This window comes from Streptomyces sp. NBC_01635, from assembly GCF_045209715.1.
Classification (GTDB): domain Bacteria; phylum Actinomycetota; class Actinomycetes; order Streptomycetales; family Streptomycetaceae; genus Streptomyces; species Streptomyces hirsutus.
In genome coordinates, this window is the sequence record NZ_CP109277.1 from 3,759,185 (window position 1) to 3,816,855 (window position 57,671).

The 57,671-nt window shown below is 71.6% G+C and carries 48 protein-coding genes, 1 tRNA gene and 1 riboswitch (2 of these 50 running past the window's edge); of the genes, 16 read left to right on the forward strand and 33 right to left on the reverse strand.

Annotated features, from left to right (window positions below; all coding sequences use genetic code 11):
- Positions 1-227, reverse strand: the 5' portion of a protein-coding gene (locus OHB56_RS17460) for an STAS domain-containing protein (RefSeq protein WP_326753094.1). It extends 151 nt beyond the left edge of the window; the window shows 227 of its 378 coding nt (coding positions 1-227); the start codon lies at positions 225-227; its stop codon lies beyond the left edge, outside the window.
- Between the two features lie 239 nt (positions 228-466).
- Here OHB56_RS17460 and OHB56_RS17465 point away from each other — a divergent pair, with 239 nt between their 5' ends.
- Together OHB56_RS17465 and OHB56_RS17470 are read left to right on the forward strand one after the other, a co-directional pair.
- Positions 467-1,396 (forward strand): RNA polymerase sigma factor SigF, encoded by a 930-nt coding sequence (locus OHB56_RS17465; RefSeq protein WP_326753095.1) that lies wholly within the window; start codon positions 467-469, stop codon positions 1,394-1,396.
- A gap of 257 nt (positions 1,397-1,653) precedes the next feature.
- The gene (locus tag OHB56_RS17470) at positions 1,654-3,231 is read left to right on the forward strand and encodes a ricin-type beta-trefoil lectin domain protein (RefSeq protein ID WP_406354315.1); all 1,578 of its coding nucleotides are present in this window, start codon (positions 1,654-1,656) and stop codon (positions 3,229-3,231) included.
- 9 nt (positions 3,232-3,240) lie between these two features.
- On the opposite strand, the gene hutI is transcribed toward OHB56_RS17470, so the two are convergent.
- The 4 genes from hutI to hutU all read right to left on the reverse strand — a co-directional run bounded on the left by hutI (position 3,241) and on the right by hutU (position 9,231).
- Positions 3,241-4,449, reverse strand: a complete 1,209-nt coding sequence (gene hutI, locus OHB56_RS17475) for an imidazolonepropionase (RefSeq protein WP_406354317.1) — start codon at positions 4,447-4,449, stop codon at positions 3,241-3,243.
- A gap of 230 nt (positions 4,450-4,679) precedes the next feature.
- Positions 4,680-6,071 carry a formimidoylglutamate deiminase gene (locus tag OHB56_RS17480; RefSeq protein WP_406359117.1) on the reverse strand — a complete coding sequence of 464 codons (1,392 nt, stop codon included), beginning with the start codon at positions 6,069-6,071 and terminating at the stop codon, positions 4,680-4,682.
- A gap of 95 nt (positions 6,072-6,166) precedes the next feature.
- Positions 6,167-7,384: an allantoate amidohydrolase gene (locus OHB56_RS17485; protein ID WP_326757027.1), complete on the reverse strand. Its 1,218-nt coding sequence runs from the start codon at positions 7,382-7,384 to the stop codon at positions 6,167-6,169.
- A 32-nt stretch (positions 7,385-7,416) separates the two neighbouring features.
- Positions 7,417-9,231 (reverse strand): urocanate hydratase, encoded by a 1,815-nt coding sequence (gene hutU / locus OHB56_RS17490; protein ID WP_406354319.1) that lies wholly within the window; start codon positions 9,229-9,231, stop codon positions 7,417-7,419.
- A gap of 156 nt (positions 9,232-9,387) precedes the next feature.
- On the opposite strand from hutU, the gene OHB56_RS17495 reads away from it, so the two are divergent.
- The gene (locus tag OHB56_RS17495) at positions 9,388-10,905 is read left to right on the forward strand and encodes a diaminopimelate decarboxylase (protein ID WP_406354321.1); all 1,518 of its coding nucleotides are present in this window, start codon (positions 9,388-9,390) and stop codon (positions 10,903-10,905) included.
- Between the two features lie 90 nt (positions 10,906-10,995).
- On the opposite strand, the gene OHB56_RS17500 is transcribed toward OHB56_RS17495, so the two are convergent.
- Positions 10,996-11,586 carry a hypothetical protein gene (locus OHB56_RS17500; RefSeq protein ID WP_326753100.1) on the reverse strand — a complete coding sequence of 197 codons (591 nt, stop codon included), beginning with the start codon at positions 11,584-11,586 and terminating at the stop codon, positions 10,996-10,998.
- A gap of 133 nt (positions 11,587-11,719) precedes the next feature.
- A complete protein-coding gene (locus OHB56_RS17505) occupies positions 11,720-12,565 on the reverse strand; it encodes a MurR/RpiR family transcriptional regulator (RefSeq protein WP_326753101.1) in 846 nt (281 codons plus the stop codon).
- Positions 12,566-12,757: 192 nt separating this feature from the next.
- Between OHB56_RS17505 and OHB56_RS17510 the strand changes: the two genes are divergently transcribed.
- Entirely contained in the window at positions 12,758-13,183 is a 426-nt protein-coding gene (locus tag OHB56_RS17510; RefSeq protein ID WP_406359119.1) for a hypothetical protein, read from the forward strand.
- A 544-nt stretch (positions 13,184-13,727) separates the two neighbouring features.
- Here the strand turns inward: OHB56_RS17510 and OHB56_RS17515 are convergent.
- The gene (locus OHB56_RS17515; protein ID WP_055596977.1) at positions 13,728-15,116 is read right to left on the reverse strand and encodes a cystathionine beta-synthase; all 1,389 of its coding nucleotides are present in this window, start codon (positions 15,114-15,116) and stop codon (positions 13,728-13,730) included.
- A gap of 258 nt (positions 15,117-15,374) precedes the next feature.
- Between OHB56_RS17515 and OHB56_RS17520 the strand changes: the two genes are divergently transcribed.
- The 3 genes from OHB56_RS17520 to OHB56_RS17530 all read left to right on the forward strand — a co-directional run bounded on the left by OHB56_RS17520 (position 15,375) and on the right by OHB56_RS17530 (position 18,909).
- Positions 15,375-16,421 (forward strand): SGNH/GDSL hydrolase family protein, encoded by a 1,047-nt coding sequence (locus tag OHB56_RS17520; RefSeq protein WP_326753102.1) that lies wholly within the window; start codon positions 15,375-15,377, stop codon positions 16,419-16,421.
- A 160-nt stretch (positions 16,422-16,581) separates the two neighbouring features.
- Positions 16,582-17,802, forward strand: a complete 1,221-nt coding sequence (locus tag OHB56_RS17525) for an acetyl-CoA C-acetyltransferase (RefSeq protein ID WP_406354325.1) — start codon at positions 16,582-16,584, stop codon at positions 17,800-17,802.
- A 297-nt stretch (positions 17,803-18,099) separates the two neighbouring features.
- A complete protein-coding gene (locus tag OHB56_RS17530; protein WP_326753104.1) occupies positions 18,100-18,909 on the forward strand; it encodes a hypothetical protein in 810 nt (269 codons plus the stop codon).
- Between the two features lie 64 nt (positions 18,910-18,973).
- Here OHB56_RS17530 and OHB56_RS17535 read toward each other — a convergent pair whose 3' ends face one another.
- On the reverse strand, positions 18,974-19,285 hold the full coding sequence (locus OHB56_RS17535; protein ID WP_326753105.1) for a hypothetical protein: 312 nt from the start codon (positions 19,283-19,285) through the stop codon (positions 18,974-18,976).
- Positions 19,286-19,385: 100 nt separating this feature from the next.
- Here OHB56_RS17535 and OHB56_RS17540 point away from each other — a divergent pair, with 100 nt between their 5' ends.
- Entirely contained in the window at positions 19,386-19,619 is a 234-nt protein-coding gene (locus OHB56_RS17540; protein ID WP_326753106.1) for a DUF4287 domain-containing protein, read from the forward strand.
- 144 nt (positions 19,620-19,763) lie between these two features.
- On the opposite strand, the gene OHB56_RS17545 is transcribed toward OHB56_RS17540, so the two are convergent.
- The 6 genes from OHB56_RS17545 to OHB56_RS17570 all read right to left on the reverse strand — a co-directional run bounded on the left by OHB56_RS17545 (position 19,764) and on the right by OHB56_RS17570 (position 25,251).
- Positions 19,764-20,672 (reverse strand): Bax inhibitor-1/YccA family protein, encoded by a 909-nt coding sequence (locus OHB56_RS17545; protein ID WP_326753107.1) that lies wholly within the window; start codon positions 20,670-20,672, stop codon positions 19,764-19,766.
- A gap of 1,492 nt (positions 20,673-22,164) precedes the next feature.
- Positions 22,165-23,040 carry a GNAT family N-acetyltransferase gene (locus OHB56_RS17550; protein ID WP_406354328.1) on the reverse strand — a complete coding sequence of 292 codons (876 nt, stop codon included), beginning with the start codon at positions 23,038-23,040 and terminating at the stop codon, positions 22,165-22,167.
- A gap of 89 nt (positions 23,041-23,129) precedes the next feature.
- Complete coding sequence (locus OHB56_RS17555) at positions 23,130-23,330, reverse strand: hypothetical protein (RefSeq protein WP_406354330.1); 201 nt, start codon at positions 23,328-23,330, stop codon at positions 23,130-23,132.
- Positions 23,331-23,336: 6 nt separating this feature from the next.
- Entirely contained in the window at positions 23,337-24,455 is a 1,119-nt protein-coding gene (locus OHB56_RS17560; RefSeq protein ID WP_406354332.1) for a radical SAM protein, read from the reverse strand.
- Positions 24,456-24,590: 135 nt separating this feature from the next.
- Positions 24,591-25,016: a DUF6415 family natural product biosynthesis protein gene (locus OHB56_RS17565; RefSeq protein WP_406354334.1), complete on the reverse strand. Its 426-nt coding sequence runs from the start codon at positions 25,014-25,016 to the stop codon at positions 24,591-24,593.
- On the reverse strand, positions 25,009-25,251 hold the full coding sequence (locus tag OHB56_RS17570; RefSeq protein WP_406354336.1) for a hypothetical protein: 243 nt from the start codon (positions 25,249-25,251) through the stop codon (positions 25,009-25,011). The genes OHB56_RS17565 and OHB56_RS17570 overlap by 8 nt, the downstream gene beginning before the upstream one ends.
- Before the next feature lie 513 nt (positions 25,252-25,764).
- On the opposite strand from OHB56_RS17570, the gene OHB56_RS17575 reads away from it, so the two are divergent.
- Positions 25,765-27,066, forward strand: a complete 1,302-nt coding sequence (locus OHB56_RS17575; protein WP_406354338.1) for an XRE family transcriptional regulator — start codon at positions 25,765-25,767, stop codon at positions 27,064-27,066.
- Here OHB56_RS17575 and cutA read toward each other — a convergent pair.
- Together cutA and OHB56_RS17585 are read right to left on the reverse strand one after the other, a co-directional pair.
- Positions 27,063-27,389, reverse strand: coding sequence for a divalent-cation tolerance protein CutA (gene cutA, locus OHB56_RS17580; protein WP_406354340.1), 327 nt, complete (start codon positions 27,387-27,389; stop codon positions 27,063-27,065). The genes OHB56_RS17575 and cutA overlap by 4 nt on opposite strands.
- A gap of 598 nt (positions 27,390-27,987) precedes the next feature.
- Positions 27,988-28,072 (reverse strand) — tRNA-Leu (locus OHB56_RS17585).
- Between the two features lie 489 nt (positions 28,073-28,561).
- Here OHB56_RS17585 and OHB56_RS17590 point away from each other — a divergent pair.
- The gene (locus OHB56_RS17590; protein WP_406354342.1) at positions 28,562-29,332 is read left to right on the forward strand and encodes an ABC transporter ATP-binding protein; all 771 of its coding nucleotides are present in this window, start codon (positions 28,562-28,564) and stop codon (positions 29,330-29,332) included.
- 129 nt (positions 29,333-29,461) lie between these two features.
- Positions 29,462-31,990: an ABC transporter permease gene (locus tag OHB56_RS17595; protein WP_406354344.1), complete on the forward strand. Its 2,529-nt coding sequence runs from the start codon at positions 29,462-29,464 to the stop codon at positions 31,988-31,990.
- Positions 31,991-32,159: 169 nt separating this feature from the next.
- On the opposite strand, the gene OHB56_RS17600 is transcribed toward OHB56_RS17595, so the two are convergent.
- Together OHB56_RS17600 and OHB56_RS17605 are read right to left on the reverse strand one after the other, a co-directional pair.
- Entirely contained in the window at positions 32,160-33,458 is a 1,299-nt protein-coding gene (locus OHB56_RS17600; protein ID WP_406354346.1) for a class I SAM-dependent methyltransferase, read from the reverse strand.
- Positions 33,459-33,851: 393 nt separating this feature from the next.
- Positions 33,852-35,240 carry an NAD(P)/FAD-dependent oxidoreductase gene (locus OHB56_RS17605; protein ID WP_055626883.1) on the reverse strand — a complete coding sequence of 463 codons (1,389 nt, stop codon included), beginning with the start codon at positions 35,238-35,240 and terminating at the stop codon, positions 33,852-33,854.
- An 845-nt stretch (positions 35,241-36,085) separates the two neighbouring features.
- On the opposite strand from OHB56_RS17605, the gene OHB56_RS17610 reads away from it, so the two are divergent.
- Both OHB56_RS17610 and OHB56_RS17615 read left to right on the forward strand, forming a co-directional pair.
- Positions 36,086-36,358: a type II toxin-antitoxin system Phd/YefM family antitoxin gene (locus OHB56_RS17610; protein ID WP_361454999.1), complete on the forward strand. Its 273-nt coding sequence runs from the start codon at positions 36,086-36,088 to the stop codon at positions 36,356-36,358.
- Positions 36,355-36,624: a type II toxin-antitoxin system RelE/ParE family toxin gene (locus OHB56_RS17615; protein ID WP_406354349.1), complete on the forward strand. Its 270-nt coding sequence runs from the start codon at positions 36,355-36,357 to the stop codon at positions 36,622-36,624. Before OHB56_RS17610 ends, OHB56_RS17615 begins: the two co-directional genes overlap by 4 nt.
- 19 nt (positions 36,625-36,643) lie before the next feature.
- Here the strand turns inward: OHB56_RS17615 and OHB56_RS17620 are convergent, their stop codons facing one another.
- The 12 genes from OHB56_RS17620 to OHB56_RS17675 all read right to left on the reverse strand — a co-directional run bounded on the left by OHB56_RS17620 (position 36,644) and on the right by OHB56_RS17675 (position 49,967).
- Positions 36,644-37,597, reverse strand: a complete 954-nt coding sequence (locus tag OHB56_RS17620) for an exopolyphosphatase (protein WP_406354351.1) — start codon at positions 37,595-37,597, stop codon at positions 36,644-36,646.
- Positions 37,594-38,193 carry a DUF501 domain-containing protein gene (locus OHB56_RS17625; RefSeq protein ID WP_326753119.1) on the reverse strand — a complete coding sequence of 200 codons (600 nt, stop codon included), beginning with the start codon at positions 38,191-38,193 and terminating at the stop codon, positions 37,594-37,596. The genes OHB56_RS17620 and OHB56_RS17625 overlap by 4 nt, the downstream gene beginning before the upstream one ends.
- 165 nt (positions 38,194-38,358) lie before the next feature.
- A complete protein-coding gene (locus OHB56_RS17630; protein ID WP_388440594.1) occupies positions 38,359-38,835 on the reverse strand; it encodes a septum formation initiator family protein in 477 nt (158 codons plus the stop codon).
- A 206-nt stretch (positions 38,836-39,041) separates the two neighbouring features.
- The gene (gene eno / locus OHB56_RS17635) at positions 39,042-40,331 is read right to left on the reverse strand and encodes a phosphopyruvate hydratase (protein WP_326753121.1); all 1,290 of its coding nucleotides are present in this window, start codon (positions 40,329-40,331) and stop codon (positions 39,042-39,044) included.
- A 331-nt stretch (positions 40,332-40,662) separates the two neighbouring features.
- Positions 40,663-41,424, reverse strand: coding sequence for a transglycosylase family protein (locus OHB56_RS17640; protein ID WP_326753122.1), 762 nt, complete (start codon positions 41,422-41,424; stop codon positions 40,663-40,665).
- Between the two features lie 3 nt (positions 41,425-41,427).
- Positions 41,428-41,596, reverse strand: a riboswitch (cyclic di-AMP (ydaO/yuaA leader).
- A gap of 327 nt (positions 41,597-41,923) precedes the next feature.
- On the reverse strand, positions 41,924-42,907 hold the full coding sequence (locus OHB56_RS17645; protein WP_326753123.1) for a transglycosylase family protein: 984 nt from the start codon (positions 42,905-42,907) through the stop codon (positions 41,924-41,926).
- A gap of 338 nt (positions 42,908-43,245) precedes the next feature.
- Positions 43,246-44,544 carry a cytochrome P450 gene (locus OHB56_RS17650; RefSeq protein ID WP_326753124.1) on the reverse strand — a complete coding sequence of 433 codons (1,299 nt, stop codon included), beginning with the start codon at positions 44,542-44,544 and terminating at the stop codon, positions 43,246-43,248.
- Positions 44,545-44,851: 307 nt separating this feature from the next.
- Positions 44,852-45,841, reverse strand: a complete 990-nt coding sequence (locus OHB56_RS17655) for a nucleoside triphosphate pyrophosphohydrolase (RefSeq protein WP_326753125.1) — start codon at positions 45,839-45,841, stop codon at positions 44,852-44,854.
- 104 nt (positions 45,842-45,945) lie between these two features.
- On the reverse strand, positions 45,946-46,596 hold the full coding sequence (locus OHB56_RS17660) for a SurA N-terminal domain-containing protein (protein WP_406354355.1): 651 nt from the start codon (positions 46,594-46,596) through the stop codon (positions 45,946-45,948).
- 171 nt (positions 46,597-46,767) lie between these two features.
- Complete coding sequence (locus OHB56_RS17665) at positions 46,768-48,264, reverse strand: serine/threonine-protein kinase (RefSeq protein ID WP_326757029.1); 1,497 nt, start codon at positions 48,262-48,264, stop codon at positions 46,768-46,770.
- A gap of 38 nt (positions 48,265-48,302) precedes the next feature.
- Positions 48,303-48,947 (reverse strand): hypothetical protein, encoded by a 645-nt coding sequence (locus OHB56_RS17670; protein WP_406354357.1) that lies wholly within the window; start codon positions 48,945-48,947, stop codon positions 48,303-48,305.
- A gap of 261 nt (positions 48,948-49,208) precedes the next feature.
- On the reverse strand, positions 49,209-49,967 hold the full coding sequence (locus OHB56_RS17675; protein WP_406359121.1) for an HNH endonuclease family protein: 759 nt from the start codon (positions 49,965-49,967) through the stop codon (positions 49,209-49,211).
- A 266-nt stretch (positions 49,968-50,233) separates the two neighbouring features.
- On the opposite strand from OHB56_RS17675, the gene OHB56_RS17680 reads away from it, so the two are divergent.
- Positions 50,234-50,437, forward strand: a complete 204-nt coding sequence (locus tag OHB56_RS17680) for an antitoxin (protein ID WP_326753128.1) — start codon at positions 50,234-50,236, stop codon at positions 50,435-50,437.
- Between the two features lie 238 nt (positions 50,438-50,675).
- On the opposite strand, the gene mfd is transcribed toward OHB56_RS17680, so the two are convergent.
- Positions 50,676-54,257 (reverse strand): transcription-repair coupling factor, encoded by a 3,582-nt coding sequence (gene mfd / locus OHB56_RS17685; protein WP_406354359.1) that lies wholly within the window; start codon positions 54,255-54,257, stop codon positions 50,676-50,678.
- Positions 54,258-54,548: 291 nt separating this feature from the next.
- Here mfd and OHB56_RS17690 point away from each other — a divergent pair, with 291 nt between their 5' ends.
- Positions 54,549-55,340: a class I SAM-dependent methyltransferase gene (locus tag OHB56_RS17690; protein WP_157869491.1), complete on the forward strand. Its 792-nt coding sequence runs from the start codon at positions 54,549-54,551 to the stop codon at positions 55,338-55,340.
- A 149-nt stretch (positions 55,341-55,489) separates the two neighbouring features.
- A complete protein-coding gene (locus OHB56_RS17695; RefSeq protein WP_406354362.1) occupies positions 55,490-56,104 on the forward strand; it encodes a hypothetical protein in 615 nt (204 codons plus the stop codon).
- Between the two features lie 153 nt (positions 56,105-56,257).
- Here the strand turns inward: OHB56_RS17695 and OHB56_RS17700 are convergent, their stop codons facing one another.
- On the reverse strand, positions 56,258-57,671 hold the 3' portion of the coding sequence (locus OHB56_RS17700) for an ABC transporter permease (protein ID WP_406354363.1). 1,166 nt of this gene lie beyond the right edge of the window; 1,414 of the gene's 2,580 nt are visible here — the last part of the coding sequence; its start codon lies off the right edge, out of view; it ends in the stop codon at positions 56,258-56,260.

Below are 57,671 nucleotides of genomic sequence, written 5' to 3' on the forward strand. Positions count from 1 at the left end.
CCGAGCAGCACATTGAGCCCGGTGGAGTCACAGAACTCCAAGCCGGAGCAGTCGATGACAAGCCGCTTGAATCCCTTGACAAGGCAGTTCTCCAGTGGCTCGCGCAACAGATCGGCGGTGTGGTGATCCAACTCACCCGCCGGAGTCACGACGGCACTGTGGCCCTCTTCTCGCACCTCGACCAGAAGCCGGCCCGACTGTGCGCTGCCGACCGTCCCGCGGTCCATGCCGTCTCTCTCTCCCACCAGTCGTGGCTACTGCTGACGCTGTCGAACATTACGCCTTCCCAGCGCGCTCCGACAGCCGAACAATCAGCCGCAAACGGACATATGGCAACAGAGCTCACTTGCGGTGGGCTTGCGAAAGCGGGTAGGGCTAGTAGGGACACGTACTCGACACGGTCGGCTTCGGAGGCGCCGCACACCGCAGTGCACGAAACGGCATCGGCAGCCATACGCCGAGAACGATGGAGGACATCATGTCACCCCGGCTCGACGCATCGCCTACCCAGAAAGCGACGTCGACACTCCCTCCGGAACATCTGGCTCCCATCGAGCAGGACGATGCGGGTGTCGTCCCGGACGACGATCTACTCGCCGGGCTCCCGGAGATCCCCCCTTTCGACGAGGTGGGACCGGTCGACGCCCGGGCGCTGTCCAAGACCCTCTTCGAGCGGCTGGAGTCGCTGGAGGAAGGCACCCACGAATACGCGTACGTACGCAACACGCTCGTCGAACTGAACCTGGCCCTGGTCAAGTTCGCCGCCTCCCGCTTCCGCTCGCGCAGCGAGCCGATGGAGGACATCATCCAGGTCGGCACCATCGGTCTGATCAAGGCGATCGACCGCTTCGAGCTTTCGCGCGGTGTGGAGTTCCCCACCTTCGCGATGCCGACCATCATCGGTGAGATCAAGCGCTTCTTCCGGGACACCTCGTGGTCCGTGCGCGTACCGCGCCGGCTGCAGGAGCTGCGGCTCGACCTGGCCAAGGCCGGTGACGAGCTGGCACAGCAGCTCGACCGGTCCCCGACGGCGGGCGAACTGGCCGAGCGTCTGGGCATCTCCAGGGACGAGGTCGTCGAGGGCATGGCGGCGTCGAACGCCTACACCGCCTCATCGCTCGACGCCCAGCCGGAGGAGGACGACGCCGAGGGCTCGTTGTCGGACCGGATCGGTTACGAGGACCACGGCCTCGAAGGCATCGAGTACGTCGAGTCGTTGAAGCCGCTGATCGCCGAACTGCCGCCGCGCGACCGGAAGATCCTCTCGCTGCGCTTCGTGGCCTGCATGACCCAGTCCGAGATCGGTGAGGAACTGGGTATTTCGCAGATGCACGTGTCACGGCTGCTGTCGCGAACGCTGGTACGGCTGCGCAAGGGACTGACCATCGAGGAATGACGGGCAGCCGTTCCTTGCGCCCTTCACTCCGCTCCGCTTGACGACCCGCACTCGGCGCCTCGCACGCCGCCGCGCCCCGCACTCCGCCGACGCCGGACGCCCTTCCCGGGCTCCGGGTACCGGCCGAGCGCGGGGCGCATCGCGTTACCCACGGTCACCCCTTTCCCCGCGGGCCTTCTTCCTCCACTATGGGCACGCCCAGACCGGCTGGTATGTCAGGACGACGGGTCCGACGGCCAGGGGCTAGGAGGCGGTGCATGGTTCGGGGCGACGGAACCGTCGACGACGACGGGGTCGGCGGCGGACGCCCAGGTGCGCACACGGGTGCGTCGGACATCCGGCTGACCGAGATGCTGCGCGCCGACACCCCGGCCGCGTACGCGGCACTTCAGGAACTCCGCGCCCGGCACGGCCCGTCCGTGCTCGCCTACGCCCGCCGGTGCACCACCAGCGATTCCGGTGCGCGCCAACTCGCCGCGCAGGCCTTCACCCACGCCGCCCGCGAGACCGCCCGCGGCACCGATCCCGGCGGTCCCCTGCGCCACCAGCTCCTGCTGCTGACCGTCCGGGTGGCGGCGACCTGGGCCGCCGACGGACGAGCCGGCGGGCTGGACGCCGGGCTGCACCTCGTCCTGAGTTCGTCCGGCCCCGACGGGCCGGTCCCGTCCATGCTCGCCGCGTTCCGGACACTGCCGTACCGGGCGCAGGGTCTCCTCTGGTACGGGATCGTGGAACAGGAGCCCACGGACCGTACGGCGACGCTTCTCGGCCTCACCCGTCAGGACGTGGCCTACGACATCCGGCCCGCACTGCAGTCGCTGGGCCAGGCCTGCCTGCGGGCCCGGCTGGCCGCCTCGGACGACCCCCGGTGCGCCGACTTCCGCCGGCTCATCGAGGAGTCGGTACGGCCCGACGGCCCCCGCGACAGCGCCGACCTGCACACCCACATGGCCCACTGCGGACACTGCACCGCCGCGTACGAGGAACTGTGCGCCCTGCGGGACGAGCCGCGCGCCACCCTGGCCGAAGGGCTGCTGCCGTGGGCGGGCACGGCGTACACCGCCCCCGCACCGGCACCGGCCGGGCCGTCCGCCGGCACCGGTACCGCGCTCGGGACGTGGCCGGTGTCCCGGCGCCTGGTGCTGGCCTCGACGGCACTCGGCGTGGCCGTGGTACCGCTGCTGCTCCTGCTGTGGTCACCTGCCGACACGCCGGCCGAGCACACCTCGAACCCGGTCCCCACCGTGGCGGCCCCGCCGCCGGTAACGGTGACGGCCACGCCCTCACCGCCCCCCACCGCGTCCGCGACGCGGTCCCCCTCACCGTCCCCTTCGAAGACTTCGAGGACCGGGAAGCCCAGCCCTTCCGCCCCTCCACACCCCACACCGTCCCCCACGCCGTCCCCCACGCCGTCCCCCACGCCCACGTATCCGCCTCCGGGCGGCGCCTACGCGCAGGTGGTGAATCTGGCGTCGGGCCTGTGCCTGGACATCGACGGCGACCTGGAGAACCGCACGGACGTCGTCACGGCGGCCTGCGACTCCTCCCGCTCCCAGCGGTGGCGGGTCGACGCGGAGCGCGGTGTGCTGCAGTCCTACGCCGACTCCGACTACTGCCTGGACAGCCGTGGCGCGGTGGGCCGGGGCGTCGGCATCTGGGAGTGCGACTCGGTGGACGGGCGCAATGGACAGAACCTGCGCTTCGCCGTCGACGCCCGTGGAGTGATCCGCCCGGCCGTCGCGCCGGATCACGCGGTGACGGCGGCCGGGAGCGGCTCGGTGTCCCTGGGCAGGGAGGCGGGGCGGACGGATCAGAGGTGGCGGGCCGGGGCCTGATCCCCCTGGTCAGAGCACGCGGACACCGCGCCGCCACACGCCCGTGACCAGGGGGACGCCGGGGCGGTAGGCCAGGTGGACGTGGCTCGGGGCGTCGAGGAGGACGAGGTCGGCGCGGGCCCCGGGGGCGAGCCGGCCCACGTCGGTGCGGCGCAGGGCCGCCGCACCGCCCGCGGTGGCCGACCAGAGGGCCTCGTCGGGCGTCATGCCCATGTCCCGCACGGCGAGCGCGACGCAGAACGGCACCGAGGACGTGAAGGACGACCCCGGGTTGCAGTCCGTGGACAGCGCGACGGTGACTCCCGCGTCGAGCAGCCTGCGGGCGTCGGGCCAGGCGGCCCGGGTGGAGAACTCGGCGCCCGGCAGCAGCGTCGCGACCGTACGGCTGTTGGCCAGGGCGTCGACGTCCGCGTCGGTGAGGTGGGTGCAGTGGTCCGCGCTGGCCGCGTCGAGTTCGACGGCGAGCTGCACGCCGGGGCCGTGGGTGAGCTGGTTGGCGTGGACGCGCGGGTGCAGGCCCCTGGCCCGGCCGGCGGTGAGGACGGCGCGCGCCTGGTCTCCGTCGAAGGCTCCCCGCTCGCAGAAGACGTCGATCCAGCGGGCGTGCGGCGCGCACGCGTCCAGCATCCGTCCGGTGACCAGGTCCACGTAGCCGGCCGGGTCGTCGGCGTACTCGGGGGCGACGATGTGGGCGCCGAGGTAGGTGACCTCGTCGGTGTGGCGGGCGGCCAGCCGCAGGGCGCGGGCCTCGTCCTCGGGGGTCAGGCCGTAGCCGGACTTGGTCTCGATGGTCGTGGTGCCCTGGCGCAGTGCCTCGGTGAGGAAGCGGGTCAGGTTCGCCTCGAGTTCCGCGTCGCTCGCGGCCCGGGTGGCGGCGACGGTGGTGCGGATGCCGCCCGCGCTGTAGGGGCGGCCGGACATCCGGGCGTTGAACTCGTCGGTGCGGTCGCCCGCGAAGACCAGGTGGGAGTGCGAGTCGACGAAACCCGGGATCACCGTCCGGCCCGCGGCGTCGACCCGATGGTCGGCGGCGGGCGCTTCGCTCGATGCACCGGTCCACACGACGCGGTCGCCGTCGATGACGACGGCCGCGTCCCGGAGCAGACCGAGGGGTGAACCTCCCCCGCTCTCGAACGTGCCCGAGCGGGGGGACCCCCCTCCGAGGGAGGGATCGTTGGTGACCAGCGTGGCGATGCCGGTGATGGCGGTGCTGCTCATGACGTCCTCGTGGGTGGCGGGAGCGGGCCCGGGACACCTGCGGGCGGTGCTCCTGCGGGTGGCGCTCCGGCGGGTGGCGCTCCGGTAGGCGGTGTTCCGGCGGGTGGCGCTCCGGTAGGCGGTGTTCCGGTGGGCGGTGTTCCGGCGGGTGGCGCTCCGGTAGGCGGTGTTCCGGCGGGTGGTGTTCCGGTGGGCGGTGTTCCGGTGGCTGGCGTTCAGGTGGCCGGCGTTCAGGTCCTCAGTGCCTCGACAGCGCGCGCCAGGGCGTGCGGCACATCGGGCACGAGGGTGTGCGCCCCGTCGCGTACGACGTGCCGCCCCGCCACGATCGTGTGCCGTACGTCGGCCGCCGTCGCGGCGAATACGGCGGTCTCGGCGCCGAGCCGGGGCGGTGGCCCCGCTGTTCTGACCGACTCCAGGGTGAGGGTGGTCAGGTCGGCGAGGGCTCCGGGTTCGATGCTGCCCGCCCGCTCCCAGCCGAGGGCGGTGTGACCGTCGGCGGTGGCCGCCCTCAGCAGTGCGTTCGCCGTCCAGTGGCCGCGGGTGCGGGTGCGCAGGCGTTCGTTCAGCTCCAGGGCGCGCGCTTCCTCCAGCAGGTCGATGACGGCGTGGCTGTCCGAGCCGAGGGACAGCGGGGAGCCCTGGCGCTGGAGGGCGGCCGCGGGGCCGATGCCGTCGGCCAGGTCGCGTTCCGTGGTGGGGCACATGCAGGTGCCGGTGCCGCTGCCGCCGATGAGCGCGATGTCCTGGCCGGTGAGGTGTGTGTGGTGGATGCCGGTGGTGCGCGGTCCGAGCACGCCGTGGTCGGCGAGAAGGCGGGTCGGGGTGCGGCCGTGCGCCACCTGGCATGCCTCGTTCTCGGCGGTCTGCTCCGACAGGTGCACGTGCAGTGGGGCCCGTCGCTCCTCCGCCCAGCGTGCCACGGTCTCCAACTCCCCGGCGGGCACGGCCCGTACGGAGTGGATGGCGGCACCGATCCGTGCGTGGTCCCGCTCCTTGAGGAGTGAACAGCGTTCGGCCCAGGCCTCGGCGGTGCCGTCGGAGAAGCGGCGCTGGTGGGCGGTGGGCGGCTCGCCGAAGCCGGCGGACAGGTAGGCGGTGTCGAGGAGGGTGATGCGGACACCGGCCTCGGCGGCGGCCGCGATGAGCGCCTCCCCCATGGCGTTGGGGTCGGCGTACGGGGTGCCGTCGGGGGCGTGGTGCAGGTAGTGGAACTCGCCTACGGCGGTGATCCCGGCGAGGGCCATCTCCGCGTACACGGCGCGGGCGAGCCGGTGGTAGGTCTCGGGGGTCAGCCGGTCGGCGACCGAGTACATCACCTCGCGCCAGGTCCAGAAGGTGCCGGCCCCGACCTGGACGGTGCCGCGCAGTGCGCGGTGAAAAGCGTGCGAGTGGGCGTTGGCCAGCCCGGGGAGGGTCAGCCCGCGCAGGATCTCCGCCCCGGGGGGCGGGGCGGGAACATCCGTGGTGACGGCGGTGATGCGGCCGTCACCACCGCCGTCGCCGCGGACACCGACGGCCACGGTCACGCCCGGCTCGACCCGGTCGCCGAGCCAGGCGTGCTCCAGCCAGAACGTCCGCCCGGTGGCCGTGGGGGGCGCGGCGGACGCAGCGGCCGGCACAGCGGCGGGCACGGTGGATGCGGTGGGCCCGGCGGGCGGGGTGGCTGTGGTGGCCCGGCCGGTCGTCGCGCCCGCCGTGGTGCCGCTGTCCCGTGTCACCTGTCCATCAGCCCTTCCAGTACGTCGGCGAGTGCGGCCACCCCGGCCAGGCAGTCGTCCTCGGCCGCGTACTCGGCCGGGGAGTGCGAGACGCCCGTGGGGTTGCGCACGAACAGCATGGCGGTCGGAATGCTCGCGGAGAGGATCCCGGCGTCGTGTCCCGCCCCCGTGCCGAGGACGGGGATCCGGCCCGGGGCCGGGCCGTGGTCCCTGTCCCGGTGCAGGATCCGGGCGAGTTCGTCGCGCAGGGCGTGGTCGAAGTCGACGACGGGTGTGTGGGACTCGCGGACCACGTCCAGGTCCACGCCGTGGGCGGCGGCGTGGAGACGGGCCGCCTTCTCCACCCCGGCGACCACGGTGTCCAGGCCGGTCCGGTCGGCGGCGCGGGAGTCGAGCCAGCCGCGCACCAGGGAGGGGATGGCGTTGACGCCGTTCGGCTCGACGGCGATCTTGCCGAAGGTGGCGACGGCACCGGCGAGTTCGGCCTCGCGGCGGGCGGCGAGGACGGTCTCGGCATACGGCAGCATGGGGTCGCGGCGGTCGGCGAGGCGGGTGGTTCCGGCGTGGTTGGCCTCGCCGCGGAAGTCGAACCGCCAGCGGCCGTGCGGCCAGATGGCGCCGGCGATGCCGACCCGGTCGCCGGACAGGTCGAGGGCACGGCCCTGTTCGACGTGCAGTTCGACGAAGGCGCCGATGCGGGCGAGCCGTTCGGGGTCGGCGCCGAGGGCGTCGGGGTCGTGTCCGGCGGCCTCCATCGCCCGGGGCAGGGTGATCCCGTCGCCGTCGGTGAGGCGGTGCGCCTGGGCTCGAGTGAGCTGTCCGGCGGTGAGCCGTGATCCGACGCAGGCGAGCCCGAAGCGGGCGCCTTCCTCGTCACCGAAGTTGACGATGCCGAGAGGGCGGCCGATCGGCGTTCCCCTGCGGCGCAGTTCGTCGAGGGCGGCGAAGGCGGAGACCACTCCGAGGGGGCCGTCGAACGCTCCGCCGTCCGGCACGGAGTCCAGGTGGGACCCGGTGACGACGGCGTCCCCGGCGGCGGGGTCCCCCAGCCAGGCCCACTGGTTCCCGTTCCGGTCCACGTCGAGCCGCAGTCCCCGCAGTCCGGCCTGCGCGGCGAACCAGGCCCGGCATTCGGCGTCGGCGCCGGTCCAGGCATAACGCCGGTAGCCGCCGGATTCGGGGTGGCGGCCGAGAGGAAGCAGGTCACGCCACATCTCCTGGAAAGCGGGGGGCGTGGAGGACCCGGTCACGCGCCCTCACTCCCACGGCCCCCGCGCCCCTCATGCCTCTCGGACCCCTCGTGCCCCTCAGAACCCTCGTGCCCTTCAGAACTCTCGGATCCCTCGCGCATCGGTACCCGTACGCCCCGTTCCGACGCGACCGAGTCCGCGAGGTCGTAGCCGGCGTCCACGTGGCGGATGACGCCCATTCCGGGGTCGTTGGTCAGGACCCGCCGGATCTTCTCGCCGGCGAGCCTGGTGCCGTCGGCGACCGTCACCTGGCCCGCGTGCAGGGAGCGGCCCATGCCGACGCCGCCGCCGTGGTGGACGGAGACCCAGGAGGCCCCGGACGCCACGTTCACCATGGCGTTGAGCAGCGGCCAGTCGGCGATCGCGTCGGACCCGTCGAGCATGCCCTCGGTCTCGCGGTACGGGGAGGCCACCGAGCCGCAGTCGAGGTGGTCGCGGCCGATGACGACGGGGGCCGAGAGTTCCCCGGAGGCGACCATGTCGTTGAACCGCTCGCCGGCCTTGTCCCGCTCGCCGTATCCGAGCCAGCAGATGCGCGCGGGCAGGCCCTGGAAGCGGACCCGTTCCCCGGCCAGGCGCATCCAGCGGGCGAGGGAGGCGTTCTGCGGGGACTCGGCCTCGGGGAAGAGGTCGAGGACGGCCCGGTCGGTCTTCGCGATGTCGGCGGGGTCGCCGGACAGGGCGGCCCAGCGGAAGGGTCCCCTGCCCTCGCAGAACAGCGGGCGGATGTACGCGGGCACGAAGCCGGGGAAGGCGAAGGCCCGGTCGTATCCGGCGAGTTGAGCCTCGCCCCGGATGGAGTTTCCGTAGTCGAAGACCTCGGCCCCGGCGTCCATGAAGCCGACCATCGCCTCGACGTGCCGGGCCATGGACCGGCGGGCGCGGTCGGTGAAGCCGGCCGGGTCCTTGGCGGCGGCGTCGGCCATGTCCTCGAAGGCGATCCCGGTGGGCAGGTAGGCCAGCGGGTCGTGGGCGGAGGTCTGGTCGGTGACGATGTCGACGGGGGCGCCCATGGCCAGCAGCCGCGGGACCACGTCGGCGGCGTTGCCGAGGACGCCGATGGACAGCGGGCGGCGGGCGTCACGGGCCCCGGTGGCCAGGCGGAGGGCGTGGTCGAGGGAGTCGGCCCGGACGTCCAGGTAGCGGTGCTCGATGCGGCGGTCGATGGCGCGCGGGTCGCAGTCGACGCAGATCGCGACGCCGTCGTTCATGGTGACGGCGAGCGGTTGGGCGCCGCCCATGCCGCCGAGTCCCGCGGTCAGGGTGACGGTCCCGGCGAGGGTGCCGCCGAACTTCTTCGCGGCGACGGCGGCGAACGTCTCGTAGGTGCCCTGGAGGATGCCCTGGGTACCGATGTAGATCCAGGATCCGGCGGTCATCTGCCCGTACATGGTCAGGCCGAGGGCCTCCAGGCGGCGGAACTCCTCCCAGTTGGCCCAGTCGCCGACGAGGTGGGAGTTGGCGATGAGGACCCGCGGGGCCCATTCGTGGGTCTGCATGACGCCGACGGGGCGGCCGGACTGGACGAGCATCGTCTCGTCCTGCTTGAGGGTCCTCAGGGTGCGGACCATGGCGTCGAAGGAACGCCAGTCGCGGGCCGCCTTGCCGGTTCCTCCGTAGACGACGAGCCGCTCGGGGTGCTCGGCGACCTCGGGGTCGAGGTTGTTCTGCAGCATGCGCAGGGCCGCCTCCTGGGGCCAGCCCAGGGCACTCAGGTCCGTGCCGCGCGGGGCGCGGACGGGGCCGCGGGGCGGCGCGGCGGGCCCGGCGGGAGCCTGGTGGGGGGAGACGGGCGGGCGGGGTCCTGACATGGTCTGCCTCCTGGTGGCGAGCTCCCGCGCTTACTACAGATATTCACACCTTCGCAGTCTGAATAGAGCCAGTCAATGCATGCGGCCGTGTCGGCGCGGAGAGCCGGACGGCGCTCGGCAGGAGACATGGGCGCCGACATGGGTACGGGCAGGGGCATGAGCACTGAAACAGGAGACGACAGCAGGACGCGGGAGACGGGTCACGGCGAGGACGACGGGCGGGCGGCAGGAGCGGTGCGGGCGGCTCGGCGGGACGCGGCGGTGCGGGCCGCCGTGGCACAGGGGCTGCTCGGCCCCGGTCACCCCCTGGTGGCGCTGCTGGACGTCACGGGCATCCGGGAGTCGGCGGCCGAGCTGCGGGAGGCCTTCGCGGCGGTGACACCCTCCGGCACCCCCGTCCTACACGCCTTCGCGGTGAAGGCGACCCCGCTGGTACCCGTACTGCGGCTGCTGCACACGGAGGGCATCGGGGCCGAGGTCGCCAGCCCCGGCGAGCTGGCGCTGGCACGGGCGGCGGGGGTGCCGCCGGAACGGACGGTGCTGGACTCACCCGCCAAGACACCGGCCGAGCTGCGGGAGGCGCTGGCCCTGGGCATCGCCGTCAACGCGGACAATCCTCAGGAGCTGGCGCGCATCGACGCCCTGATGGCCGAATCCCCGGCGCGGCCGGCCGGTCTCCGCTCCCCCCGCTCGCCCCTCGGCATTCGGGTGAACCCGCAGGTCGGCGGCGGCACCATCGAGGCGCTGTCCACCGCGACGGCGACCTCGAAGTTCGGTGTGGCACTGCGCGACGAGGGGGCGCGGGAGTGGGTCGTGCGGGCGTACCTCGACCGGCCGTGGCTGACCCGGCTGCACACCCACACCGGCTCCCAGGGCATCGCCCTGCCCCTGATGGCGAGGGGTGTGGCGGAGACGTACGCGCTGGCCGAGGAGATCAACCGGCGCGCGGGGCGGCAGCAGGTCGACACCGTCGACATCGGCGGCGGGCTGCCGGTCGACTTCACCTCCGACACGGCCGGCCCGACGTACACGCGGTACGCGCGGCTGCTGAAGGAGACGGTGCCCGGACTGTTCGACGGGCGGTACGGGCTGGTCACCGAGTTCGGGCGGTCGCTGCTGGCGAAGCACGGCACGGTGGTCGCCCGGGTGGAGTACGCCAAGAGCGCCGGCGGACGGGCGGTCGCGGTGACGCACGCGGGCGTGCAGGTGGCGGCGCGCACGGTGTACACACCGGCCGCGTGGCCGCTGAGGATCGCCGCGTACGACGCCGCGGGGCGGCCCAAGGCGGGACCAGCGGTGCTGCAGGACGTGGCGGGGCCGGCCTGTTTCGCGGGCGACCTGCTCGCCCGCGAGATCCCGCTGCCGCTGCTGGAGCAGAACGACTACGTGGCGGCGCTGGACACCGGTGCGTACGCCTTCGCCCACCACTACGGGTACAACTCGCTCCCCCGCCCGGCCGTCCACGGCTTCACCACGCACCCCGTGAACCGAGCGGGCGGCACGGACCACGTGAGCGACACGGACCACGTGGGCGGCACGGACCACACGAGTGGCACGGACCGTACGGGCGGTCCGGGCGCCGGGGTGGCCTTCGCGCTGGTACGTCCGGCTCAGACCGCCGAGGAGATCGTGGCCGAATCGGGCGGCGCCCACCTCGACGCCCTGATCCCGTGACCACTCGATCCTGACCGGTCCCGCCCGGGCCTGATGCGGCTCAGGCCCGGGCGGGCCGGACCAGGCCGAGGCAGGTCAGGTCAGGCCGGGTCAGGTCAGGGCCGAGGCCCGGCGGCGGGCGCCGCCCGGGGTCGCGTCGCCTGCCGCGATGCCGGTGGTGCGGTAGCCCTTGACCGTCTTGCCGACCGGGCTGCTCGCACCGCCGCTCAGCCAGTCGACGCGGACCCACAGCAGGGCCTCGCCGGCCTCTTCCAGGCGGCCGATCCAGGACGCCTTCAGCCACAGACCCACACCGCACCCGGCGAGCAGCAGACCGCCCGCCGCGGGGATCACGAACGCGCCGCCCAGGGCGGCGAGGAAGGCGAGCAGCAGCCACCAGCGGTGCCGGCGGCGCCAGTTGCGCATGCTGACCGCCCGGTCCTGGAGCACGTCGTGCTTGCTCGCCCGCACCGCCGGCCGGGCCAGCTCGCGGTACCGCCCCCGCCGTGCGTACGCCACCACGGCGAGGGCCACGAGGAACAGCGCGGCCCCGGCCGACACACCGATCCGGCGGCCGGTCAGTCCCGGCACCAGCACGCCGATGCCCGCCGCGAACACACCCAGCCACCACAGTGGCGCGGCCCCGGCCCGTACGACCACGGCCACCCGAGCCAGCCCCTGTCCTCCGCGTCCTGCGCGCATCACGTCCAGCCTCCCGTCCCACTTCAGTGGAGCGTCCGTAGGGTCCGGAGCGCAGATTAGTGACTCGAGGTGAGAAAAATCTGAGATACCCCGCAAGGGGCGGCGCCTCGCCCCGTCGCCCCGGGTCCCGGTGTCACTCGACGAACAGGCCGCGCGTCGCGGCCTTCGTGTCGAATTCCTCCAGCCGGGCCTGGGCGTCGGGCAGGTCGTCGCACATCGCCTCCAGCAGTACCCGGCCCAGCAGCATCGGCGCGCACGCCGTGTCGAAGGCGAGCCCGGTGCCGACGGCGGCGGGCAGCAGCAGGTCGGAGACCTTGGCGACCGGCGCGAAGGCGGAGTCGGCGACGGTGACCACGGTCAGCCCCGTCTCCTTGGCATGGGTGAGGGCGTCGACGACCTCCCGGGGGTGCCGGGGCAGCGCGAAGCAGAGCAGGGCCCCGGCGCCGGCCGCGGCGGCGGCGTCGACGCGGTCGTGGAGCATGGTGCCGCCCTCGTTGAGCAGCCGTACGTCGGGGTGGACCTTGGCGGCGAAGTAGGCGAATCCGTGGGCCTGCGCCGCCGCCGCGCGCAGCCCGAGCACGGGCAGCGGCCGGCTGCCCGCGAGGATCCGCCCCGCCCGCCGCACGGGTTCCGGATCGGCGAGCACCTCGGCCAGGTGCCGCAGGTTCTCGATCTCGGCCTCGACGGCCTGCTGGTACTCGTTGTACGACCCGGCGTCCGGCGCCGGCGGCCCGGAGGGCACGACCTCGCGCAGATGGCGCCGCAGGGCGGGGTAGCCGTCGAAGCCGAGGGCGACCGCGAACCGGGTCACGGAGGGCTGGCTGACCCCGGCCAGCTCGGCCAGTTCCACGCTGGACAGGAACGGCACGTCGGCCGCGCGCCGCACCATGCTGTGCGCGATGCGCCGTTGCGTCGGTGTCAGCCGGTGCCCCTCGAACAGCGCCTGCAGACGCGCGGCGGGCCCCTCGGTGACGCTCATGACGCGGCTCCCCCTCGACCTGATCACACGGCTGTCGACCCGACCCATTCACCCGCCGTGCTTCCTGCATGCCGTTATACAGGCGAACCCCGGGCGCGCACGACCGGGACCGGGCAGACCCCCGGCCGACAAGGGGGGCTATCCCCAGTGCCGTGGGCGGCCGGGCTGCCTACCGTGGTCCGCATGAGCGGAATGGACGAGCGGGACGCCGATCTGAAGAAGGAACTCAACGCCACCCTGCAGGCCCGCAGGGAACTGGGCGACGAGTACGAGTCCGCGCTGGTCGACTCGTTCCTGGAGAAGGTCGACCAGCGTATCGACGGGGCGGTGGAGCGCCGGGTGCGCCGGCAGCTCGCCGAACAGCAGATGACGGTGGCCCGGGACTCCCGGTCGCCGAAGGCCACGGACACCTGGGGCGAGCGCTTCGGCTTCGGGATCGTCTCCCTGGTCCTGGCGGTGCCGCTGTCCGCCATCGGCGGCGGCGTGGCCCATCTGCCCGGCCTGCTGGTCGCCTGGCTGGGCATCGTCGGCGTGAACGTCGTCCAGGCGGCCCGCATCAACCCGGGCCTGTTCGGCCGCCACAGGCCGCAGCGGCAGGACGACGCCTGGGAGGACTGAGTGCGGGGGCCGCACGCGAAGGACGGGGCCCGAAGGACCGGGCGCGGCAGGCTGGACGGGATCAACGCGGGGACCACCGCACCCCCGTGGCCGGGGGGCGGGACGACGGCGGTCCCCGCGTAGCGACGCGGGCCGGTCGGGCCGGGCTGCGCGCCTGGCGTCCATGGAGGTCCGGGAGCCGCTCCGGAGGTCCTGTGACGCCGTTCCCTGCCGCCGGGAAGGGGAGCCTCCCCCAGTGCTGAACGCCTGGGAGGTACCCCCACCTGCCCGCCGGCAACGACCAATCTGCCGGACCGGTGTTAAGCGAGTGCTGCGCGCACGTGACACCCGCGTACCACTTCCGCGAAGTCCACGGAGATCACGTCACGGCTCGACTCCCGGCGCTGCCAGCACTCCCGGCACTCCCGGCACTCCCAGCGCTCCCGGCACTCCCAGCGCTCCCAGCGCTCCCAGCGCTCCCAGCGCTCCCAGCGCTCCCGGCAGGTTCACCCGCCGTCGGCGGACGTCAGCCGTCCGCCGCTTCCCGCCGGTCAGTTCCCGCCGGTCAGTTCCCGTCCTTGGCGAGGAAGGAGAGCAGGTCCTGGCGGCTGACGACACCGGTGGGCTTGCCCTCGACCAGGACGATCGCCGCGTCGGCCTTGCCCAGCACGGCCATCAGGTCCGCGACCGGCTCACCGGAGCCGACCTGCGGCAGCGGGGCGGACATGTGCTTCTCCAGCGGGTCGTCGAGCGAGGCCTTCTTGCTGAACAGCGCGTCCAGCAGTTCCCGTTCCACCACCGAGCCGACGACCTCGGCGGCCATCACGTCCGGGTGGCCGGCGCCCGGCTTGACGACCGGCATCTGCGACACGCCGTATTCGCGCAGCACCTCGATGGCCTCCCCGACCGTCTCGTCGGGGTGCATGTGCACGAGGGACGGGATGTGACCGTGCTCCTTGTGGTCGAGGACGGCGCTGACGCGCGCGCTGGGGCCGGCGTCCTCGAGGAAGCCGTAGTCGGCCATCCACTCGTCGTTGAAGATCTTGCTGAGGTAACCGCGCCCGCTGTCCGGGAGCAGCACCACGACGACGTCGTCCTCGCTGAGCCGCTCGGCCACCCGCAGCGCCGCGACCACGGCCATGCCGCACGATCCGCCGACGAGCAGGCCCTCCTCCTTGGCGAGGCGCCGGGTCATCTGGAAGGAGTCCTTGTCGGACACGGGGACGATCTCGTCCGCGACGGTCCGGTCGTAAGCGGTCGGCCAGAAGTCCTCGCCGACGCCCTCCACCAGGTAGGGCCGCCCGGAGCCGCCGGAGTAGACGGAGCCCTCGGGGTCGGCGCCGATGACCTGGACGCGGCCGTCGCTGGCGTCCTTGAGGTAGCGCCCGGTCCCGGAGATGGTGCCGCCGGTCCCGACCCCGGTCACGAAGTGGGTGATCTTCCCCTCGGTCTGCTCCCACAGCTCCGGGCCGGTGGACTCGTAGTGGCTGAGCGGGTTGTTGGGGTTGGAGTACTGGTCGGGCTTCCAGGCTCCCGGCGTCTCACGGACCAGCCGGTCGGAGACGTTGTAGTACGAGTCGGGGTGCTCGGGGTCCACCGCGGTCGGGCAGACGACCACTTCGGCCCCGTACGCCCGCAGCACGTTGATCTTGTCCAGGGAGACCTTGTCGGGGCACACGAAGATGCACTTGTACCCCTTCTGCTGGGCCACGATGGCCAGGCCGACACCGGTGTTGCCGCTGGTCGGCTCGACGATGGTGCCGCCCGGCTGCAGCTCTCCGCTCTTCTCCGCCGCCTCGATCATGCGCAGGGCGATGCGGTCCTTCACCGAGCCACCGGGGTTGAAGTACTCCACCTTGGCCAGGACGGTCGCCCCGATGCCGTGGGTGACGTTGTTGAGCCTCACGAGCGGGGTGTTGCCGACGAGGCTGATCATCGAGTCGTGGAATTGCACCGTTGTCTCCGGATGCTGCAAAAGATGTGGTTGACGTAGTGATGCCAGCGTAGAGCCTGTTCCGGACACTGTCCCCGAGCCCGGCCCCCGCTCTCATCCCTCCCGGGTCGTTCACTCACCGCGAAGATTGGATCACGGTCCGTACGGGGCAAGCACTTGGTGTACGGCTGTGAGGCCGTGCGTACGGCTGTGAGGTTGTGCTGCTGTGCGGCTGCGAGGCGGTACCGCTGTACGGCTCGGAGGAGGTGGCGGCGAGGCATGACGCGGATGTCGAGAGCGAGGGTGGCCCGGCGGATCGCGGCCGGCGCTGCGTACGGCGGGGGCGGCATCGGCCTGGCCGGTGCGGCCGGCGTCGGACTGCTGATGGCCGAGGTCCGGCTGGCGCGACGCCGCGTGGGCAACGGCAGGAGTCCGCACGTACCGACCGCGGACGGTCTGTACGGCGCCGCCTACACGGTGCCCGGTGAACCGGCGCTGCGGTTGACGATGCTGGGTGACTCCACGGCCGTCGGCCAGGGCGTGCACCGGGCCGGTCAGACCCCGGGCGCGCTGCTGGCCTCGGGGATCGCGGCGATCGCGGAGCGGCCGGTGGGGCTGAGCACGGTGGCGGTGCCCGGGGCCCGCTCCGACGAACTGGACCGGCAGGTGACGCGGGCGCTCGCGGATCCGTCCCGGGTGCCCGACATCTGCGTGATCATGGTCGGCGCGAACGACGTCACGCACCGCATGTCGCCCGCGCTCTCCGTCCGCCATCTGTCCGCGGCGGTGCGCCGGCTGCGTACGGCGGGTGCGGAGGTCGTCGTGGGCACCTGCCCCGACCTGGGCACGATCGAGCCGGTCCGGCAGCCCCTGCGCTGGCTGGCCCGGCGGGCCTCCCGGCAACTGGCGGCGGCCCAGACGATCGGCACGGTCGAGCAGGGCGGGCGCACGGTGTCGCTGGGCGACCTGCTCGGCCCCGAGTTCGCCGCGAATCCCCGCGAGCTCTTCGGCCCCGACAGCTACCACCCCTCCGCCGAGGGGTACGCCACGGCGGCCATGGCCGTCCTGCCGACGGTCTGCGCCGCCCTCGGCCTGTGGCCGGCCCAGGACGAGCGGCCCGACGCCGCGCGCCGCGAGGGCTTCCTCCCCGTCGCCCGGGCCGCGGCCGAGGCCGCCTCGGAGGCGGGTACCGAGGTCACCGCGGCCATGCCCACGGGCCAGAGGGGCCCCTGGGCCCTCCTCAAGCGTCGCAAGCGCCGTCGGGTGCGGGAGCCGGAGCCGCAGGCCGTGGAGTCTGGAGACCCCCAGACCCAAGCAAGCGCTTAGTAAGATGCGGCCAGTGTCACACTGCGCGCCCCGTGACCCCGCCACTACGTCCGGGTAACTTCCCAAGCAGCCCTGCCCGACCACCCGGTTTGCCCTGCCGGCGCCCGGCCACCACCCCTTGACGAGGCGCTGCGCGCCGCCCCTTCCCTCAGGAGCCGTAATGCCCGAAGCCGTGATCGTCTCTGCCGCCCGTTCCCCCATCGGCCGCGCCTTCAAGGGCTCCCTGAAGGATGTGCGCCCGGACGACCTGACCGCCTCGATCATCCAGGCCGCCCTCGCCAAGGTCCCCGAGCTGGACCCCAAGGACATCGACGACCTGATGCTCGGCTGCGGCCTCCCCGGCGGCGAGCAGGGCAACAACCTCGGCCGCGTCGTCGCCGTGCAGATGGGGATGGACCACCTCCCCGGCTGCACCGTCACGCGCTACTGCTCCTCGTCCCTGCAGACCTCCCGCATGGCGCTGCACGCCATCAAGGCTGGCGAGGGCGACGTCTTCATCTCGGCCGGCGTCGAGACGGTCTCCCAGTTCGCCAAGGGCAACTCCGACAGCCTGCCCGACACCCGCAACCCGTTCTTCGCCGAGGCCGAAGCCCGTACCGCCGCCGTCGCGGAGCAGGAGGGCACCACCTGGCACGACCCGCGCGAGGACGGCCTCGTGCCGGACGCCTACATCGCGATGGGCCAGACCGCCGAGAACCTGGCACGGCTGAAGGGCGTCACCCGCCAGGACATGGACGAGTTCGGCGTCCGCTCGCAGAACCTGGCCGAGGAAGCCATCAAGAACGGCTTCTGGGAGCGCGAGATCACCCCGGTGACGCTGCCCGACGGCACCGTCGTCGCCAAGGACGACGGCCCGCGCGCCGGTGTCACCCTGGAGGGCGTCTCCGGCCTCAAGCCCGTCTTCCGCCCCGACGGCCTGGTCACCGCCGGCAACTGCTGCCCGCTCAACGACGGCGCCGCCGCACTCGTCGTCATGAGCGACACCAAGGCCCGCGAGCTGGGCCTGACCCCGCTCGCCCGGATCGTCTCCACCGGCGTCTCCGGTCTCTCCCCGGAGATCATGGGCCTCGGCCCGGTCGAGGCGTCCCGGCAGGCGCTGCGCCGCGCCGGTCTCACCATCGACGACATCGACCTGGCCGAGATCAACGAGGCGTTCGCCGCGCAGGTCATCCCCTCCTACCGTGAACTCGGCCTCCCGCTGGAGAAGCTGAACGTCAACGGCGGCGCGATCGCCGTCGGCCACCCGTTCGGCATGACCGGCGCCCGCATCACCGCCACGCTCATCAACTCCCTCCAGTTCCACGACAAGCAGTTCGGCCTGGAGACGATGTGCGTCGGCGGCGGCCAGGGCATGGCCATGGTCATCGAGCGCCTCAGCTGACCACCCGGGCCGACCGGCGCCGCGGCGGCGCAAAGCGGCCGAAGCGGCACGGTCGGCGAGGAACCGGCCCGGAACCCCTGCCCCACCGGGGTTCCGGGCCGTTCCGTGATCCAATCTCCCTCAGGATGTGACCTATCTCCCTCGCCAAAGGGATTCACGCAGGTCAGAGCCCTACCCTCACTCGGCCCGGAAACAACACTCTGTCCGTTTCGTGACGTTACGCACTGACAGATGGTTAGTCCACCCTTCAAGCTGATGTAGGAAGTCGGGGGTCGACTTTGAACCGGGAGTACGTCAGTGAGCGCCATGCCGATCGCCCTGTTGGTCACCACGGCCGCAACCGGCGCCGTGGGCGTCGCCGTCCTGCGCAGCATTCTGGTGCTGCGCCGGCAGGTCGCGGCCCTGCACACCGAGCTGGTCAAGGACCGTGCCGCCGCCATGCGTGCGCTCCTGCCCGCCGCCCGCTCCGCCCACGCCGACGAGATACGCACGGCCGTAGCCGAGGCCCTGGCGGAGGAGCGGGAACGGGAACTCGCCGAGGCGCGGGCGTTCTGGGCCGCCCAGGAGGCGCGTGACATCTCCGACGCGCCGTCCCTGCTGGGCCTGGCCGACAGCGAGCTGTTCATGCCCCGGCAGACCGATTTCGTGGGTCTGGAGCCGGTGGCCGACCCGGGCGCCGACACCGACGAGTACGCCTCGAAGGACTCCGTCCAGGGCGGTACTCCCACGGAGTCCCCGGAGCTGGCCGCGGCCCGTCGCCGGCACCCCTCGCACCCGGACTTCGTCCCGAACCCGTCACCGGTCGCGAACGACCACGAGCGCACCGTCTCCACGCTGGAGGAGCTGGCCTCCTCCGAGGTGGAACTGACCGACGTCCGCCCCGGCCCGCTGGGCACCCTGGACGTCTACGTCTTCGCCGACGGCACCACGCTGTGCATGACGCCGGGGCACCGGGAGACCGCGGAGCGGCTGGCCGCGGCCCTGCGTGAGGGCCACGCCCCGTTCCTGCTGGGCGGTTCCGGCATCTCGGGCGCGTACACGCTGACCTTCGCCTGCGGCGAGGAGAACGTCTACATCCTGGCGGACCGCGTCATCGCGTCCCTCTGACCTTTCCGCCCGGCCCTTCCGCCCGAATCTTTCGGCGCGCCCTTTCCGCGCGCCGGGCGTGTCCCTACACCCCGGCGCGTTTCTGCGCCTCCTCCACGAGCCGTAGCGCCTCTGCGACCTCTTCCTCGTCCTCCAGTACGAGCGCCAGGTCGTGGCCTGCGACGGTGAGCTGGTCGGCGGCGGCGAACATGCCCGCGTCGGGCATCTCGCGGGGCTCGGTGCCCGGCTCCTCCAGGCGCTGGGTCCACAACGCCAATTCCCTGGCCAGGGCGAGCGCCTCGGCGGCGGCCCCCCGTTGCAGCCGGCTCTGCGGCGCGGCCCGCAGGCGGTCGGCGAAATGATCCACGGCACGGGTGAGAGGCGTCTTATCAACCACGCGGTGAGCGTACGCGGCACGACAGGACTGTTGCCAACGGAAGAACGCTCAGGCACGGTGACCTGAAGGACCGGCTCACACCCCTGCGCTGGAGGCGCCGATGTCCCAAGTCCTCTCCGAAGAGACCCATCGCAACATGCTCGCCCGTATCCCGCACTGCACCGGTCGTGAGATCTCCGACTGGCTGCGCACCCTCGAGGAAGAAGGTCCCTCCCTCTTCCGCTTCGAGGAGAAGGTCGGCTGGCTCCGCCACGAGTACGACCTGGCGTACGGCCACGCCAAGGCGATCGTCCACGAGTACGACCTGAGAAGGGCCGCGCGCAACCTGCGTTGAGGCCGCGTCCGGCCCGTGACGGCCCACCACCCCACCGCCCACCACCCACCCGCCCGCACCACGGCGAAGGGCCCCGGGTGAACCCGGGGCCCTTGCTTACGTCCGCGTGACCGGCGCGCCGCTCACCGACGCGCCGGCCGGTCGCTAATCGCTGCTGCTGAAGATCGCGATGAGCCTCAGGAACTCGAGGTAGAGCCAGACCAGCGTCAGCGTGAGGCCGAAGGCGGCGAGCCAGGCCTCCTCGCGCGGGGCGCCGTAGGCGAGGCCGTCCTCGACCTGCTTGAAGTCCAGGGCGAGGAAGCAGGCGCCGAGGATGATGCCGATGACGCCGAACAGGATGCCGAGCGGGCCGCTGCGGAAGCCGAGGCCGTCACCGCCGCCGAACACCGCGAACAGCAGGTTCACGCTCATCAGCAGGATGAAGCCGAGCGCGGCCGCCATCACGAAGCCGTAGAAACGGCGGTTGACGCGGATCCAGCCCGCCTTGTACGCCACCAGCACGCCGGCGAAGACCGCCATGGTGCCGAGCACGGCCTGCATGGCCGCGCCGTCGGCGATGCGGTTGTCGACGACGCTGGAGATGACACCGAGGAAGACACCCTCGAACGCGGCGTACGTCAGGATCAGCGCGGGCGCGGCCTTGCGCTTGAAGGACTGCACGAGGCCCAGCACCATGGCGATCAGCGCGGCGCCGATGCCGATGCCGTAGGACCGGCCGAGGTTGGCGTCGTCCACGGGCAGCAGGGCCCAGGCGAGCGCGGCGAAGACGATGAGCACGCCGAGCGTGGTGCCCGTGCGCATCACGACGTCGTCGATGGTCATCCGGCCGGCGGCGGCGGGCGCCTGCGGCGGCGCACCCTGCTGCACGTCCTGCTGGCCGTACGGGTTCTGCGCGTAGGGGTTCTGCGCGTACGGGTTGCCGGCGGGCTGCGCGTACGGGTTGCCCTGCGTGGCGACAGCGGGACCCCCGGCCTGCGGCGCGGTGTTGAAGCCCGCGTAGCCGTTGTCGCGGCTGAACCCCCGTCGCGAGAAGACCGGGTTTCTGCTCCTCATTTCACTCCTCCATGGCCACACGGCGCGGCCTTGGGCTCAAGAGTAATAGGTAGGCAAAGGAATGACCCCCCTGCCCAAGAAGGATCTTTCCCTCGTCGTGCTGCACAACACGCTACGCGGCCATGCGATTCCCCTCACCACAAGAGGCCGAACCATGACCTACCCGGGACCTCCCCGGGACCGGCCGGAGATCATCCCGGTCGCCCCGCCCCGGCGGCGGCGCCGCACGGTGCCCCCTGCCGCATCCGGCCGCCCCGAGCACGGCGCCCCCGCGACCGGCACCCGCAGCCGGGCGGGACCGGACCGGACCGGCCGTGTCCCCACCCCGGTGGGGACACGGCCGGTTCCCTCCTCGGCGCCCGGGTACGCCCACCTTCCGTGCGGCACCTCCGTCTCGGCGGGACCGGGGCACATCACCGGTCCCGCGACGGCTGCGTCCGTCCGCGAGGACCTCACCCGCGGGGCGCGGCCGGCTCCGAGACCGGCCGGCACTCCACCACCCGTTCGGCGGTCCGTCTCCCAGGGAAGGCGGAGACCTCGCCCCTCCGGGTCCGGGAGGCGGCGCGGTCGCGGGGCGGAGTCCTCCGAGCCGGCCCTCGACGCCCTCCTTGCCGCCCGGCCCGCGCACAGCCGGCCGGACGCGCCCCACTACGCGCCACGGGCACCGGCGCTGACGACGTCGGGGCCCGGCTTCCTTCCCCCTCCCCCGGAGGGCCCGCTCCCGTGCTCACGCCACGGCGCACGAGTCGGGGTCATCGTCGGCGCGGGCGACCGCCTCCAGCCGTCTCCGTCACCGAGCCGCTTCCCGAAAGCTACGTCTGGGCGGACCACCGGCTCGGCCCCGACCGGGCGCCCTCACCCGGCACGGGCTGACGCCACCGGGCGCGAACGCCTTCTCATCCTGGGGCGGAGGCGACCGCCGGGACGGGGGTCGCGCCGAAGATGGTGCCCGGAGCCGGACTCGAACCGGAATGGGGGACCCTCGAACCCGCAGGTCAGAGCCCTGACCTGCGGAGAACTCCCCGCCCCGGCCCACCTCAGCCCTCCCCGGCCCGGCATTCGTGCGCCATTGGCGCACTGTTTGGCGCACCGGGTGCAGCCACTGCCCGGACCCGCGAGGCGCGCCCTCCTGCTCCGGAGAAACTCGCCGGGGAAAGCCTCATCCATACTCGGGGTTCAGCCGTAAGTAGAAGTGGGCCCGGCGGATACGGTCCGCCGGGCCCACTCGCGGCTCCCCCAGCTTTGCGGAGTATGGAGCGGAGCCACCTCCCCCTGCCGCCACGAAGCAGCAGGGAGTCACGGCCGCGCTTCGTCCGATGGCCGAAACGCGGGGCTTGGGAGGCCGTGTCCCCCCATAGTCCCCCCAATGCACCCCATACGCCCCGTCACTCGTAAGAGCGACAAAAAATTGAGCGCAGAACAATCGCGCGGCAGGCCCTGGTGAACTTGGCTCGACGTGATCAGAGCCGGACGGGCTCTCCATCACGCTTCGTCAGGCACAGTCCCGCTGCTGCACGTACCCGAGGGACGTCAAGCCCTCCGCCGCACACAGCCGGTCGGACGCGCCCCCCGCCTCCGTCTGCAGGAGCTGGTAGGCGGCACCATGCTCATGCCCCCACCGCATCGCCGCGCGCCACAGGGCCCGCCCGTAGCCGCGCCCGCGGTGCTCCGGCAGCACACCGAAGTACTGCGGCAGCAGCCGGGCCCGCCCGGCGTCGTCGAGCATCGTCTCCATGGGGCCGATCGCACCGGCCACCCGGCCGTCATGCAGCACGGTGAGGACGGGCCCCACCGTCCCGGCCTGCATGTGCCCGTACAGGAACCGGAAGCCGTCCGCGGCCATCTCCTCCGCGAACTCGGCGAACCCCGCGCCCTCGGGCAGCTGCGCGTACTCCTCGACCGGCACGTCCGATCCCGCTTCAGGCCCCACGGTGAACTCCTTGAGCTGGACGCGGGCCCCGACACCGCGCACGTACGCCTCCGGCTGGTCCGCGCCGAGGAACCACACGAGCCGGGCCTTCCCCGCACCATGAGTGACCGCGAGCTTCCGGGCCAGGTCCGCGCCCGTGGACAGACTGTCGGGGGCCGCCCCGTACACGTGGACCTTGACCGTGCCGGCACCGCGCTCCACCAGCGTGGGGATGAGCGTCTGATCCGGGCCGTGCTCGACCGCGTCGACCAGGACGCGTTCCGTCTTCGTGGCGGACCAGCGGCAGTCCTTGTCGTGCGGGAGGAATCCGCCCGTACCGGCGGCCTCCAGCACGGCGTCGAAGAGGTCGGGGAATGGACTGTGCGGGTGGACGGGGCCGAGGGTCGGCACGTACGGCACGGGCATCACGGGCTCAATCCAGTTCCAGTGAAAACGCATGGCCGCACGCTACCCACGGCGCGCACACGCCACAGGCCCCGACGCCGAAGACGCCGGGGCCTGCTCATTCACGACCGGATGCGGTCAGGCTAGTGCGGGTTGTCGTCACCGGCGGCGCACGAGCACTTCGCACTGTCCATCACGGTGTCCATGTCGCCCACCGCGGTGATCCGGGTCACCGGCTCCACCGGTTCGAGGATCGGCCGCGTCAGGTACGGCTGGCCGGTCTGGGTCGGGCCGTCACCCGGCAGCGGGCGCCTCGGCGCGATCTCGACTGCTACAACGGTCATCGTTGTTCACCCTGCTTTCTTATCTCCGTGCTGGCAGTACGCCGCCAGCGGGGCCTTCGCCTCCTGGTAGTGCTTGGCCAGGGGCCTGCACACGCGGCAGGAACCGGCCAGGCTGCATCCCGAGCAGCCTCCAGTGCGAAGCATCAGGCGGTCCGCGATCGCACCCAGCCGGGCAAGGCCCTCGATCCCCTCGTGGACGAGGCTGATCTGGTCGTCGCGGCCGATCTTGCAGATGGACACCAGCCCGTGCGGGTCCATGTGGAAGAAGGTGTGTCCGGCGTTGCAGCCGGTGAACTGTTTCCTGACGCGCAGGTGCTCCTTGGACTGCGCGGTCAGCACCTCCCCGCCCCCGTAGATCGTGGGCGTCATGTTGGTGAAGACCTCGTACTCGACACCCCACGACTTGCACAGGTCGACCATGGCCTGTTCCTCGTGGCCGTTGTCCTCGGTGACGACGATGCTCATGCGCAGCGGCAGCCGGGCGTGGCGGGCGGCGTTCATGCCCTGCACGAACTGGTCCCACGCGCCGGCCCTCTGCGTCAGCTCGTCGTAGCTGGCCTTGGCCGCCCCGTACATGGACACGGTGACGCGGTACGGCGGGCACTCCCGGAAGAGCCGCAGCAGGTTCTCCCGCCACAGCAGCGACCCGTTCGTGGAGACCGTGATCATCATGCCCAGGTCCCACGCGTACCGGTACGCGCGCATGAAGTCCTTGTCGATGGTCGGCTCGCCGCCGGTGACCTGGAGGAACAGCACTCCCGCCTCGGCCATGATGTCCAGGCAGCGCCGCTTGTCGTCCCACGGCATCCCGGACTGCATCTTCAAGCCCAAGTAGCAGTGCTTGCAGTCGTAGTTGCAGCCGAGGTTGACCTCCCAGCTCGCCTTGCCGTAACCCCACGGGGACGGCTCCCGGACCAGCAGGACCTCACCGGCCGGACGGTCGGCCACGTCCAGGTCCTCCCACTGCTCCCGGGCGGCTTCCACCAGCCAGTCCGGAGCCGGCGAGGCGGGGTCCAGGGTGCGAAGTTCCTCGTACCGGGGCTGCGGCAGGAGAGCACCGCCGCGGTGGCCCGGCCGTACGAGGACGTGTTGCTCCAGGAAGGGGCCGGCGATCAGGGAATGCACAGAGGGCTCCTCGAACAGGAATGCAGCGACAAGGGAGGTTGGAGGGCTCGGCACACCCCACGCGCGAGGTGTGCCGAGCCGGCGTCCCGGGCCCCGGCACGGGGAGGACCAACGGGCCCGGAACGCGATCAGGGGCTAGCTGCGGGCCACGCCACAGCCAAGAGCACCAAGCAGGAACATGAGGACGAGCACGTACAGGACCTGGCCCGTCACACCGCTGGCCGCAGGCCGCGCGTCTTCGATCAGGCGAGGATCCTCGTGCAGCGTCAGCAGGGCCCGGCACACGACGGCGAGGTCGTGGACACGGACAGCGCGGGCAGAGCCGGCGGGCGGATCCGAGGCGAGGAGGTCGCGGGCCCAGGCGATGACGTGATACGCGGTCCGCTGGGTGTCACCGCTCATCTGCTGCGCCAGGACCTCGACTTCGGGGAGCAGCAGCCGGACGTGCCCGACGAGCGCCTCCCGCAGCCTCTCCGCCTCCCAGACGGACGCGCACGCGAACGCGGCCTCGCACGAGCTGCGGATCGCCGGGACGTCGAGCACAACCGTGCCGCTAGCCACCGGCCAGGCCCTCCGCTCGCGCCCTGCGGAACCGGCCCGCGTCGATGAGCTGTGTCACCGCGTCCACCGAGGCCAGCTCTCCCGTACCGTGCAACGGCACACGCCAGTACTGGCGGACCCCCTCCGGGAGGAGGGCCGTGACCCGGGGCACGCCCATGCAGCAGTCCCGGCCGAGGAACTCGGCCTCACCCTGCCGGTAGACGGACCACTCCCGACGGCCGGGGGACGGCGGCACAGGACGTAGTACTCACAGCCGATCAGGTCGTAGAACACCGGGCCGCCGTGCAGCGCCTGGGCCAGGTAGGCGTCGACCTTGCTGGGGACATCCGTTCCGGCCGCTGCGTGTACGAGGTCGGCACAGATCTTGACCGCGTTGAACGGCCCGTCGCAGCGCAGCAGCGCGACACCCTGTTCCGCCCAGTCCGTACGAGCCCTGGCCCGGTCGAGCGCGGCCGACAGCAGCCAGTTCTCCGCGTCGAGCCGGCGATCTGTCGCGGTCGCGACGGAAGGCCCGGCCCCGGCCTGCCCCGTTCTGGCCAACTTCTCTTCATCTGCCGCAAGTTGGGTAATCTCGCCCATAGCGACTCCTCGACAGTCGTCATGCCCCGGGTCGAGAGCACGGCCCGGGGCTTTTCGCGTCCAGGGTGAAGCTCCGTCGAGGGTGCTGCGTCCCGCCGCCGGGTATCCCCATCATGGGTACGCACTGCAGACAGCCATCCCGCAGACTCAGGCGAGCAGGAAGTGCCGCATGGCCTACCACCCGCCGACCGCCCTGCCTCCGGAACTCCTTGACGACGCGGAGATGCAACGTGCCCTGACCGAGCACGACTTCGGGACAGTGTTCCGACTGGCCCGCAGCCGGGCCGGGATCAGCTACTCGCGGATCGCCGCCGAATGCGACATCAAACCGGAGCGGGTCGGCACCCTCGCTCGAGGAACCGGCCGCATCACGACCTTCGACAAAGTCGTGATGATCGCGGACGCGCTACGCGTCCCAGGACACATGGTCGGCCTGGCTCCCCGCCCGTGGGAGAACGGCCTTTCTGTAGACACGCACAGCAGAGAGATCGGAACCACCGTGCGCCGCCGAACCGTCCTGGCCGCCGCCGCCTCCACCGGCCTGGCCGTCGCCCTGCCCGCCCTCCACCAGCCCCCGAACCTCAACCACATCGGCCCCGGAGACGTCGCCCAGCTCCGCGCCCGCACCGCCCGCCTCCGCCGCCTCGACAACATCCTCGGCGGGGGCGACACCTACCGCGTCTACCTCAGCGAATACCAGCACACCAAGGGTCGGCTCCGCACCGCCAGCACCACCCCCGACACCCGCCGCAGCCTCCTCTCCCTCCTCGCCGAACAAGCCCAGCAAGCCGGGTGGGCCGCCTTCGACGGGGGCCGCCCGGCCGAGGCAGGCAGCCTGTACGAGGAGAGCATGACGGCAGCCCACGAGGCCCGCGACAGCGACCTCCTCGGCAACGCGTACGCGTTCCTCGCCTACCAGACCGCCGACCGCGACCAGGCCGCCGAGATGGCCGCCCGCAGTTGCGCCGCCATCACCGACAGCGCGCCCGCCACCGTCCGGGCCCTCCTGTACGAGCGGATGGCCTGGGCGTGCGCCGTCGCCGACCGGCCGGCCGACACGGAACGCGCCCTCTCCGCCGCCCACACCGCCCTGGACGAGCAGCAGCACGGCGAGCAGCAACCGGACTGGTCCGCCTGGGTCGACCGGACAGAGCTGGACATCATGACCGGCCGTTGCTGGACAGAGCTACTCCGCCCTCTCCGAGCCGTCCCCGTTCTCACGCAGGCCCTGGCCCGGTACGACAACGCCCACGCCCGGGACAAGGCGCTCTACCTCTCGTGGCTCGCGGACGCCTACCTCACGGCCGGGGAGATCGAGGAGGCTGCCGCGGTGACAGGCCGGGCGCTGGCCCTGTCCACCGGCGTGGCGTCCGTGCGCCCCCGCCAGCGCCTCACCCCGGTACTGGCGCAGCTCGGCCGGCACCGGGACGTGCCGGCCGTCCGTCACCTGTTGGAGAGCGCCACCGCCTAGGACGACGTGGGGTCCACGCTGCCCTTGATCCACTCCAGACAGCGGGCCGCCCCCGTGATCGGCGTGGCGATCACCTCAGGGTTGTCCCACGGGTGCGCGTTGAGGAGATACCGCTCCAGCTCCGGGTACCGCTCGCGCGTCGTCGTGAGGAGGAGCCGCCATTCCTCGTCCTCACCGAACTCCCCGAGGTGCCAGAACACCGATGTGACGGGGCCGATGATCTGCGCCCCCGCAGCGAGCCGCGCCTTGACCGCCCCTTGGACCAGGCTGACGGCTTGCTCACGGGCGGGCGTAGCGGTCGATACCTGCACGTAGTCAGTCATGGCCGGGAGAGTAACGGCCCCCGCCTCCGGGCGGCAGTACCCGCGCTACAGCCGCGCGTGCTTCACCACGGAGCCCCACTCAGCGGCCTGGCCGGTGTGGCTTTTTCCATGAGAACGGGTTCTGGCTCAACTTCTGTGGTGCGGAGAAGGAGTGCCTCCTCCGGCAACCCGCTCCACCTGCCTGACCTGCGAGACGCCAGGCACGGCATCGCTCTGAACCCGGCGTGACCGGAGACATCACAGAAGTTGAGCCAGAACCTGAGAACGGGCAGCAGATGTCCACCACTTCGGGAGGCTGCAGAGCCCGTCGGAGGATTCGAACGGCACGCGACTTTCAAGTCCGGAACGCCAGCTCTGCAGAAGGCTCAGTGAGCACTGCCTCGCGGGAGGCTGTCAGTGCCCGTTCAAGGGCCGACCGCGGTACCTCCAGGCACCGGCGCACACGGTGGCTGGTGACTTCACCAGCGTCGTTCCCCATCGCTTTCACCTATGCCATGACGGCAAGCTAGGGGCCGGTGCGCCAGCCGTGCGCCAGTTACGCGGACACGCACGACAGTTGACGTACGTCCCTGCAGGTCAGGGGTCGTACGTCGGAAAGTGCCCGGAGCCGGACTTGAACCGGCACGCCCCCAGCAGGGGCAGCGAGGTTTAAGCTCGCCGTGTCTGCATTCCACCATCCGGGCAGGCCATGGGCTCCGCGTCGGGCCCTCCGAGCCTATCGGGACCCCTCACCCGAACTGCGCAGTGGTGGGCCGATGTTGTCTGATTTTATTGACGCCTGAGGGTGTATCAGGCCATGGGAATCGCCATCAGCACATGCCAACAGCCTCGCGTGCGGGGGTCGGCCGTGCATGCGGAATGACGGAATTTCACCGTCCGAACAAGGGCGCTCCACCTGTTCTCACGAATCCGGCGCTCGGCGGGCTCCGCCGGCCTCGGATCGGGCGCTCCGCCTCCCCTCGGCTCGGGCCCGGATCCTCCCTCCCGGCCCGGGGGCGCCTCCCCTCGCTCCGGGTCGGCCGTCATCCGCAGGTATGACGGCGGCCCGCGGGGTCCACCCCGAGTCGCCCTCCGGAACCGGAGCTGCGGGTGACTACACGGGGATCCGCGGGCGGAACGATGGAACTCGTTCCGTTGCCGTGAAACGTCGTACCGTCAGGAGTGCCCATCCCGTGACCACCGCACCCATCGCCGACCGGACCACCACCGTGGCCGCACGTGCCGCGGAACTGTCGAAGATCTACGGCCAGGGCGAGACCCAGGTGGTCGCCCTCGACCAGGTCTCCGTGGACTTCCGGCAGGCCGAGTTCACCGCGATCATGGGCCCCTCCGGTTCCGGCAAGTCCACGCTGATGCACTGTGTGGCCGGCCTCGACACGTTCTCGGCCGGTTCCGTGCGCATCGGTGACACCGAGCTGGGCTCCCTCAAGGACAAGCAGCTCACCAAGCTGCGCCGGGACAAGATCGGCTTCATCTTCCAGGCGTTCAACCTGCTGCCGACCCTGACGGCCCTGGAGAACATCACCCTCCCGATGGACATCGCGGGGCGCAAGCCGGACAAGCAGTGGCTCGACACCGTGATCCGGATGATCGGCCTGTCCGACCGGCTGAGCCACCGGCCGTCCCAGCTGTCCGGCGGTCAGCAGCAGCGGGTCGCCGTCGCGCGGGCGCTGGCCTCCAGGCCCGAGATCATCTTCGGCGACGAGCCCACCGGCAACCTCGACTCCCGTTCCGGCGCCGAGGTGCTCGGCTTCCTGCGCAACTCGGTACGCGAGCTGGGGCAGACGGTGGTCATGGTGACCCACGACCCGGTCGCTGCGGCCTACGCGGACCGGGTGGTGTTCCTCGCGGACGGCAGGATCGTGGACGAGATGCACGGGCCGACGGCCGAATCGGTGCTCGACCGCATGAAGCAGTTCGACGCCAAGGGCCGTACGAGCTGAGCCGTCACCGGCCGAGCCGCCGTCAGCACGCAACCGTCCCTCGCCTCTTCCGGTGATGTTCCGGTGATGCGACCTCACCCCTGCTGACGCCCCACCCCCACTCGTACGACTGGACTCGAGAAAACACCCATGTTCCGTACCGCCTTGCGCAATGTGTTCGCGCACAAGGCCCGGCTCCTGATGACCGTGCTCGCCGTGATGCTCGGCGTGGCCTTCGTGTCGGGGACCCTGGTCTTCACCAACACCCTCTCCGACGCCCTCCAGAAGAGCTCCGCCAAGGGCTTCGACCACGTCGACGTCGCCGTCACCGCCCAGTGGAAGGAAGCCGAGGGAGACAAGGTCGGCGAGCCCCACGAACTGACCTCGGCCATGGTCGAGGACAGTGCCCGGGTTCCCGGCGCCGCGCAGGCCATCGGCGTCGTCACCGGGTTCACCGCCATGGCCGACCGGGACGGCAGGCTGATCGGCGACGGCTTCCAGTCGCAGGGCGGCAACTACTGGGGCACCGACGACCCCCGCTACCCGCTGACCGAAGGGCACGCGCCGAAGGGCGCCGACGAGATCCTCATCGACGCCGAGACCGCGAAGCGCACCGGCTACCGGGTCGGCGACACCGTACGGATGTCGGTCGACGGCCCGGTCCTCGAGCCGGTCGTCACCGGCGTCTTCACCACCGACGACGGCAATGTCGCGGCCGGCGGCAGCCTCGCGCTGTTCGACACGGCGACGGCGCAGAAGCTGTTCGGCAAGGAGGGCACGTTCGACGAGATCGCCGTCAAGGCGAAGGACGGCGTCTCCGAGAGCGCGCTGCAGGCGGAGCTGGACAAGGCGCTGCCCGCCGACGCCGTGGAGACCACCACCGGCACGCAGCTCGCCGACGACCAGGCGAGCATGATCGCCTCCTCGATGAGCGGGCTGAAGCAGGGCCTGCTGGTGTTCGCCGGCATCGCGCTGTTCGTCGGTACGTTCATCATCGCCAACACCTTCACCATGCTGGTCGCCCAGCGCACCCGGGAGCTGGCGCTGATGCGCGCGGTCGGCGCCTCCCGCCGGCAGGTCACCCGGTCGGTGCTGTTCGAGGCGTTCGTGGTGGGCGCGGTCGCCGCCGTGGTCGGGCTGCTCACCGGTATCGGCATCGGGGCCGGACTGCGTGCCCTGATGGGGACGTTCGAGGCGACCGTGCCCGCCGGCCCGCTGGTGGTCACACCCGGCACTGTCGCCGCCGCGTTCTCGGTCGGTGTCCTGATCACCATGCTCGCCGCGTGGCTGCCCGGCCGCCGGGCCGCGAAGATCCCGCCGGTGGCGGCGATGAGCTCCGTGCACGCCCAGGCGACCACCAAGTCGCTGGTGCTGCGCAACACGCTGGGCGCGCTCTTCTCGGGCGCCGGCATCGCGGTGGTCCTCGCGGCGACGACGATGAGCGGCTCGGACGGCCAGGCCCCCATGGGCATCGGCGCGGTCCTGCTGATCATCGGCGTGTTCATCCTGACCCCGCTGCTGTCCCGTCCGCTGATCGCCGCCGCGGCGCCGGTGCTGCGCGTCTTCGGGATGTCCGGGAAGCTGGCCCGGCAGAACGCGGTGCGCAACCCGCGCCGTACCGCCGCGACCGCGTCCGCGCTGATGATCGGGCTCACCCTGATCACCGGGATGACGGTGGTGGCGGGCAGCCTGCAGAACGCCATCGACAAGATGGCCACCTCCTCGATCGAGGCCGACTACGTGGTGTCGATGGCGAACGGCAACTGGCTGTCGCCGGACGTCGCGCGGACGCTGGAGCGGTCCGACGACGTCACCGCCAGCAGCCCGCTGCGCAACGCGCCCGTCCGTATCGACGGGCAGACGGAGTTCCTGACCGGCGTCGACGGCTCCTCGATCGGCGAGCTGACCGACTTCCCGGTCCGTGACGGCGCCTTCGAGGTGTCCGGCACACGGATCGTCGTCGACCACAGGACGGCCGAGGACCACGGCTGGAAGGCCGGTTCGGACTTCACCCTCACCTACGAGGACGGCGAGAAGCAGGAGCTGACGGTCGCCGGGGTCTACGAGGGCAACGAGATGTTCCGCGGCATCATGCTCGACACCGCGACCCTCGCCCCGCACCAGCCGGACCCGATCGACATGCAGGTCATGGTGAAGACCTCCGGCGGTGCCTCCGACGCGGCGAAGGACCGGCTGGTGGAGGCCCTCGGCACCAACCCCGCCATCAAGGTGCAGGACAAGAAGGACATCTCCAACGAACTGGCGTCCATGTTCACGCTGATACTGAACATGGTCTACGGGCTGCTGGCGATGGCCGTGCTCGTCGCGGTGCTCGGTGTCGTCAACACCCTGGCCATGTCGGTGTTCGAGCGCTCCCAGGAGATCGGCATGCTCCGCGCGATCGGCCTGGACCGCGGGGGCATCAAGCGGATGGTCCGCCTGGAGTCCCTGGTGATCTCCCTGTTCGGCGGGGTGCTCGGCATCGGCCTGGGCGTGTTCTTCGGCTGGGCGGCCGGAGAGCTGGTGGGCTCGAGGATGGCGACGTACGAACTGATCCTGCCCTGGGGCCGGATGGCGGTCTTCCTGCTGCTGGCCGGCGTCGTGGGCGTGCTCGCGGCCCTGTGGCCGGCCCGGCGGGCGGCACGGCTGAACATGCTTCAGGCCATCAAGGCGGAGTAGTACCGGAGCGGGAACGGGCCCTGTACGGGCCCTGTTCCGACGGCCGGACCCGGTCGGACTCCTGGCGTCGGCCGGAGTCGGTGGGAGTCGGTCGCCGGAGCAGGGCCCGTCGTCGTGCCTGCCGTCGCGCCCGTCGTCGTGCCGGGGAGCAGGGAGCAGGGGGCGGCGGTCAGTTCCAGGCGCGGGCGCGCAGGGGCAGGCCGGAGGCGCCGGATTCGGGGGTCTTCACGGCCAGGACCTGGTTGACGCCGATGCGGTTGCGTTCGAAGGCGAGCGCGGAGGCGGCCATGTACAGCCGCCAGACGCGGGCGCGGCCCGGCCCGGTGAGCATGACGGCCCGGTCCCAGCCGGCCTCCAGGTTCGCCACCCAGCGGCGCAGGGTGAGGGCGTAGTGCTCGCGGATCGACTCGACGTCGCGCGCCTCGAAGCCGGCCCGCTCCAGCAGGGACACGGTGGTGCCCACGGGGGCGAGTTCGCCGTCGGGGAAGACGTAGGCGTCGATGAACGGGTTCAGTGCGTACTCCGTCTCGTCCCGATGCGGACGGCGTGCGATCTGGTGGTTCAGCAGCCGTCCGCCGGGCTTGAGGAGGCGGTGCAGGGCGGTGGCGTACTCCAGATAGCGCGGGGAGCCGACGTGTTCGGCCATGCCGATCGAGGAGATCGCGTCGTAGGGGCCGTCCGGGACGTCACGGTAGTCCTGTACGCGGATCTCGACCCGGTCGGTGAGCCCTTCGTCGGCGACGCGCTTGCGGGCGTACCCGGCCTGCTCCTGGGAGAGGGTGACGCCGACGACGCTCACGCCGTGCTCACGGGCGGCGTGGATCGCCATGGAGCCCCAGCCGCAGCCGACGTCCAGCAGCCGCTGGCCGGGCGTCAGCGCGAGCTTGCGGCAGACGATTTCGAGCTTGTCGTGCTGGGCCTGTTCGAGGGTGGCCTGCGGGAGCGGGGCGGGCCAGTAGGCGCAGGAGTACACCATGGACGGGCCGAGGACGATCTCGTAGAAGTCGTTGCCGACGTCGTAGTGATGGCTGATGGCGCGCTTGTCGCTGCGCTTGGTGTGGAGGCCGCGGTGGGGCCTGCGGATCTCCTCCGGGGGCGGGCCGGGCGGCAGTGGCGGGCCGGCCAGCGCGACGAGACCGCGGACGGCCGCGCGGACGCCGGGGTCGCGCAGGGACTGGGCGAGGGTGGGGGTGTCCTCGCCGCGCTCCCAGAGGAGACCGGAGACACGTTTGAGGGCGGTGTACAGGTCGCCCTCGACGCTCAGGTCGCCGGACACCCAGGCGCGGGCGAGGCCGAGTTCACCCGGCTTCCACAACAGGTGGCGCACGGCACGGCGGTTGCGTACGACGAGGATCGGGGCGTCCGGCGGGCCGGCCTGTGATCCGTCCCAGGCGCGGACGCGCAGGGGGAGCGGTGCGCCCGCCACCTGTTCGACAAGGCCCTTCAGCCGTGAGGCGGCGTCTCTCATGGTGTACACCTCCGATAGGGGCGTCCCCGGCTCGAGCGACGTCGAGAGCCCGGGGAAGGCCAAATCCCGGAATGTCGTCACCACGTAAACATCTGCGGGGCGCGCGGCAGTCCTCGGCGCGCGTCATGACTGGGCAAAACGCCGAAAGGGCCGCCCGCACCACGGATGGCGGGCGGCCCTTTCAGGAGCCGAGGACGGCCTGGCCGATGACCTGGAGCCCGGCTCTCGGAGCAGGAGCGCCGGGTGGAACGCAGATCGGACGGACCGAAAATCAGACGGCCCGGAGGATCAGACGGACCGGAGAATCAGGCGGACCGGAGGTCGCCCGGCCGTACGCGCGGGCCCCGAGGGGGGCCGACGGGACGGGCGACCAGCGGTCGATCGGATCCGGCGTCAGGAGGCGTTGGCCTTCTCGGCCGATTCCTTCTTGGCGGCCGCGGGCAGCGGCGCCGGCTTCGCAGCCTCGTAGAACTCGTCGCGCGGGGACTGGATCGCGCCCAGCGAGACGACCTCGCGCTTGAGGAACACGGCGAGCGTCCAGTCGGCGAAGACGCGGATCTTGCGGTTCCAGGTCGGCATCGCCATGCCGTGGTAGCCACGGTGCATGTACCAGGCGAGCCTGCCCTTGAGCTTGATCTTCACCTTGCCCACGACGATCATCGCCACGCCCTTGTGCAGGCCGAGGCCCGCCACGGCGCCCTTGTTGGCGTGGCTGTAGTCCTTCTGCGGGAAGCCCCGCATGCCGGAGACCACGTTGTCGCCGAGGACCTTGGCCTGGCGCAGGGCGTGCTGGGCGTTCGGCGGGCACCAGGCGTTCTCGTTGCCCGCCTTGCGGCCCACGAGGTCCGGCACCTGCGCGTTGTCGCCCGCGGCCCAGATGTAGTCGGTGCCGGTGACCTGGAGGGTCGGCTGGGTGTCGACGTGACCGCGCGGGCCCAGCGGGAGGCCGAAGCGGGCCAGCGCCGGGTTCGGCTTGACGCCGGCCGTCCACACGATGGTGTTGGAGTCGACCTCGAGGCCGTTCTTCAGCACGACGTGGCCGTCGACGCAGGAGTCCATGGAGGTGGAGAGGTAGACCTCGACACCACGGCCCTCGAGGTGCTCCTTGCCGTACTTGCCGAGCTTGGGACCCACCTCGGGGAGGATCTTGTCGGCAGCGTCGACGAGGACGAAGCGCATGTCCTCACGGGACACGTTCCTGTAGTACTTGGCCGCGTCCCGGGCCATGTCCTCGACCTCACCGATGGTCTCCGCACCCGCGAAGCCGCCACCGACGAAGACGAAGGTGAGCGCCTTGCGGCGGATCTCCTCGTCCGTGGTGGAGTCGGCCTTGTCGAGCTGCTCGAGGACGTGGTTGCGCAGGCCGATGGCCTCCTCGATGCCCTTCATGCCGATGCCCTGCTCGGCGAGGCCGGGGATCGGGAAGGTACGGGAGACCGCGCCCATCGCGATGATCAGGTAGTCGAAGGGCAGCTCGTAGGCCTCGCCGACGAGCGGCGCGACCGTGGCGACCTTGCGGTCCTGGTCGATGGTGGTGACCCGGCCGGTGAGGACCTCCGCCTTGGGGAGCACGCGTCGCAGGGGGACGACGACGTGCCGCGGGGAGATGTTGCCGGCGGCGGCTTCGGGCAGGAAGGGCTGGTAGGTCATGTACGACCGCGGGTCGACGACGGTGACGGTCGCCTCGCCGTAACGCATCTTCTTCTGGATGCGCCGAGCTGCGTACAGGCCTACGTACCCACCGCCTACTACGAGGATCCTGGGACGCTCCGTGGTGCTCATGCCATCGAGTATCCACCTCTCCGAGGGGGTGGGTTCGTGCGCCCCTTCACAAGCTTGGGTAGCGGTCGTGTTACACTTCCCGGCTTTTGTGATCAAGCCCATGCCGGGGGCCGGGAACCAGGACCCTACGTGACCCGTTGTCAATGCCGCGTGAGCTGCCTCTCTTTGATTCCGGCGACAGCCCGAACCCTCCGAAGGGGCCTCGGGGGTGCCCTCCCGGACGCCACCCGCTCACACCTTCTGAACACGTTCAAAGCAGCCCAGGGGGCCCGAAAGGGTCAACCGGACTCAGTTCTTCGGCCTACCGGGGCCATTTCCTTGTGAAGAACTTCACGAACTTTCCCGCCGACACCCCTCGAAAGGGCCGGTCGGCCCCTTCCCCCGGCCGCTCAAACGGTATCCACGCTGCTCAGCGGAGTGCTGTTCGGCGTCCCGTCCGTCGGTGTCACCGCGCCCCCGCCACCGACTCATCCCGACCCATCCCGGCTGCGCCGCAACGCTCTCCCACGACCGCACCGTCCCCGTCCGGCGCGCCTCACGCCCCCCTGCGCACGCACCGCCTCCAGCGCGTGACCGCGAGGATCATCGCCACGGTGCACCTCGCCCCCGGGGTCCGGACCGTGACCACGTGAACCGGCAGCCGCCGTACGGACCGGGGGGCGGCCCGTGCCCCGAAAGCTCCGGCGTCGAGGAATTCGCCCGCCCGCCAGGGCTCCCGGGATGCGGACCGCGCCCCCACGTACACGCACACCTACGCCGCCGACCAGGCGATCCCGTCGAGGATGTCCCGCGAACGCGCCTCCCACGCCTGGCGACGTGTACACGAAAGTGCGTACACTTGATCCATGACCGACAACACCGTGACCGTCAGGGAAGCTCGCGCACACCTGGCGGAACACATCAACCGGGCCGAGGAAGGCACTCCGACCGTCATCACACGCAACGGCGCCCCAGTCGCCGCGGTCGTGCCGATCACCGACTTCGAAGCACTGGAAGAGGCCGCCGACGTGATGCTGGCTCGCGAGGCGGAAGCAGTCCTGGCCGACGGCGGACCCACCGTTTCGATGGCCGAGCTGCTGGCGGATCTGTTCGACGAGCGCGGTGAAGGCGCGGCGTGAAGTACGCGTTCAGGTTCACCACGGCAGCACAGCGGCAGATCCGGTCCATCAGCCGACTTGATGCCATGCGCATCCTGACCGCGCTGACCGCGCTCGGTGACGATCCGTACCGCGAGGACGCCGACGTCAAGAAGCTCACCGGCCCATCAGGGCTCTACCGGCTCCGGGTCGACAGCTACCGGGTCGCCTACCAGATCAACGACGGTGAACTCGTCATCCTCGTCGTCAAGGTGGGCGACCGACGGGACGTCTGCCGCAACCTGTAGCGTCCCGCCGCTCCCCCCCTCATCCCTCGTCGATCGCCAAGGACCAGGCGATCCCGTCGAGGATGTCGTGTTCGCTGACGACTACCTCCTTCGCGCCGGTGCGTTCCATGACGGAGAGGAGGACCAGGGCGCCCGCTCCGATGACGTCGACCCGGCCCGGGTGCATGGCGGGGATCGCCGCTCGTTCGGCGTGGGTGGCGTGGAGCAGCCGGTCAGTGATCTCGCGGACGCGTTCCAGGGTGACCCGGGAGTGGTGGATGGCCTGCGAGTCGTACGCGGGCAGGTCCTGGGCGATCGCCGACACCGTCGTGACCGAGCCGGCCAGGCCGACCAGGGTGCGGGCCTCGCGCAGCGGTACCGTCCGCTCGGCCCGGTCGAGGGCGGCCTCGATGTCGGCCCGCATCGCCGCGATCCGTTCCTCGGTCGGCGGGTCCATCACCGCCCCGTCCACCAGCAGGTGCCGCTCGGTCATCCGTACGCAGCCCACGTCGACGGACCGGGCGGCGCGTACGTGGTCGTCGCCGACGACGAACTCGGTGGAGCCGCCGCCGATGTCCACGACCAGGAACGGGCGGTGCAGGTCCGCACGGCCCGTCAGTTCCTTGGTGGCGCCGGTGAAGGAGAACTCGGCCTCCTGGTCGCCGGTGATGACCTCGGGCTCCACGCCGAGGATGTCCAGCACCCCGCGCACGAACTCGTCCCGGTTCTCGGCGTCGCGGGAGGCGGAGGTGGCGACGAAGCGCAGGCGCCGCGCGCCGTGCTCCTTGATGGCCTCCGCGTACTCGCGGCAGGCGGCGAACGTCCGCTCCAGCGCCTCGGGGGCGAGCCGGCCCGTGCGGTCGACGCCCTGGCCGAGCCGCACGATCGTCATGCGCCGGTCCAGGTCGGTCAGTTCACCGGTCGCCGGGTCGGCGTCGGCCACCAGGAGCCGGATCGAGTTGGTACCGCAGTCGATGGCGGCGACTCGGGTCATCGGTCGTTCTCCTCGATCGGCTTGGCCGCGAAGGAGCCGCCGTCCGAGCTCTCCACCTGCCCTCCCTCGCCGGCGGGCGGCTCGGCGACCGTCACGCACGGGCCCTTGCGCCACCACTCCGGCAGCATCGCGAGCGCCTCGTCGCCCAGCGGGTTGACCCCGGGGCCGGCGGCCAGCGAGTGGGCAACCAGGACATGCAGGCACTTCACCCGGTCCGGCATCCCGCCGGCGCTCGGGAAGTTCTTCAGTTCCTCGATCTCGTCGCGGCGCCGGATGTAGTCCTCGTGCGCCGCGCGGTACGCGGCCGCCAGCTCCGGGTCCGCCGCCAGCCGCTCCGTCATCTCCTTCATCACGCCGTTCGCCTCCAGCGTTCCGATCGCCGAGGCGGCCCGGGGGCAGGTGAGGTAGTACAGCGTCGGGAAGGGGGTGCCGTCGGGCAGCTTCGGCGCGGTCTCGACGACGTCCGGCTGTCCGCAGGGACAGCGGTGCGCGATGGCGCGCAGCCCACGCGGGGGCCGGCCGAGCTGCTGCTTGAACGCCTCGACGTCCGCGTCGGTCGGTTCGGTGCGCGAGGTCGTGGGCGGGGGCGTTTCCATACCTGTCTTCCTGCGGTTCTCGGCGGTTCTCTACGATTGTCTGCGCGGTTTCCGCGCAGGTCTCCGTACGACAGGCCGGTGCCGTCGTACGGGGTCGTCCGCGGTCGTGCGGCCGACCCTGCGGGTTCCGGTGAACCGCAGGGCATCAAGGCTACGGCTCCGGGCTCACCGCTCGGCCGCGTCGGACTTGTCGACGCCGTCCCAGACGTTCGCGTACCAGGGGCGGTCGGCCGATTCGCGGTCGGCGCGCGGCTGCTCGGTCGCGTCCGGATCGATCACGATGTAGCCGGTCTCGCCGGGCATGACGTAGTGCAGCCGCGCGCGGACCTGCTGCTCGGCATAGGCGTCGTCCTGCCAGCGTGCCTTCATGTCGCGCAGGTGCTCGACCCGCCGGCGGGTCTCGTCCTTCTCCTGCTGGAGGTCGGCGATGTCGGCGCGCTGGGACACGTACTGCCGCATGGGATAGGCGAGGGCCACGATCAGCGAGCAGACCACCAGGGCGAGCAGCGCGGCCCGGCCGGTCAGCCGGGAGCGGCGGGCCTGGCGCTTGGTCTGCGAGCGGTAGACCCGGGCGGCGGTCTGCTCGCCGATCAGCCGGATCCTGGTCGCGGTGGAGAACCGGTCCCGGTCCTTCACGGCCATGTCCCGCCTCCCGTTCCCCTGCCATACGCACGTACGTCCCCGGACACGGTACGGGACCGCGTCCGGGGACGTAGGGACTACCGGCCAGGACACGACCTGGGTCGTCATCCCGTACGGGTCAGCCCTTGCTGTGCCTACCGCTCCGCGGAGCACTGTGCCTACCGCTCCGCGGAGCGCTGTGCCTACTGGTCCGCGGAGCGCTGTGCCTACTGGTCCGCAGAGCGGAACCGCGGGAAGGCGCTGCGGCCCGCGTACACCGCGGCGTCGTCGAGGATCTCCTCGATGCGCAGCAGCTGGTTGTACTTGGCGACGCGCTCGGAGCGGGCCGGGGCACCGGTCTTGATCTGGCCGCAGTTGGTGGCGACGGCCAGGTCGGCGATGGTGACGTCCTCGGTCTCACCGGAGCGGTGCGACATCATGCACTTGAAGCCGTTGCGCTGGGCCAGCTCGACGGCGTCCAGGGTCTCGGTCAGCGAACCGATCTGGTTCACCTTGACCAGCAGGGCGTTGGCCGCGTCCTCCTCGATGCCGCGGGCCAGGCGCTCCGGGTTGGTGACGAACAGGTCGTCGCCGACGATCTGGACCTTGTCGCCGAGCTTGTCGGTGAGCGCCTTCCAGCCCTCCCAGTCGTCCTCGAACAGCGGGTCCTCGATGGAGACCAGCGGGTACGCCTCGACCAGCTCGGCGTAGTACTCCGTCATCTCGGCGGCGGAGCGCTCCTTGCCCTCGAAGACGTACGTGCCGTCCTTGTAGAACTCGGAGGCGGCGACGTCGAGCGCGAGGGCGATCTGCTCGCCGGGGGTGTAACCGGCTTCCTTGATCGCCTCAAGGATGAGGTCGAGGGCCTCGCGGTTGGAGCCGAGGTTCGGGGCGAAGCCGCCCTCGTCGCCGAGGCCGGTGGCCAGGCCCTTGCTCTTCAGGACCTTCTTCAGCGTGTGGTAGACCTCGGTGCCCCAGCGCAGGGCCTCGGAGAAGGACTCCGCGCCGATCGGGGCGATCATGAACTCCTGGATGTCCACATTGGAGTCCGCGTGCGAACCGCCGTTGAGGATGTTCATCATCGGCACCGGCAGCAGGTGCGCGTTGGGGCCGCCCAGGTAGCGGAAGAGGGGCAGGTCGCTGGCCTCGGAGGCGGCGTGGGCGACGGCCAGGGAGACGCCGAGGATGGCGTTGGCACCGAGGGAGCCCTTGTTGTCGGTGGCGTCCAGGTCGAACATCGCCTGGTCGATCAGGCGCTGCTCGGTGGCGTCGTAGCCGACGAGCTCCGGGCCGATCTGCTCGATGACGGCGAGGACGGCCTTCTCGACGCCCTTGCCCTGGTAACGGTCGGGGTCACCGTCACGGAGTTCGATGGCCTCGAAGGCGCCGGTGGAGGCGCCGGACGGGACGGCGGCACGACCCGTGCTGCCGTCGTCGAGGCCGACCTCGACCTCGACCGTGGGGTTGCCTCGGGAGTCCAGGATTTCCCGGGCTACGACGACGTCGATGGACGGCACGAGCATCTCCTTCATGGATGTGACGTGGTTCAGCGGGGCCACGGGGCCCTGCGGACCCGAGCCTATCCGGCTCGGCGCGATCGGCCATCCGGTCGGCCGCTTCGCGGACAGAACCGAGAGTAAATTGTTTCCGAACGGAACAAAGGCGGTATCGGAAAACCGGGGGACGGAAGGCCCGCTCCGGCACCGGGCACGGACCGGCTCCGGCACCGCGGACGTACCGGAGCCGGCACCGAACACGGAAAGGCCCCGCCCCGGCGCGTACGGGGGATACGCACCGGGGCGGGGCAGGACCCCGTGGGGGGCGGGGACGGGACGTGCGACTGCGGCCTTACTTCAGGTGCAGCTGCTGGCCCGGGTAGATGAGGTCGGCTTCCTCGACGATGTCGTCGTTCAGCTTGAACAGCTTGTCCCAGCCGCCCTTGACGTCGTGCTCCGAGGCGATCGAGCTGAGGGTGTCGCCCTTGACGACCTTGTACTCGCCGTCGCCCTTCTCGACCTTCTCGCCGGTCGGGGTGGTGACGGTCTTCTTGGCGGCCGGACGCTCGTCGGAGCGGGAGGCCTTCTGCTCGGCGGAACGCTCGGGAGCGGCCTCGGTGTTCTGCTTCGGGGACTCCTGCTGCTGGGACTGCTGCGAGGAGCCGCTGTCCTGGTTGCCGGAACTCTGGTTGCCGGAGCTCTGGTTGCCGGAGCCCTCGGTGGAACCGCCACCGCTGTAGGCGGCGTTGGACAGGCCCTTGCCGCAGACCGGCCAGGCGCCCTTGCCCTGGCCCGCGAGGACCTTCTCGGCGATCTCGATCTGCTGGGCCTTGCTGGCCTGGTCGGCGGTGCCGGCGTGCGCCGTGCCGCCGTAGCCGGCCCAGGTGGAGGCGGAGAACTGCAGGCCGCCGTAGTAACCGTTGCCGGTGTTGATCGACCAGTTGCCGCCGGACTCGCACTGGGCGACGGCGTCCCACTCGGAGGCGGTGGCGGCGGAAGCGTTGCCGGCCGCCATCAGCGGGGCGGCGACGGCGGCACCGGTGACGCCGGCGACGGCGATGACACGGGTGGCCTTGGACGGACGACGGTGCTTGCCCTTGCCGGAAAACAGCATGAAGGATCCCCTCACCGACGCCTACGAGGTGAGCTGTCGGGTTCGGGCCGGTTGAGTTGCCCGGCCGCGTCCCTCACGGGACACGACTTCACCCCTAGCCGCATCCGGCATTCCTCACCGGATTCGGCGCCTACCTTGGGTCCCCCGCTCCTGCCTACGGCGCATGACGCGTCGACTGTTCCCGTGCTGCCACTGGCAGGATTCGGCGTGGCGGCAGCCGGGGCCCGCGTTGACGAGCGGTCACGACCGTAGACACGGGCTCAGCGGATTATCAAAGACGATCAGGGCTTCTGAGACCTATCTCTCATCGCCTTTAAATCGGACATTCGTCGCGAACTATGACCTCAACTGGCGCTTTTGAGGCACTTTTTCGCCCGCCGGTTCGATTGCCGCCCAGTCACCGCCCGGACGGTTCCCAGCCGCGGCCGAGCCGCGGCTCGGCCGCGGCTCGGCCGGGAAAACCCTGCCGCCCGACTGTCGCCCGACTGCCGCCCGGATATCAGCTGTTGTCCGATTCGGACCCGAACGCGAGCGCCTGACCGGGAAGGACGAGGTTCGGGACGGCCGCGCCCAGGACCTCGCCCCCTCCGTTGTACTCGGCGAGCCATCCGTCGCCGAAGGCAAGGGAGTCGGCGGCGGCCGAGGAGTCGCTCCCGGCGCCCGTGCCGGAGCCGCTCGACGGGGACGAGCCGTCAAGGCCGCGCGCAAAGCCAAGACCGCCGCGCGAGGCGTGCCGGCCGGAGGATCCGGCGTCACGGTCCTCACGCACCTCTTCCTCGGCGCTGGCGCCGCGATGGCGGCCGCTGCCGGATTTCTCACCGTCGGCCGATCCCGAAGCCTCGCCCTTATCGCCCGACTTGTCCGAGTCGCCATCCTTGGCCGAGGCGGAGGGAGACGGGGAGGCGGAGGGGGAGGCGTCGGGCTCGACCGATCCGTCCGCACCCTCTTCCTTCTCCTTGCCGTCCGCGGCACCCTTTGCACCCTTGGCGCCCTTCGCGTCCGACGAGGAGCCGGAGGACTGGGACGGCGACGGGGTGGCGGACCTCTCGGAACCGGACTTGCCCGACGAGCCGCCCTCCGCACCGGTGCCGACGTCGAGCACGGGCGAGTCCTGGCCCAGGCCTCCCAGCAGCCCGCAGGCTCTCCACGCGCCGACGCCCTGGTCGGCGAGGATCTTCTCGGCCACCGCTATCTGCTGGCCGCGGCTGGCCTGGTCGGCGCTGGTCGCATAGTCGAGGCCGCCGTACTTCTCCCAGTCGGCCTGGGTCAACTGCAGGCCGCCGTAATAACCGTTACCGGAGTTCTGGCTCCAGGAGCCACCGGACTCGCATTCGGCGACGCGGTCCCAGGTGGAGCCGTCGGCCGCACTGGCCGCGCCGGCCCCGAGGAGGGGAATCGCGATGGCCGAGCCGGTCACTCCGGCCGCGACGAGGAGAGCCGGAGCCTGGCGGGGGCGACGGTGACGACCGTTCCCGGAGAGCATGCGGAGACCTTTCGCAGACAACGGTTGCTCGCACGGCGATTCGAACTGTGGTACCGCAAAAGCGGGACGCCGCGCTTGATGGGTGAACGTATCCGCAGTCGAACGCTTGTCACAAGTTCATGCCGCGCAGATCACATGCAGATCACAGAACTGATTGGGCGTCACTTTTGTGCCGGTCCCGTCCAGGTTCGACGGACCGTGTCCACAGCGGACCTGACGGTCACTTGCGCGAGGGTGAAGGGCCGTCGGAGGGCCGCCGGAGGCCCGCCCGGAGCGGACTCGACGACCATCCGGGTCATTTCGGAACGCGTGCCGAACACGGTGCTTCGTAGGCGACATCACATCGGCGGCGCGGTGAATCGCACCGGCAGTGTGCGCAGTCCGCGCATGATGAGTCCGCCGCGCCAGCGCAGTTCGGCCGGGTCCACCGCGAGTTCGAGGTCCGGCAGGCGGGTCAGCAGCGTGGCGAGCGCGGTCTGGCCCTCCAGACGGGCCAGGGGAGCGCCGAGGCAGTAGTGGATGCCGTGGCCGTACCCCAGATGCTGGTTGTCGCGCCGTGCGAGGTCGAGCGTGTCGGGGTCGGCGAACCGCTCCGGATCGCGGTCCGCGGCGGCCAGGACGACGAGGACCGGGTCGCCGGCCGAGATGTGCTGCCCGCCGAGGGTGAGCGCCTCGGTGGCGAACCGCCAGGTGGCCAGTTCCACGGGCCCGTCGTAGCGCAGGAGTTCCTCCACCCCGGTCTCCAGCAGTCCGCGCTCCCCGGCGGCGAGGGACGTCTGCAGGCGCTCGCGCTGCCCCGGGTGGGTGAGGAGGGCGTAGGTGCCGTTGCCGATGAGGTTGACGGTGGTCTCGAAGCCCGCGAACAGCAGGATGAACGCCATGGCGGCGGCCTCGTTCTCGGTGAGGTGCTCACCGTGGTCGGAGGCACGGATCAAACCGGAGATGAGGTCCTCGCCGGGGGCGGGTTCGGCGGGCAGGGCCTCTCGCTTGCGGTGGATCAGATCGGCCAGGTAGCCGCGCATCTTCTTCACCGACCGGGCCACGCCACCCCTGGGACCTCCCTGGTGGCGGATCATCATGCCCGCCCAGTCACGGAAGTCGTCCTGGTCCTCCCGGGGAACGCCGAGCAGGTCGCAGATGGCGTAAATGGGGAGCGGGAAGGCGAAGTCGTGGATGAGGTCGGCGGAGCCGCTGTCCGCGAACCGGTCGATGAGCCCGTCGGTGAGCTCCTGCACCCGGGGCGCGAACTCGGCGACCCGGCGCGGTGTGAACGCCTTGCTGACCAGTCTGCGCAGCCGGGTGTGGTCCGGCGGGTCGATGTTGAGCAGATGCGTCATCAGCTCGGCCTTGCGTTCACCGGGGATGCCGGTCTTCCCCTTGGCGTGCGCGGGCTCGTCGTGGTGCGCCGGGTTCTTGGAGAGGCGGGGGTCGGCGAGGGTCTGCTTGGCGTCGGCGTAACGGGTGACCAGCCAGGCCTCCACCCCGCTGGGCAGCCGCGTCCGGTGCACGGGCGCGTGCTCCCTCAGCCAGGCGTACGCGGGGTAGGGGTCACTCGCGAACTCCCAGGTGAAGAGTTCGGGGGCGCCCTTCTCGGGCTGGGACTGAAACTGGGGCTGGGGCTGGGGCTGGTCGTTCACCGCTCGACCGTATCCGGCGGCAGGCGGGAAGGTGCGCCCTGCTCTCCACGACGGCTGCCCGACGGCACGAGGGCAAGTTCGCCCCGCCCTCCACGACAGGTACCCGACGACACGAGGGCAAGTTCGCCCCGCCCTCCACGACAGGTACCCGACGACACGAGGGCAAGTTCGCCCCGCCCTCCACGACAGGTACCCGACGACACGAGGGCAAGTTCGCCCCGCCCTCCACGACAGGTACCCGACGACACGAGGGCAAGTTCGCCCCGCCCTCCACGACAGGTACCCGACGACACGAGAGCAGAGGCGTCTATTCCCCCACACCCTCCGCGGCCCGTATCGCGTCCCGGTAGGCCCGGGCGGCCGCGCGCAGCGCCGCCTCCGGGTCGGCGCCCTCCGCCTCGGCCCGCACCGCGAGGCCGAGCAGTTCGTAGCCGATGCCCTCCGCCCGGGGCAGGGGAACGTCCAGCCCGGCCGTACGGACGCGGGAGGCGAGTTTGGCGGCGAGGGCCAGTCCCGGCTGGCCCAGCGGGATGCCTTCGGTGACCGAGGCGCGCCGCTTCTCGACCGCCTTGGTGCGCAGCCAGTGCTCCTTGACCTCCTCGGGGGTGGTCGCCGTCTCGTCGCCGAAAACGTGGGGGTGACGGTGGACGAGCTTGGCGACGATCCCGCCGGCCACATCGTCGACGGAGAAGGGCTCCTCGGGGTGCTCCTCGGCTATCCGGGCGTGGAAGACGACCTGGAGGAGGACGTCGCCCAGTTCCTCGCGCAGTTCGTCCCGGTCGCCCTCCTCGATCGCCTCGACGAGTTCGTACGCCTCCTCGATGCCGTACTTCGCCAGGCCCTTGTGGGTCTGCCGGGAGGACCAGGGGCACTCGGCGCGGATGCGGTCCATGACCTGGACGAGGTCGAGCAGACGGGCGCCCGGCAGGTCGTAGGAGGCGGGGAGCAGTTCCAGCTCCGGCATCGGGACGCGGCCGGTGCCGGCGAGGCGGGCCAGGCCGTCGGTCAGGGCGGGCTCGCCCTCGCCGGTCGCCACGACCACCACCGTCCGCCCGCCGGCGCAGGCGCCCACCAGGTCCTCGGCGGTCGGGGACGCCTCCTCGACCGGTATGCCCGCCTCGCGCAGATACGGCAGCTGCGGGTGGGCGCCGTCCGCGCACAGCACCTTGTCGGCCGCGTGCAGGATCTGCCAGGCGGACCAGGACAGCAGGCCGGGCGCGACGCGGTGGCTGGTGGTGAGCAGGACGATGCGGCCGGTCGGGACCGCGGAGGGTGCCGCGGGGCTGGTTGCGTTCACGATCCGAAACTAACCCACGGCGCCGCCGGCCCCCGAAAGTTGTCCACAGGAGGACCGGCCCGGTGTGAAAGTACGCCTGACGCGTCGGGCGGTCGGCCGGCCCGTCAGGCGACCGGCTGGGCTCCGGCTGCCCCCGTGACCTCGCGCACCCACGGGGTCACGGCGTCGACGCGGCTGCTCTTCTCGTCGTCCCAGGTGCCGTAGCGCGGGTTGAGGTCGACGTCGAGCTTCTTGCTCGCCTCGGACAGCGCCTGCCAGAACTCGGGCCTGCTGGTGTCGGTGCCGAGCCGCTGGGCGAGCTTCTGGGCCTGGAGCTGGAGGCGGAGGTTGCCGTCGAGCCGCTCCGGCGGGATGCCGTACTGCTGCAGCCAGGCCGACTCCAGCGCCTCGGCCCCGCCGGCCTGCTCCTCCAGACCGGACCGCATGCCCTGGATCTCCTTGGGGGTGACCGTCACACCGGCGTCGCTCGCGGCACGCTCCAGCACCCGGTCCAGGACCATGCTGTGCAGGGTGTCGCGGGTGAGGCTGCCGGTGCGGGCGATGGCCTGCTCGTACTGGGCCTCGTCCGGCACCGCGGCCTGCTGGGCCGCGCGGATCTCGTTGACCCGGTTCTCCAGCTGCGACACCGTGATCCGCTGGCCGCCCACGACGGCCGCCGCCCCGGGACGGGCGTCGTTTCCGCAGGCGGTGAGCAAAGGGGCCGCCGCGGTGAGGGCGGCGGTGAGGAGGAGCGCGGTGCGGCGACGGCGGTGCAAGGAGACCTCCTGGGGAGAGCTTGTGCGGCGGTGCACAAAGTCCTGCGGTGATCGATGGTAGGCAGCGGCCGAGCTCTGGCCAACCCATTCGACCAACGATTCACCGGGACTTCCGGCACCGCCGCGCAGCCACCGGCCCGGCCGGGTTCCGAAAGGGGACGTCCTGCCCCGCTATCCGCGCACCTGCCCCAGCCACTGCAGGGTCCGGCGGATCTCGCCGGCGAGCGGGTGGCCGGGACCCTGGGAGCGCTCCACGTCGTGCAGCAGCCGGGCCAGGGTCTCGTGGGCCGCGGGACGGTCGCCGAGGGCGAGCAGGAGGTGGCCGATGCGGCGGCGGACGTCATGGGCGAGCTGCGGGTCGCCCGCGGCCACGTACTGGTTCTCGTAGTACGGCAGCAGCGCCCGGTACTCGGAGAGTGCCGCCGTCGGCTGGCCGAGCTGCTCCAGGCACTGGGCGGCCTCGTAACGGTGGCGCAGGGACTGCGGGTCGGCCTGGCCCGCCTCGGTGGCGCGTTCGTCGGCGAGGCGCCGCAGTTCGGGCAGTGCGCGCCGGTACTGGCCGTCGTCCAGGAGGGTGGCCGCGTACTGCTTGCGCAGGGTGCGGACGACCGGGGAGTGTTCGCCGTGCTGTTCGGCGGCGGCGGGCAGGATGCCGCCGAGGATGTCCACGGCCTGGGTGATGCGGCCCTCCCCGAGCAGCCGCTTGACCTCGTCCACGGCGGCGGCGACGTCGGCCTTCTCCGCGGCGGGCGCGGGCGGTGTGGCGGGGGCGGGCTGGGGCGCGGGAGTGCGCGCGCGGTCCGGCCAGGGGGCGTGCGGGCGCAGGAAGGGGCGCGTGGGGTCGAGAGGCGCCCCGGTGGGCGTGCCCCTCGACGGCAGCAGCAGCGTCAGGTGTTCGTAGACCTCCTGGGCGGAGGCGGGGCGGTGCTGCGGGTCCTTGGCGAGCAGGCGCAGCACCAGCGCCTCCAGCGCCTCGGGGACCTCCTGGCGGACCTGGCGCACCGGCACCGGCGCCTCGTAGAGGTGCCGGTGCAGCACGCCGAGCGCCGTCGAGCCCGCGAAGGGCACGTCGCCGCTGAGCAGTTCGTGCAGCAGCACACCGAGCGCGTACAGGTCCGTGTACGGGCCGACCGCGCCGCCCATCGCCTGCTCGGGGGCCATGTAGGCGGGCGAGCCGATGGGGGAACCGGTGTGCGTCAGGCGCGTGGTGTCGCTGTCCATCACGGAGGCGACGCCCAGGTCGAGCACGGTGACCGTGCCGTCCTGCTTCACCATCACATTGCGCGGCTTGAGGTCGCGGTGGACGATCGGCACGGCGTGCACCGCGCTCAGCGCGGCACACAGCTGCGCGGCCACCGACACCGCCCACTGCCACGGGTACGGGGAGTGTTCGGCGAGGTGGTCGCCGAGGTCGGCGCCGTCGACGTACTGCATGACGAGGAACAGGTCGCCGTCCTCGCTGCCCGCGTCGTGCACGGTGACCAGGCCCGGATGGTCGACCTGGGCCGTCACCCGGCACTCGCGCACGAAGCGGCGGCGCAGTTCGTCGGCCTCCGGGCCGGCCACCTTGTCCGGGCGCAGGATTTTCACCGCGACCCGCCGGTCCAGCCGCTTGTCGTAGGCCGTCCAGACCTGCCCCATGCCGCCCTGCCCGATGAGCGTGGACAGTTCGTAGCGGCCGGCGACGACCCGTTTCGCCGTCACGCTCACCTGTCACCCCGGTCGTTGCCGTGGCCCTGGCCGCCGTCACTTCTGCGCAGGTAGTCGCTGAGCTCGTCGAGTTCGGCGCGCACCTGGTCGATACGGGCCGGCCCGGGGCGCTGCGGCGGCTGCGCCGGGGGGACGGAGGAGGGCGGCGTGTCGTGGTGCGACACGGGCGTCGGAGGCAGCTGCCCCCCGGGCTGCGGGACAACCGTCTGCACGTACGGCGACGCGGGCTGCGGGTAGCCGTACGGGAGGGGGGCGCCGCCCGGCGCGTGCATCGTCGCGGCGTAGGGCGACTGCGGGCCGTGCATCCCGTGCCGGTGCAGCAGGCGGTAGTGGCGGATGTCCATGGTCAGGTAGTACGCGGCGGCGCCGGCGCCCAGGGACAGGAGAAAGTAGAGGGCGACATCGGTCCGGGGGTCCGTCTCCGGCAGCGAACCGATCACCATCAGGAGGGCGAGGGACAGCGGCAGGCTCACCCAGGCCATCAGCCAGTCGAGGAAGCGCCCGCGCAGCACCGCGACCCGGAACAGCGGCACGCAGGCCAGCAGTCCGCACGACAGGAAGCCGGCGGCGGCGATCAGCACGCGCAGGGTGATGACCGTCGCCGTGCTGCGGTGGGGCGGCGCCGCGCCGTGGCCGTACATGACTGCTCCTGGACCGGTGTAGCCGATGGGACAAGTGAAGTGGTGCGGGTCCGCGAGTCTGCGCGGAGCAGAACGCGGTGGGGAGTCCGAGCGTATAGGCCGACAGGGACAACCGGTCCCGGTGTGTACCGAACCGTTGCCGTCCTGACCGTCTCGTCCTCCCCCGCGCCCCGTCCGCCCGGAGAACGGACGGCGGGCGCAGGGGGGTTCACGAAACGGACGGAGCGGGACAGGTCGCCCCGCGGCCGCACGAGGCGACGGTCAGCCGCCGCACTGGCGCAGCATCATCTCCTTGTCGGCGGTGGTCACCGGCATCTCGTACTTGACGGCGACCTGGGCGAAGCGGACCGCGTACGCGCACCGGACCTGTTTGCTGGGCGGCAGCCAGGCCGCGGGCCCGGAGTCGCTCTTGGAGGAGTTGGCGCCGCCGTCGACCGGGATGAGGTTGAGGGGGTCGTTCGCCAACTGCTCCCGCTTGGCGACGGACCAGCGGGAGGAACCCATCTGCCAGCTGTACGAGAGCGGCACCACGTGGTCTATCTGGACCTCGGCCGCCTTCTCCTTGCGCCAGTCGATGGTCTTGCCGGTGTACGGGTCGGCCAACGTCATGGCCACGACCACGCAGTTGGAGCCGGATTTGAACCGCAGTTCCTGCCCGTCGCGCTGGAGGAGGTCGTTCCGCGTGTCGCACCCGTTCCTCGCGAAGGGGACGCCGTCGGCCGTGTCCTTCCAGGCATAGCCGAACTCGTCGCGGTCGTATCCGGTCCCCGGTCCGCGCCCCTTGGTCCTCACCGTCTCGATGAGTTCGCGTCCGGTGGTCCGATCCGCCTCCCCGGTCAGCGGGGCGAGGCCCGGCTCGACGCCCTTCGGGTTCTCCAGGGGGCTGGCGACCCGTCCGTCCGGGACCTGTGCCGTGCCGTCGCCCGCGGCGGGAGAACCACCCTCCTCGAGGGCCTCGCAGCCGGCGAGGAGCAGCACGGCGGCGGCCAGCGCCGGGGCCGCGAGGCCGGTACGGCGCAGGACCCCGGGCGCGCCCTCGCGGCGCACCCGCCCGCCGGCCGCCCCCGCACGTCCCGCTCCGCCCCGCCGCACGCCCGCCGGGAACGTTGTCGAGTACCGCCTCACGGCACCCCCTTTTCCTGCACCTTGCGCCCGCCCCCGAACGGCCGGGATCTCGCTGTCTCCACGGTAGCCAGCGAGAGGTCCAGACCACATCACCGCAAAAGGGGCATTCGACGCACGTTCCGCGTAGGGTCGGTGCTGAGTCACCCGGGAAGGAGCTCCGGATGGGCATCTTCGACAAGTTCAAGAGCAGCCGCGCGGCACAGGACAAGGCGAAGAAGGCCTCCGACGCCGCGGAGAAGAAGATCAACGAGAGGACCGGCGGCAAGTACGAGGACCAGATCGACGCCGGGCAGCGGCAGGCCGAGGAACGGCTCGGCATGAGCCGGGACCAGGGCCGGGACCAGGACCGCCCCGGTCAGACGTAGCCTCCGGGACCCCGCCCGGCCGCCGGACCGGAACACGCCGGAACACACCGGGAAATCCGGACGATCCGTCGTGCGCGGCCCGGCCCCGCAAGGGGCCGGGGAGCCCGCACGACGGGACCCCCGGAACGTACGTCACCACGACCCGACGCGACTCCGATCCGGGAACCGCCCACGGACTCCCCTCCCCGTGGGCGGTTCCGCGCGTCCGGGCGGCCCGGGCACGGCGGAACCCGCCGGGTCACGACCCCAGGATCGACGTCAGGAACTCCCCGACCCACGCCAGCAGCTCCCGGCCGACCAACGGCTTCCCGCCCACCTTCGCGGTCTTCGGGCGGGGCACCAGCACCTGGTGCGCGGTCGGCTTGATGACCGTGCCGGGGTAGAGCCGCTTGAGGCGCAGCTCCTGGGACTCGCGCAACTCCACCGGCGCGAACCGGATGTTGCTGCCCTGCAGGACGATCTCGCCGACGCCGCACACGCGGGCGAGCATCCGCAGCCCCGCCACCAGCAGCAGGTTCTCCACCGGTTCGGGCAACTTGCCGTAGCGGTCGACGAGTTCCTCGCGCACCGCCTTGACGTCCTCCTCGCTGTCGGCGGAGGCGATGGACCGGTACGCCTGGAGTCGCAGCCGCTCGCCGGGCGCGTACGCGTGCGGGACGTGCGCGTCGACGGGCAGCTCGATCCTGACCTCGAGCGGCGGCTCCTCCTGGAGCTCGCCGGTCTCCAGCTGGCGCCGGTAGTCCGCGACGGCCTCGCCGACCATCCGGATGTACAGGTCGAAGCCGACGCCCGCGATGTGGCCCGACTGCTCGCCGCCGAGCAGGTTTCCGGCGCCGCGGATCTCCAGGTCCTTCATCGCCACGTACATGCCCGCGCCCATCTCGGTGTGCTGGGCGATCGTCGCGAGCCGCTCGTGCGCGGTCTCCGTCAGCGGCTTCTCCGGCGGGTACAGGAAGTACGCGTAACCGCGCTCCCGGCCGCGGCCGACCCGGCCGCGCAGCTGGTGCAGCTGGCTCAGGCCGAAGTTGTCGCCGCGCTCCACGATCAGGGTGTTGGCGTTGGAGATGTCGATGCCGGACTCGACGATCGTCGTCGACACCAGCACATCGAACTTCTTCTCCCAGAAGTCGACGACGACCTGCTCCAGCGCCGACTCCGACATCTGCCCGTGGGCGGTCGCGATGCGCGCCTCGGGCACGATCTCGCGCAGCCGGGCCGCCGCGCGGTCGATCGACTCGACCCGGTTGTGGATGTAGAAGACCTGCCCCTCGCGCAGCAGTTCACGGCGGACGGCCGCGCCGATCTGCTTCTCCTCGTAGGGGCCGACGAAGGTGAGCACCGGGTGGCGCTCCTCCGGCGGCGTGGTGATCGTCGACATCTCGCGGATGCCGGTGACCGCCATCTCCAGGGTGCGCGGGATCGGGGTGGCCGACATGGTCAGCACGTCGACGTTGGCGCGCAGCTTCTTCAGCTGCTCCTTGTGCTCGACGCCGAACCGCTGCTCCTCGTCGACGATGACCAGGCCCAGGTCCTTGAACTTCGTCTCGGAGGAGAACAGGCGGTGGGTGCCGATGACGACGTCGACCGAGCCCTCCCGCAGGCCCTCCAGGACCGCCTTGGCCTCCGTGTCGGTCTGGAAACGGGACAGCGCCCGCACGTTCACCGGGAACTGCGCGTACCGGTCGCCGAACGTGCCGAAGTGCTGCTGCACCAGCAGCGTCGTGGGGACGAGGACGGCGACCTGCTTGCCGTCCTGGACGGCCTTGAACGCGGCCCGCACCGCGATCTCCGTCTTGCCGTAGCCGACGTCGCCGCAGATCAGCCGGTCCATGGGAACCGTCTTCTCCATGTCCTCCTTGACCTCGGCGATGGTGGTGAGCTGGTCGGGCGTCTCCGCGTACGGGAAGGCGTCCTCCAGCTCGCGCTGCCAGGGCGTGTCGCCGCCGAAGGCGTGCCCGGGGGCCGCCATGCGCGCGCTGTACAGCTTGATCAGATCGGCGGCGATCTCCTTGACGGCCTTCTTGGCGCGGGCCTTCGTCTTGGTCCAGTCGGCGCCGCCGAGCCGGTGCAGGGTGGGCGCCTCGCCGCCGACGTACTTGGTGATCTGCTCCAGCTGGTCGGTGGGGATGTAGAGGCGGTCGCCGGGCTGGCCGCGCTTGGCGGGGGCGTACTCCACCACCAGGTACTCGCGGGTCGCGCCCTGCACGGTGCGCTGCACCATCTCGATGTAGCGGCCGACGCCGTGCTGCTCGTGGACGATGTAGTCGTCCGCCTCCAGGGTGAGCGGGTCGATGGTCTTGCGGCGCCGGGCCGGCATCCGGGCGCCCTCGCGGCCGGACGCCTTCTGGCCGGACAGGTCGGTCTCGGTGAGCACCGCGAGCCGGAGCACGGGGTCGACGAAACCGTGGTCGATGCAGCCGCAGGCGACGTGCACGAGAGACGGGACGATCTCGCCGAGGTCGCCCGTCCCCGGCTTCCCCTCGGCCCCGGCCAGGCGGGCCGGGATGCCCTCGCCGCCGAGCACCTCCACGGTGCGGGCGGCCGGACCGTGGCCCTCGGTGACGAACACCGTGCGCCAGCCGTCGGCGAGCCAGCCCTTGGTGTCGGCGAGCGCCCGCGCGGTGTCGCCCCGGTAGCTCTCCGGGGCGTGCATGCCGAGCTTGAGGGTGTCCGAGTCCCCCGCCCCGTCGCCGCCGGACGCGAACGCCTCGTCGGCGGCGAACGGCGACACCGACCACCACATCATCCCCAGCTCGCGGGCCCGCTCACGGACGTCCGCGAGGGACCGCAGGGAGGCCGCGCCGACGTCGATGGGCGCCTCGCCTCCCTGGGCGGTGGCCGCCCAGGACGCCTGCAGGAACTCCTGCGAGGTCGCGACCAGGTCCGCCGCGCGGGTCCGCACCCGCTCCGGGTCGCACACCACGCCCATGCTGCCCTCGGGCAGGACGTCGAGCAGCAGCTCCATGTCGTCGACCAGGACCGGCGCGAGGGACTCCATGCCCTCGACCGCGATCCCCTCGGCGATCCTGCCGAGCAGATCACCCAGCTCCGGGTGCTGCTCGGCCAGCACCCGCGCGCGCTCCCGTACGTCCTCGGTGAGCAGCAGCTCCCGGCAGGGCGGGGCCCACAGTCCGTGCTCGGCGACCTCCAGGGACCGCTGGTCGGCGACCTTGAAGTAGCGGATCTCCTCGACGTCGTCGCCCCAGAACTCCACCCGAAGGGGGTGTTCCTCGGTGGGCGGGAACACGTCGAGGATGCCGCCGCGCACGGCGAACTCGCCGCGCTTCTCGACCAGCTCCACGCGCGTGTACGCGGCGGCGGCAAGCGCCTCGACGGTCTCGTTCAGGTCGGCGCTCCACCCGGTCCGCAGCGCGACCGGCTCCAGCTCGCCCAGGCCCTTGACCTGCGGCTGGAGCACGGAACGCACGGGCGCGACGACGACCGACACCGGGCCCGTCTCCGGGTCGTCCGCGCGGGGGTGCGCCAGCCGGCGCAACACGGCCAGGCGGCGTCCCACGGTGTCGCTGCGAGGGCTGAGCCGCTCGTGCGGCAGCGTCTCCCAGGACGGGTACTCCACGACCTCCTCCGGCGGGAGCATGGAGCGCAGGGCCGCCGCCAGGTCCTCCGCCTCCCGGCCGGTCGCCGTCACCGCCAGCACCGTACGGCCGGTCTCCCGGGCGAGGGCGGCGACCGCGAACGGGCGGGCGGCGGAGGGACCGACCAGATCGACGTGCATGCGGTTGCCGTCGGCGGCCGCCGAGATCGCTTCCGCGAGGGCGGTGTCCTTGACGACGGCGTCCAACAGACCGTGCAGGCTCATTCGGGGCGCTTCCATCCGGAGGTGTGCAACACGACGGGCCCGACACGCGTCGCGGGCCGGGGGTCTCCAGCGTACGACGCCCGTCCCCGGACACCGCGCCCCGTCGGGCGGCGGACCGGGCACGGGGTGGCGGGCCGGGCACGGGGTGGCGGTGTCCGGAGCACGGCCTCGGACGACGGACGGAGCACGACTCGGGCGGTGTCCGGAGCACGGCCTCGGACGACGGACAGTGACGGACAACCCTCCCCGAACCGCCCGTGTCGCCACACCCGGTGAATCGTTGATACCACCGTGGCTACGGAAAGTTACGGCGACGTGCTGTTCTCATCGGCACGCGACAACGAACAGACACGTCTGGACGGGCTCACCCGGGCCCTGGACCCGGTCTCCTTCCAAACCCTGCACGACCTCGGTGTCGGACCCGGCTGGCGCTGCCTCGACGTCGGAGCGGGGACCGGTACCGTCAGCTCCTGGCTGAGCCGGACCGTCCACGGGCCGGTCACCGCGGTCGACCGCGACATCACGTTCCTGGCCCGGAAGCGGTCCCACCTCGATGTCGTCCACGCGGACATCAACCACACCGACTTCCTCCCGGGCGAGTTCGACCTCGTCCACGCCAGGCTGTTGATGATGCACCTGCGGCAGCGGGAGGAACTGCTGCCCCGCATGCTGTCCTGGGTGCGGCCGGGAGGGCTGCTGGTGCTCACCGACGGTGTCTCACTGCACCCCCGGCAGTACCACCATCCCGCCTACCGCGAGGTGATGACGGGGCACTTCCGCATGATGGCGAACGTGATCGGCAGCGACCTCCACTTCGCCTCCCGGTATCCGCAGATCCTCACGGACCTGGGACTGGCCAAGGTCGGTCTGCTCGCGCACCATCCGATCATCGGGATGAACCCGGGGTTCGCCACCTTCGTCGCGCACACGCTCGAACAGTCCGAGAGCCACCTGCTGGCCGACGGGATCGCCCAGGCCACGCTGGACGAGGCCGTCGCCCACGTGCGCCGGCCCGAGACCCGGGAGATGTTCATCGCGATGCTGACGGCGTGGGGACACAAACCGCACGGAGTCGACCGGTAGGCCCGCCCCGCCCCCTGCGCCGCACCTCTGTACCGCATCTCTGCTCTGTACCGCATCTCTGCGCCGCGCCCTGCGCCGCGCTCCCGTGCTCCGCTCCCGTGCTCCGTGCCGAGTCCTCCCGCATTCAGTGAAAGCAAGCCCCGGATCAGATGACCACAGTCCCTCCTTGCGCTCCACCCCCCGGCCCCCTGCCCGGACTCGACCGGCGCATCGCCGAGTTCACCTCTTCCCGCACGCGCATGCTCCTGGCGGGCGACGGCCTGACGACCGTCCTCCTCGAAGCGGCGGCGAGGGCTCCCCTGCACGTCCGGATCACCCACACCGCCCGGCTGTCCGCGCACGCCCTCGACGACCCCGGTCCCCGGACCGCGCTGGGTCTCGAGGCGGGCCAGCCGTGCCTGCTGCGCCGGACCCGGCTGGTCACCCCCGCCGGGGTGCCCGTCTCCGCCAACGTCGTGGTCGCCGCGGCCGACCGCGACGCCGACGTGGACGCGGTGATGCCGGCCCCGCAGCCCCTGGGGTACGCGCTGGCCGGCCGGGGCCGCCGACTGGAGCGGCGCCTGCTCCATGTCGGCCGCGTCGCCTGGCCCGAGGCCCCGGACCGGACCTGCGCGTCCAAGACGTACCTGATGTGCCACGCGGGCGGGCCGCTGGTCTTCGTGCGGGAGATGTTCAACCCCGCCTACTTTCCCGCCGGCACGGACGGGACGGCCCCCGCGCATGAGGCGTGCCCGGCGCACGGTCCGACCCGGCCGGCGCCCTGAAGGCACCCGCACGCACGAAGCCGCCCGGCGCCGGTGGCCCTTCCGGGCTTCCCGACGCCGGGCGTTCCCCCGCAACCCCCGTGTGCGGTGGCCGCGCGCGGCCGCTTCGCCGGGTGGCCGCGCGAAGTCGCCGCCGGCCACCCGAAGCCGCGGTCATTCCGTGGCGATCGCGTTCAGGACGTTCATCCGGCCCGCCCGGAACGCCGGGACCAGCGCCGCGAACAGCCCCACGAAAGCCGAGCTGATGAACACGCCGATGATCGTCGGCCACGGGATCTCGAGGACCTTCAGGCCCTCCAGCGCGAGGAGCTGCTGGGCGGCGGCGCCCCAGCCCATGCCGAGCCCCAGGCCCAGCAGGGCACCGAAGAGGGCGATGACGACCGACTCCAGGCGGATCATGCGGCGCAGCTGGCGGCGCGAGAGGCCGATGGCCCGCATCAGGCCGATCTCCCTAGTCCGCTCGACCACCGACAGGGCCAGGGTGTTCACCACACCCAGGATCGCGACGACGATCGCCAGGGCCAGCAGACCGTAGATCATGTTCAGCAGCTGGCCGATCTGGTCCTTGAGCGCTTCCTTGTAGTCGGTCTGGTCGCGCACGGTGTACTGCGGGTAGTCGTGCAGCGAGTCCTTCAGCGCCGTGTACGCGGCGTCCTGCCGGCCGTCCTTCGCCGAGACGAAGAGCAGCATGTCCAGCGGCATCTTGTCGGCCGGTACGTACGTGGCCATGGTGTCGATCGACGTGTACATCGCACCCGCGTCGACCACGGCGTCGCTGCTGGTGATCGCCCGGACGGTCAGGCCGGCGGTCGACCCGTCCTTGAACGCGACGTCGATCTTCGATCCGAGGCTGATGCCATGGTCTTCGGCGAACTTCTCGTGGACGGACATCGAGTCGGGCCGGTAGGCGTCCGCGAGCTGCCCCTGCACCGTCTCGACCCGCAGGTCGGTGGCGTACGTCGGGTCGGCCGCCGTGATCGCCGTGTTCTTGAGCGTCTTGCCGTCGGGCGTGGTGAAGTCGGCCTCGGTCCACTTGTACTCGGTGACCCGCTCCACCTGCGGGGTGTCCTTCACGGCCGTCACGGCCTGCGGGGTGATCAGCTGACCCGCATCGTTCTGAATGATGAAGTCCGTGCCGACGGTCTTGTCCAGCTCGTCGGTCGCCGAGGCCACCATGGAGGCGCCGACCACCGACAGGCACGCCACCAGGGCGAGCCCGATCATCAGCGCGGCACCGGTGGCGCCGGTGCGGCGCGGATTGCGCAGCGCGTTGCGCTCGGCCATCCGTCCCACGGGACCGAAGACCCGCAGCACGACGACGCCCAGGACCCGGACCACACCGCCGGCGAGCAGCGGACCGACGAGCACGAACCCGACCAGCGACAGCACCACGCCCAGGCCCAGCCACATCGAGCCCTCCGCGGCCTTGTCCGCCGCCGAGGTGAGGTACAGCGCGAACGCGCCGACCGCGGTCAGGAACGTGCCGATGCCACCCCGGATCCAGCCGGCCCTGGCGTCCGCGGGGGCGCCCGCGTCGCGCAGCGCGGCCATCGGGGAGATCTTCCCG

Excerpts from the sequence above, each read along its gene's own strand:
- OHB56_RS17465 (WP_326753095.1), top strand. The coding sequence starts at position 467 with ATGGAGGACATCATGTCACCCCGGCTCGACGCATCGCCTACCCAGAAA.
- OHB56_RS17470 (WP_406354315.1), top strand. The coding sequence starts at position 1,654 with ATGGTTCGGGGCGACGGAACCGTCGACGACGACGGGGTCGGCGGCGGA.
- hutI (WP_406354317.1), bottom strand. The coding sequence starts at position 4,449 with ATGAGCAGCACCGCCATCACCGGCATCGCCACGCTGGTCACCAACGAT.
- OHB56_RS17485 (WP_326757027.1), bottom strand. The coding sequence starts at position 7,384 with ATGTGGCGTGACCTGCTTCCTCTCGGCCGCCACCCCGAATCCGGCGGC.
- hutU (WP_406354319.1), bottom strand. The coding sequence starts at position 9,231 with ATGTCAGGACCCCGCCCGCCCGTCTCCCCCCACCAGGCTCCCGCCGGG.
- OHB56_RS17495 (WP_406354321.1), top strand. The coding sequence starts at position 9,388 with ATGAGCACTGAAACAGGAGACGACAGCAGGACGCGGGAGACGGGTCAC.
- OHB56_RS17500 (WP_326753100.1), bottom strand. The coding sequence starts at position 11,586 with ATGCGCGCAGGACGCGGAGGACAGGGGCTGGCTCGGGTGGCCGTGGTC.
- OHB56_RS17505 (WP_326753101.1), bottom strand. The coding sequence starts at position 12,565 with ATGAGCGTCACCGAGGGGCCCGCCGCGCGTCTGCAGGCGCTGTTCGAG.
- OHB56_RS17510 (WP_406359119.1), top strand. The coding sequence starts at position 12,758 with ATGGACGAGCGGGACGCCGATCTGAAGAAGGAACTCAACGCCACCCTG.
- OHB56_RS17520 (WP_326753102.1), top strand. The coding sequence starts at position 15,375 with ATGACGCGGATGTCGAGAGCGAGGGTGGCCCGGCGGATCGCGGCCGGC.
- OHB56_RS17525 (WP_406354325.1), top strand. The coding sequence starts at position 16,582 with ATGCCCGAAGCCGTGATCGTCTCTGCCGCCCGTTCCCCCATCGGCCGC.
- OHB56_RS17540 (WP_326753106.1), top strand. The coding sequence starts at position 19,386 with ATGTCCCAAGTCCTCTCCGAAGAGACCCATCGCAACATGCTCGCCCGT.
- OHB56_RS17545 (WP_326753107.1), bottom strand. The coding sequence starts at position 20,672 with ATGAGGAGCAGAAACCCGGTCTTCTCGCGACGGGGGTTCAGCCGCGAC.
- OHB56_RS17550 (WP_406354328.1), bottom strand. The coding sequence starts at position 23,040 with ATGCGTTTTCACTGGAACTGGATTGAGCCCGTGATGCCCGTGCCGTAC.
- OHB56_RS17555 (WP_406354330.1), bottom strand. The coding sequence starts at position 23,330 with ATGACCGTTGTAGCAGTCGAGATCGCGCCGAGGCGCCCGCTGCCGGGT.
- OHB56_RS17575 (WP_406354338.1), top strand. The coding sequence starts at position 25,765 with ATGGCCTACCACCCGCCGACCGCCCTGCCTCCGGAACTCCTTGACGAC.
- cutA (WP_406354340.1), bottom strand. The coding sequence starts at position 27,389 with ATGACTGACTACGTGCAGGTATCGACCGCTACGCCCGCCCGTGAGCAA.
- OHB56_RS17595 (WP_406354344.1), top strand. The coding sequence starts at position 29,462 with ATGTTCCGTACCGCCTTGCGCAATGTGTTCGCGCACAAGGCCCGGCTC.
- OHB56_RS17600 (WP_406354346.1), bottom strand. The coding sequence starts at position 33,458 with ATGAGAGACGCCGCCTCACGGCTGAAGGGCCTTGTCGAACAGGTGGCG.
- OHB56_RS17605 (WP_055626883.1), bottom strand. The coding sequence starts at position 35,240 with ATGAGCACCACGGAGCGTCCCAGGATCCTCGTAGTAGGCGGTGGGTAC.
- OHB56_RS17610 (WP_361454999.1), top strand. The coding sequence starts at position 36,086 with ATGACCGACAACACCGTGACCGTCAGGGAAGCTCGCGCACACCTGGCG.
- OHB56_RS17620 (WP_406354351.1), bottom strand. The coding sequence starts at position 37,597 with ATGACCCGAGTCGCCGCCATCGACTGCGGTACCAACTCGATCCGGCTC.
- OHB56_RS17625 (WP_326753119.1), bottom strand. The coding sequence starts at position 38,193 with ATGGAAACGCCCCCGCCCACGACCTCGCGCACCGAACCGACCGACGCG.
- OHB56_RS17630 (WP_388440594.1), bottom strand. The coding sequence starts at position 38,835 with ATGGCCGTGAAGGACCGGGACCGGTTCTCCACCGCGACCAGGATCCGG.
- OHB56_RS17640 (WP_326753122.1), bottom strand. The coding sequence starts at position 41,424 with ATGCTGTTTTCCGGCAAGGGCAAGCACCGTCGTCCGTCCAAGGCCACC.
- OHB56_RS17645 (WP_326753123.1), bottom strand. The coding sequence starts at position 42,907 with ATGCTCTCCGGGAACGGTCGTCACCGTCGCCCCCGCCAGGCTCCGGCT.
- OHB56_RS17670 (WP_406354357.1), bottom strand. The coding sequence starts at position 48,947 with ATGTACGGCCACGGCGCGGCGCCGCCCCACCGCAGCACGGCGACGGTC.
- OHB56_RS17680 (WP_326753128.1), top strand. The coding sequence starts at position 50,234 with ATGGGCATCTTCGACAAGTTCAAGAGCAGCCGCGCGGCACAGGACAAG.
- mfd (WP_406354359.1), bottom strand. The coding sequence starts at position 54,257 with ATGAGCCTGCACGGTCTGTTGGACGCCGTCGTCAAGGACACCGCCCTC.
- OHB56_RS17695 (WP_406354362.1), top strand. The coding sequence starts at position 55,490 with ATGACCACAGTCCCTCCTTGCGCTCCACCCCCCGGCCCCCTGCCCGGA.